This is a genomic window from Rhodococcus sp. YH1, assembly GCF_009939605.1.
Classification (GTDB): domain Bacteria; phylum Actinomycetota; class Actinomycetes; order Mycobacteriales; family Mycobacteriaceae; genus Rhodococcus; species Rhodococcus aetherivorans.
Genome location: NZ_WVTE01000152.1, coordinates 1 through 54,534 on the forward strand (window position 1 = coordinate 1; position 54,534 = coordinate 54,534).

57 protein-coding genes and 1 pseudogene (1 of these 58 only partly in view) are annotated in these 54,534 nt (G+C 70.8%); 24 read left to right on the forward strand and 34 right to left on the reverse strand.

Annotation, left to right across the window (positions count from 1 at the left end):
* Nucleotides 1–113, reverse strand: a pseudogene (locus AIIKEEIJ_RS34000) (polyphosphate kinase 2 family protein); the annotation flags it as partial.
* A gap of 3 nt (nt 114–116) precedes the next feature.
* On the opposite strand from AIIKEEIJ_RS34000, the gene AIIKEEIJ_RS12770 reads away from it, so the two are divergent.
* Genes AIIKEEIJ_RS12770 through AIIKEEIJ_RS12780 form a run of 3 tightly spaced genes read left to right on the forward strand, consistent with a single transcriptional unit; the run spans nt 117 to nt 2,170 of the window.
* Complete coding sequence (locus tag AIIKEEIJ_RS12770) at nt 117–806, forward strand: HpcH/HpaI aldolase/citrate lyase family protein (RefSeq protein WP_338020944.1); 690 nt, start codon at nt 117–119, stop codon at nt 804–806.
* A gap of 1 nt (nt 807) precedes the next feature.
* Entirely contained in the window at nt 808–1,815 is a 1,008-nt protein-coding gene (locus AIIKEEIJ_RS12775; protein ID WP_161995793.1) for a MaoC family dehydratase, read from the forward strand.
* A 13-nt stretch (nt 1,816–1,828) separates the two neighbouring features.
* On the forward strand, nt 1,829–2,170 hold the full coding sequence (locus AIIKEEIJ_RS12780; RefSeq protein WP_006941435.1) for a WhiB family transcriptional regulator: 342 nt from the start codon (nt 1,829–1,831) through the stop codon (nt 2,168–2,170).
* 87 nt (nt 2,171–2,257) lie between these two features.
* Here the strand turns inward: AIIKEEIJ_RS12780 and AIIKEEIJ_RS12785 are convergent, their stop codons facing one another.
* Nucleotides 2,258–3,328 carry an enoyl-CoA hydratase-related protein gene (locus tag AIIKEEIJ_RS12785; RefSeq protein ID WP_161995794.1) on the reverse strand — a complete coding sequence of 357 codons (1,071 nt, stop codon included), beginning with the start codon at nt 3,326–3,328 and terminating at the stop codon, nt 2,258–2,260.
* A 44-nt stretch (nt 3,329–3,372) separates the two neighbouring features.
* Here AIIKEEIJ_RS12785 and AIIKEEIJ_RS12790 point away from each other — a divergent pair, with 44 nt between their 5' ends.
* Together AIIKEEIJ_RS12790 and AIIKEEIJ_RS12795 are read left to right on the forward strand one after the other, a co-directional pair.
* Nucleotides 3,373–4,599 (forward strand): CoA transferase, encoded by a 1,227-nt coding sequence (locus AIIKEEIJ_RS12790; protein WP_102799479.1) that lies wholly within the window; start codon nt 3,373–3,375, stop codon nt 4,597–4,599.
* Complete coding sequence (locus tag AIIKEEIJ_RS12795; protein ID WP_161995795.1) at nt 4,596–5,990, forward strand: amidohydrolase family protein; 1,395 nt, start codon at nt 4,596–4,598, stop codon at nt 5,988–5,990. Before AIIKEEIJ_RS12790 ends, AIIKEEIJ_RS12795 begins: the two co-directional genes overlap by 4 nt.
* Nucleotides 5,991–6,171: 181 nt before the next feature.
* On the opposite strand, the gene AIIKEEIJ_RS12800 is transcribed toward AIIKEEIJ_RS12795, so the two are convergent.
* From AIIKEEIJ_RS12800 to AIIKEEIJ_RS12870, 16 genes are all read right to left on the reverse strand, one after another.
* Nucleotides 6,172–6,984 carry an ABC transporter permease gene (locus AIIKEEIJ_RS12800; RefSeq protein WP_161995796.1) on the reverse strand — a complete coding sequence of 271 codons (813 nt, stop codon included), beginning with the start codon at nt 6,982–6,984 and terminating at the stop codon, nt 6,172–6,174.
* Nucleotides 6,981–7,907: an ATP-binding cassette domain-containing protein gene (locus AIIKEEIJ_RS12805; RefSeq protein ID WP_161995797.1), complete on the reverse strand. Its 927-nt coding sequence runs from the start codon at nt 7,905–7,907 to the stop codon at nt 6,981–6,983. Before AIIKEEIJ_RS12805 ends, AIIKEEIJ_RS12800 begins: the two co-directional genes overlap by 4 nt.
* Before the next feature lies 1 nt (nt 7,908).
* The gene (locus AIIKEEIJ_RS32590) at nt 7,909–8,052 is read right to left on the reverse strand and encodes a hypothetical protein (RefSeq protein WP_202916978.1); all 144 of its coding nucleotides are present in this window, start codon (nt 8,050–8,052) and stop codon (nt 7,909–7,911) included.
* 421 nt (nt 8,053–8,473) lie between these two features.
* Nucleotides 8,474–9,118, reverse strand: coding sequence for an NAD(P)H-dependent oxidoreductase (locus AIIKEEIJ_RS12810; RefSeq protein ID WP_161995798.1), 645 nt, complete (start codon nt 9,116–9,118; stop codon nt 8,474–8,476).
* 44 nt (nt 9,119–9,162) lie between these two features.
* Nucleotides 9,163–10,380, reverse strand: a complete 1,218-nt coding sequence (locus AIIKEEIJ_RS12815; RefSeq protein ID WP_029546222.1) for a CaiB/BaiF CoA transferase family protein — start codon at nt 10,378–10,380, stop codon at nt 9,163–9,165.
* A complete protein-coding gene (locus AIIKEEIJ_RS12820; protein ID WP_050035940.1) occupies nt 10,377–11,156 on the reverse strand; it encodes a tyrosine-protein phosphatase in 780 nt (259 codons plus the stop codon). The genes AIIKEEIJ_RS12815 and AIIKEEIJ_RS12820 overlap by 4 nt, the downstream gene beginning before the upstream one ends.
* 96 nt (nt 11,157–11,252) lie before the next feature.
* Entirely contained in the window at nt 11,253–12,329 is a 1,077-nt protein-coding gene (locus tag AIIKEEIJ_RS12825; RefSeq protein ID WP_161995799.1) for an acyl-CoA dehydrogenase family protein, read from the reverse strand.
* Nucleotides 12,329–13,477: an acyl-CoA dehydrogenase family protein gene (locus tag AIIKEEIJ_RS12830; RefSeq protein ID WP_029546228.1), complete on the reverse strand. Its 1,149-nt coding sequence runs from the start codon at nt 13,475–13,477 to the stop codon at nt 12,329–12,331. The genes AIIKEEIJ_RS12825 and AIIKEEIJ_RS12830 overlap by 1 nt, the downstream gene beginning before the upstream one ends.
* Before the next feature lie 23 nt (nt 13,478–13,500).
* Nucleotides 13,501–14,124 carry a TetR/AcrR family transcriptional regulator gene (locus AIIKEEIJ_RS12835; RefSeq protein ID WP_043802744.1) on the reverse strand — a complete coding sequence of 208 codons (624 nt, stop codon included), beginning with the start codon at nt 14,122–14,124 and terminating at the stop codon, nt 13,501–13,503.
* Nucleotides 14,121–15,671: an AMP-binding protein gene (locus AIIKEEIJ_RS12840; RefSeq protein WP_161995800.1), complete on the reverse strand. Its 1,551-nt coding sequence runs from the start codon at nt 15,669–15,671 to the stop codon at nt 14,121–14,123. Before AIIKEEIJ_RS12840 ends, AIIKEEIJ_RS12835 begins: the two co-directional genes overlap by 4 nt.
* 32 nt (nt 15,672–15,703) lie before the next feature.
* The gene (locus AIIKEEIJ_RS12845; protein WP_029546232.1) at nt 15,704–16,861 is read right to left on the reverse strand and encodes an acyl-CoA dehydrogenase family protein; all 1,158 of its coding nucleotides are present in this window, start codon (nt 16,859–16,861) and stop codon (nt 15,704–15,706) included.
* Between the two features lie 46 nt (nt 16,862–16,907).
* Nucleotides 16,908–17,717 carry a crotonase/enoyl-CoA hydratase family protein gene (locus tag AIIKEEIJ_RS12850; protein WP_006947364.1) on the reverse strand — a complete coding sequence of 270 codons (810 nt, stop codon included), beginning with the start codon at nt 17,715–17,717 and terminating at the stop codon, nt 16,908–16,910.
* A gap of 129 nt (nt 17,718–17,846) precedes the next feature.
* On the reverse strand, nt 17,847–19,190 hold the full coding sequence (locus AIIKEEIJ_RS12855; RefSeq protein ID WP_161995801.1) for a permease prefix domain 1-containing protein: 1,344 nt from the start codon (nt 19,188–19,190) through the stop codon (nt 17,847–17,849).
* Nucleotides 19,190–19,552, reverse strand: coding sequence for a PadR family transcriptional regulator (locus AIIKEEIJ_RS12860; RefSeq protein ID WP_006947362.1), 363 nt, complete (start codon nt 19,550–19,552; stop codon nt 19,190–19,192). Before AIIKEEIJ_RS12860 ends, AIIKEEIJ_RS12855 begins: the two co-directional genes overlap by 1 nt.
* 142 nt (nt 19,553–19,694) lie before the next feature.
* Nucleotides 19,695–19,946, reverse strand: a complete 252-nt coding sequence (locus AIIKEEIJ_RS12865) for a hypothetical protein (protein ID WP_006947358.1) — start codon at nt 19,944–19,946, stop codon at nt 19,695–19,697.
* Between the two features lie 96 nt (nt 19,947–20,042).
* On the reverse strand, nt 20,043–20,528 hold the full coding sequence (locus AIIKEEIJ_RS12870) for a hypothetical protein (protein WP_161995802.1): 486 nt from the start codon (nt 20,526–20,528) through the stop codon (nt 20,043–20,045).
* Nucleotides 20,529–20,738: 210 nt separating this feature from the next.
* Between AIIKEEIJ_RS12870 and AIIKEEIJ_RS12875 the strand changes: the two genes are divergently transcribed.
* Together AIIKEEIJ_RS12875 and AIIKEEIJ_RS12880 are read left to right on the forward strand one after the other, a co-directional pair.
* Nucleotides 20,739–21,077 (forward strand): hypothetical protein, encoded by a 339-nt coding sequence (locus AIIKEEIJ_RS12875; RefSeq protein ID WP_029546239.1) that lies wholly within the window; start codon nt 20,739–20,741, stop codon nt 21,075–21,077.
* 123 nt (nt 21,078–21,200) lie between these two features.
* Complete coding sequence (locus AIIKEEIJ_RS12880; RefSeq protein ID WP_238406331.1) at nt 21,201–21,608, forward strand: acyl transferase; 408 nt, start codon at nt 21,201–21,203, stop codon at nt 21,606–21,608.
* 39 nt (nt 21,609–21,647) lie between these two features.
* Here AIIKEEIJ_RS12880 and AIIKEEIJ_RS12885 read toward each other — a convergent pair whose 3' ends face one another.
* Both AIIKEEIJ_RS12885 and AIIKEEIJ_RS12890 read right to left on the reverse strand, forming a co-directional pair.
* A complete protein-coding gene (locus AIIKEEIJ_RS12885; RefSeq protein ID WP_238406332.1) occupies nt 21,648–21,875 on the reverse strand; it encodes an alpha/beta fold hydrolase in 228 nt (75 codons plus the stop codon).
* A 103-nt stretch (nt 21,876–21,978) separates the two neighbouring features.
* Nucleotides 21,979–22,686, reverse strand: a complete 708-nt coding sequence (locus AIIKEEIJ_RS12890) for an SOS response-associated peptidase (protein ID WP_044476587.1) — start codon at nt 22,684–22,686, stop codon at nt 21,979–21,981.
* A 260-nt stretch (nt 22,687–22,946) separates the two neighbouring features.
* On the opposite strand from AIIKEEIJ_RS12890, the gene thiD reads away from it, so the two are divergent.
* Complete coding sequence (gene thiD, locus AIIKEEIJ_RS12895) at nt 22,947–23,759, forward strand: bifunctional hydroxymethylpyrimidine kinase/phosphomethylpyrimidine kinase (protein ID WP_006947348.1); 813 nt, start codon at nt 22,947–22,949, stop codon at nt 23,757–23,759.
* 181 nt (nt 23,760–23,940) lie between these two features.
* Complete coding sequence (locus AIIKEEIJ_RS12900) at nt 23,941–24,639, forward strand: SDR family oxidoreductase (RefSeq protein ID WP_161995804.1); 699 nt, start codon at nt 23,941–23,943, stop codon at nt 24,637–24,639.
* A 133-nt stretch (nt 24,640–24,772) separates the two neighbouring features.
* On the opposite strand, the gene AIIKEEIJ_RS12905 is transcribed toward AIIKEEIJ_RS12900, so the two are convergent.
* A complete protein-coding gene (locus AIIKEEIJ_RS12905) occupies nt 24,773–26,173 on the reverse strand; it encodes an ABC1 kinase family protein (RefSeq protein ID WP_006947345.1) in 1,401 nt (466 codons plus the stop codon).
* A gap of 168 nt (nt 26,174–26,341) precedes the next feature.
* Between AIIKEEIJ_RS12905 and AIIKEEIJ_RS12910 the strand changes: the two genes are divergently transcribed.
* Nucleotides 26,342–27,337, forward strand: a complete 996-nt coding sequence (locus tag AIIKEEIJ_RS12910; RefSeq protein WP_006947344.1) for a sigma-70 family RNA polymerase sigma factor — start codon at nt 26,342–26,344, stop codon at nt 27,335–27,337.
* Between the two features lie 9 nt (nt 27,338–27,346).
* On the opposite strand, the gene AIIKEEIJ_RS12915 is transcribed toward AIIKEEIJ_RS12910, so the two are convergent.
* A complete protein-coding gene (locus AIIKEEIJ_RS12915; RefSeq protein ID WP_161995805.1) occupies nt 27,347–27,799 on the reverse strand; it encodes a VOC family protein in 453 nt (150 codons plus the stop codon).
* 442 nt (nt 27,800–28,241) lie between these two features.
* On the opposite strand from AIIKEEIJ_RS12915, the gene AIIKEEIJ_RS12920 reads away from it, so the two are divergent.
* The 3 genes from AIIKEEIJ_RS12920 (at nt 28,242) to AIIKEEIJ_RS12930 (ending at nt 31,092) form a co-directional block, all read left to right on the forward strand.
* Nucleotides 28,242–29,210, forward strand: a complete 969-nt coding sequence (locus AIIKEEIJ_RS12920) for a pirin family protein (RefSeq protein ID WP_006947342.1) — start codon at nt 28,242–28,244, stop codon at nt 29,208–29,210.
* Nucleotides 29,211–29,314: 104 nt separating this feature from the next.
* Nucleotides 29,315–30,088 (forward strand): pirin family protein, encoded by a 774-nt coding sequence (locus AIIKEEIJ_RS12925; protein ID WP_161995806.1) that lies wholly within the window; start codon nt 29,315–29,317, stop codon nt 30,086–30,088.
* Nucleotides 30,089–30,168: 80 nt separating this feature from the next.
* Entirely contained in the window at nt 30,169–31,092 is a 924-nt protein-coding gene (locus AIIKEEIJ_RS12930) for a hotdog fold thioesterase (RefSeq protein ID WP_202916981.1), read from the forward strand.
* A 114-nt stretch (nt 31,093–31,206) separates the two neighbouring features.
* Here the strand turns inward: AIIKEEIJ_RS12930 and AIIKEEIJ_RS33015 are convergent, their stop codons facing one another.
* From AIIKEEIJ_RS33015 to AIIKEEIJ_RS12945, 3 genes are all read right to left on the reverse strand, one after another.
* The gene (locus AIIKEEIJ_RS33015) at nt 31,207–31,500 is read right to left on the reverse strand and encodes a hypothetical protein (protein ID WP_037201177.1); all 294 of its coding nucleotides are present in this window, start codon (nt 31,498–31,500) and stop codon (nt 31,207–31,209) included.
* Nucleotides 31,501–31,693: 193 nt separating this feature from the next.
* A complete protein-coding gene (locus tag AIIKEEIJ_RS12940; RefSeq protein WP_029546261.1) occupies nt 31,694–32,902 on the reverse strand; it encodes a serine hydrolase domain-containing protein in 1,209 nt (402 codons plus the stop codon).
* A complete protein-coding gene (locus AIIKEEIJ_RS12945) occupies nt 32,899–34,296 on the reverse strand; it encodes a WS/DGAT/MGAT family O-acyltransferase (RefSeq protein WP_006947329.1) in 1,398 nt (465 codons plus the stop codon). Before AIIKEEIJ_RS12945 ends, AIIKEEIJ_RS12940 begins: the two co-directional genes overlap by 4 nt.
* Before the next feature lie 136 nt (nt 34,297–34,432).
* On the opposite strand from AIIKEEIJ_RS12945, the gene AIIKEEIJ_RS12950 reads away from it, so the two are divergent.
* Nucleotides 34,433–36,406, forward strand: a complete 1,974-nt coding sequence (locus AIIKEEIJ_RS12950; RefSeq protein WP_043802764.1) for a M13 family metallopeptidase — start codon at nt 34,433–34,435, stop codon at nt 36,404–36,406.
* 52 nt (nt 36,407–36,458) lie between these two features.
* Here AIIKEEIJ_RS12950 and AIIKEEIJ_RS12955 read toward each other — a convergent pair whose 3' ends face one another.
* The 4 genes from AIIKEEIJ_RS12955 to AIIKEEIJ_RS34005 form a co-directional block, all read right to left on the reverse strand.
* The gene (locus tag AIIKEEIJ_RS12955) at nt 36,459–37,193 is read right to left on the reverse strand and encodes a M23 family metallopeptidase (RefSeq protein ID WP_006947325.1); all 735 of its coding nucleotides are present in this window, start codon (nt 37,191–37,193) and stop codon (nt 36,459–36,461) included.
* A gap of 266 nt (nt 37,194–37,459) precedes the next feature.
* Complete coding sequence (locus tag AIIKEEIJ_RS12960) at nt 37,460–38,614, reverse strand: DUF418 domain-containing protein (protein WP_161995808.1); 1,155 nt, start codon at nt 38,612–38,614, stop codon at nt 37,460–37,462.
* An 80-nt stretch (nt 38,615–38,694) separates the two neighbouring features.
* Nucleotides 38,695–39,336, reverse strand: coding sequence for a response regulator (locus tag AIIKEEIJ_RS12965; RefSeq protein WP_006947321.1), 642 nt, complete (start codon nt 39,334–39,336; stop codon nt 38,695–38,697).
* The gene (locus AIIKEEIJ_RS34005; RefSeq protein ID WP_202916983.1) at nt 39,333–40,541 is read right to left on the reverse strand and encodes a histidine kinase; all 1,209 of its coding nucleotides are present in this window, start codon (nt 40,539–40,541) and stop codon (nt 39,333–39,335) included. The genes AIIKEEIJ_RS12965 and AIIKEEIJ_RS34005 overlap by 4 nt, the downstream gene beginning before the upstream one ends.
* Nucleotides 40,542–40,648: 107 nt before the next feature.
* Between AIIKEEIJ_RS34005 and AIIKEEIJ_RS12975 the strand changes: the two genes are divergently transcribed.
* Entirely contained in the window at nt 40,649–41,353 is a 705-nt protein-coding gene (locus tag AIIKEEIJ_RS12975; protein WP_161995809.1) for a GAP family protein, read from the forward strand.
* Nucleotides 41,354–41,395: 42 nt separating this feature from the next.
* Here the strand turns inward: AIIKEEIJ_RS12975 and AIIKEEIJ_RS12980 are convergent, their stop codons facing one another.
* Both AIIKEEIJ_RS12980 and AIIKEEIJ_RS12985 read right to left on the reverse strand, forming a co-directional pair.
* The gene (locus AIIKEEIJ_RS12980; RefSeq protein ID WP_161995810.1) at nt 41,396–42,694 is read right to left on the reverse strand and encodes a dipeptidyl aminopeptidase; all 1,299 of its coding nucleotides are present in this window, start codon (nt 42,692–42,694) and stop codon (nt 41,396–41,398) included.
* Between the two features lie 81 nt (nt 42,695–42,775).
* Nucleotides 42,776–43,267, reverse strand: a complete 492-nt coding sequence (locus AIIKEEIJ_RS12985; RefSeq protein WP_161995811.1) for a YfcE family phosphodiesterase — start codon at nt 43,265–43,267, stop codon at nt 42,776–42,778.
* Nucleotides 43,268–43,436: 169 nt separating this feature from the next.
* Here AIIKEEIJ_RS12985 and AIIKEEIJ_RS12990 point away from each other — a divergent pair, with 169 nt between their 5' ends.
* Both AIIKEEIJ_RS12990 and phoU read left to right on the forward strand, forming a co-directional pair.
* Nucleotides 43,437–45,224: a thiamine pyrophosphate-requiring protein gene (locus AIIKEEIJ_RS12990; RefSeq protein ID WP_029546274.1), complete on the forward strand. Its 1,788-nt coding sequence runs from the start codon at nt 43,437–43,439 to the stop codon at nt 45,222–45,224.
* Nucleotides 45,225–45,330: 106 nt separating this feature from the next.
* Nucleotides 45,331–46,002 (forward strand): phosphate signaling complex protein PhoU, encoded by a 672-nt coding sequence (gene phoU, locus AIIKEEIJ_RS12995; RefSeq protein ID WP_161995812.1) that lies wholly within the window; start codon nt 45,331–45,333, stop codon nt 46,000–46,002.
* Here the strand turns inward: phoU and AIIKEEIJ_RS13000 are convergent.
* Nucleotides 45,953–46,240, reverse strand: coding sequence for a hypothetical protein (locus AIIKEEIJ_RS13000; RefSeq protein ID WP_006931807.1), 288 nt, complete (start codon nt 46,238–46,240; stop codon nt 45,953–45,955). The two genes, phoU and AIIKEEIJ_RS13000, sit on opposite strands and share 50 nt — an antisense overlap.
* A gap of 101 nt (nt 46,241–46,341) precedes the next feature.
* Here AIIKEEIJ_RS13000 and AIIKEEIJ_RS13005 point away from each other — a divergent pair, with 101 nt between their 5' ends.
* Nucleotides 46,342–47,139, forward strand: coding sequence for an SDR family oxidoreductase (locus tag AIIKEEIJ_RS13005; RefSeq protein WP_161995813.1), 798 nt, complete (start codon nt 46,342–46,344; stop codon nt 47,137–47,139).
* Nucleotides 47,140–47,202: 63 nt separating this feature from the next.
* Here AIIKEEIJ_RS13005 and AIIKEEIJ_RS13010 read toward each other — a convergent pair whose 3' ends face one another.
* Entirely contained in the window at nt 47,203–48,633 is a 1,431-nt protein-coding gene (locus AIIKEEIJ_RS13010; RefSeq protein WP_161995814.1) for a DUF1214 domain-containing protein, read from the reverse strand.
* A 232-nt stretch (nt 48,634–48,865) separates the two neighbouring features.
* Nucleotides 48,866–50,335 (reverse strand): PAS domain S-box protein, encoded by a 1,470-nt coding sequence (locus tag AIIKEEIJ_RS13015; protein WP_161995815.1) that lies wholly within the window; start codon nt 50,333–50,335, stop codon nt 48,866–48,868.
* 154 nt (nt 50,336–50,489) lie between these two features.
* Between AIIKEEIJ_RS13015 and AIIKEEIJ_RS13020 the strand changes: the two genes are divergently transcribed.
* The 6 genes in view from AIIKEEIJ_RS13020 to AIIKEEIJ_RS13045 are tightly spaced (at most 53 nt apart) and all read left to right on the forward strand, a layout consistent with a single transcriptional unit that may run on beyond the window.
* The gene (locus AIIKEEIJ_RS13020; RefSeq protein WP_161995816.1) at nt 50,490–51,674 is read left to right on the forward strand and encodes an acyl-CoA dehydrogenase family protein; all 1,185 of its coding nucleotides are present in this window, start codon (nt 50,490–50,492) and stop codon (nt 51,672–51,674) included.
* Between the two features lie 53 nt (nt 51,675–51,727).
* Nucleotides 51,728–52,090: a hypothetical protein gene (locus tag AIIKEEIJ_RS13025; RefSeq protein ID WP_161995817.1), complete on the forward strand. Its 363-nt coding sequence runs from the start codon at nt 51,728–51,730 to the stop codon at nt 52,088–52,090.
* Nucleotides 52,091–52,093: 3 nt separating this feature from the next.
* Nucleotides 52,094–52,594, forward strand: a complete 501-nt coding sequence (locus tag AIIKEEIJ_RS13030; protein WP_161995818.1) for a nuclear transport factor 2 family protein — start codon at nt 52,094–52,096, stop codon at nt 52,592–52,594.
* Nucleotides 52,595–52,642: 48 nt separating this feature from the next.
* Nucleotides 52,643–53,923 carry a Rieske 2Fe-2S domain-containing protein gene (locus AIIKEEIJ_RS13035; protein ID WP_161995819.1) on the forward strand — a complete coding sequence of 427 codons (1,281 nt, stop codon included), beginning with the start codon at nt 52,643–52,645 and terminating at the stop codon, nt 53,921–53,923.
* Nucleotides 53,916–54,419, forward strand: a complete 504-nt coding sequence (locus AIIKEEIJ_RS13040; RefSeq protein ID WP_161995820.1) for an aromatic-ring-hydroxylating dioxygenase subunit beta — start codon at nt 53,916–53,918, stop codon at nt 54,417–54,419. The genes AIIKEEIJ_RS13035 and AIIKEEIJ_RS13040 overlap by 8 nt, the downstream gene beginning before the upstream one ends.
* 9 nt (nt 54,420–54,428) lie before the next feature.
* Nucleotides 54,429–54,534 carry the start of an SDR family NAD(P)-dependent oxidoreductase gene (locus AIIKEEIJ_RS13045; RefSeq protein WP_080688648.1) on the forward strand. 659 nt of this gene lie beyond the right edge of the window, so only the first 106 of its 765 coding nucleotides appear in the window; it begins with the start codon at nt 54,429–54,431; its stop codon lies off the right edge, out of view.

Below are 54,534 nucleotides of genomic sequence, written 5' to 3' on the forward strand. Positions count from 1 at the left end.
CCCGAGCGCCCGTTGGCGAAGAGCATCTCCTGTAGCCGCGAGAGCACCGCGCCGCGTTCCTCGATGAGTCGTTCGCCGGTGGCCTTGTCGCCGGAGAAGCCCGGGGTGCCGTTGAGGTGTCCACCCGCGGCACCGGCCGCGCGATCGCGGTCCGCGTCAACGGTCCCGGCACGCCGTGGTTCGCCGACGACCTGCGCGCCTGCGCCGCCCTCGGACCGGCCCTGTCGTCGATCGTGGTGCCCAAGGTGGAGGGCCCGGCCGACCTCGCCGAGACCGACCGGATCCTCACCGAGGCGGGCGATGCCGACCTCGTGGTGCAGGCACTGATCGAGACCCCGGCCGGGGTGACCCGCCTCGACGAGATCGTCACCGGCCCCCGGCTGGCCGCGGTGATCCTCGGCTACGCCGACCTCGGCGCCGCGCTCGGCCGCGCCCGCACCGCCGCCCCCGAGCACTGGCTGTACGTGCAGGACCGCCTCCTGCACGCCGCCCGCGCCGCGGGCGTGCAGGCGATCGACGGACCGTTCCTGTCCATCACCGACGACGAAGACTTCCGTCGCGCCGCCCGCTGGACCGCCGACCTCGGCTTCGACGGCAAGTGGGTCATCCACCCGGCCCAGATCGACTCGGCCGCAGCGGCCTTCACCCCCGACGACGCGCAGGCCGAGCAGGCCCGACGGGTGCTGGCCGCCCTGGCCGAGGCCGAGGCCCGCGGCGCCGGAGCCGCCCAGCTCGACGGACAGATGCTCGACGAGGCGGTCGCCGTCGCCGCCCGCCGCACCCTCGCCCTGATCGGAGACAAGTGAGATGACCACCGCACGCACCGCCACCGAGGTCGGCGGACCCTACTTCGACGAGCTCACCGTCGGCCAGGTCTTCGACACCGCCCCGGCCGTCACGATCACCGACGGCCTCGCCGCCGCCCACCAGGCGATCCTCGGCGACCGGCTGCGCCTGCCCCTCGATGCGCACCTGTCGGCGGCCGTCGCCGGTGGGCCCGTCGCGCACGCCGGCCTCGTCACCGACCTGGCGATCGGCCAGTCCACCCTGGTCACCCACCACGTCAAGGCCAATCTGTTCTACCGCGGCCTGCGCTTCCACCGCTTCCCCCATATCGGCGACACCCTCTACACCACCACCGAAGTGGTGGGCCTGAAGGAGAATTCGGCCAAGCCCGGCCGCAAGCCCACCGGGCTGGCGGCGCTGCGCATGAACACCGTCGACCAGAACGGGCACACCGTCCTCGACTTCTACCGGTGCGCGATGCTGCCGCTGAGCGAGAATCCCGATCCCGCGCGCGTCGTGCCCGCCGACGATCTGTCCGCGATCGGCCCGCAGGAACCGCCGCGGTGGTCCGCCCCCGCCGACTGGGACCTCGCCGCCTACCGGACCCGCGTTCCGGGACCGCATTTCGATCCGTCGCTCGCCGGTGCGGTGCTGCGGTCCAGCGGCGACGTCGTCTCCAGCGCACCCGAACTCGCGCGCCTGACCCTCAACATCGCCGCCACCCACCACGACGAACGCGTCGGCGCCGCAGGACGACTGGTGTACGGGGGCCACACCATCGGCCTCGCCCTGGCCCAGGCCACCCGCGCGCTGCCCAACCTCGTCACCGTCCTCGGCTGGCACTCGTGCGACCACACCGGCCCGGTCCACGAGGGCGACACCCTCACCAGCGACCTGCACATCGACTCCGCCCAGCCCCTCGACGGCGGCGGAGGCGTCCTCGAACTGCGCTCGATCGTCCACGCCCACCGCGGCACCGACGCGCCGGCACCCGTGCTGGACTGGCGCTTCACCGCCCTCATGGCCTGACCCCGGAACCGACATGACACTCCCCGCCTTCGCCCCGAGCCCCACCGAAGTCCCGGACCCATACGACGGGCACCACTGGCGTCTGCACGCCCGCTGCCGGTTCATCGGACCGGACACCTTCTACGCCCCCGAGGACGAGACCTGGGGCGAGCGGCAACGCCGGGAACGAGCGGCCCGGGACATCTGCGCGGCCTGCCCGGTCCGCATCCCGTGCCGCGACGATGCCGTGAAGAACAAGGAACAGCACGGGATCTGGGGCGGACTGACCGAAAGGGAACGCCGCGGACTGCGGTATGTCCGCTGGCTGCCGGACGGTTCTGCGACTCGTGGGGCGGGTACGTCGGCGGCCGGCTGACCTCCCTCGCATGCGCTCGGGCCCGAGCGAATGTATCGCCCACTCGATCTGATCGAGTGGGCGATACATTCGCTCACTCCCCTTCGCTCACTCCCCGCGGACGGCGATCTCGTCGATCAGCCCCCACTCGAGCGCCCGCGGTGCCTCGAGCGCGACGCCGGTGACGAACAGGTGCAGCGCGCGCCAGCGGCCGATGCGGCGGGGCACGCTCACGGTGCCGCCCGCGCCGGGGATCAGGCCCATCGTCACCTCGGGCAGCCGGAAGAGCGTGCCGGGGGCGGCGACGATCCGGTGTGCGAACGCCGGGACCTCGATGCCGGCGCCGACGCAGTGCCCGTGCACGCGCACCTCGGTGCGGTCCGCGAGTGCGGCGATCAGCCGTCCGGCGCCGCCGCGGGTGCGGATCAGGTGCGCGGTCGCGGTGTCCGGGGTGTGGCCGAACTCGTCGAGGTCACCGCCGGCGCAGAACGACGGCCCGGCGCCGTCGAGCACCACCCGCGCGACGGTGTCGTCGAGCAGCGGCAGGCGCAGCGCCTCGACCAGGGCGTCGCGCAGCGCGGTGCCGTAGGCGTTGCGGCGTTCGGGCCGGTTGAGGGTGAGGTGCAGGGTGTCGCCGTCGCGGTGGATCAGCACCGGATCCGCGACGGGCGGCGGCGGCAGCGGCCGCCCGAGCCTGCGACGCTCGTCGAGCCAGCCACCGAACTCGGCGCCGCCCTGCAGGGTGGAGTAGGCGAGCGATTCGACGTCGATCGCCTCGGGCACCGGCAGCGCCTCGGTGATCCGCAGCACCTGCCCGGCGACGAGGGCCGACTGCGGATACCGCCCCATCGCCCGGACGAACTCGGCGAGCGCCGCGTCGACGTCCTCGGTGCCGACCACCGCCCGGTCCGCCGGATCGGGCCCCGCGACGTACGTGAGGTCCAGCGCGGCGGTCAGCGGCGCCAGGGCGGCCGGGACGGCGCCAGTGCAGCGCCCGACGAGCAACCGATCCAGTGCCGGCACCCGGGCGGCCACGGCCTCGACCATCGATGCGTCGGCGTCGTCGAGGTCGACGATCAGCACGGGTTCGCACAGGGCGGCGCCGTCGCCGAGAACCGGTGTGTCCGCGGCGCCGCCCGCGAGGTCCGCCACCGTGAGGGTTCGTACGCCTGTGCCCATGTCCGCCGTCCTGAGGTCGTTTCGCGGACTGTAGCATCGGCAGCGTGTCGACCTCCGCGCGCCCGGATGTGGTGCGGGACTGGGCCGAGAGCGGAATCGCTTCTCTCACCGGCCGTCCCGACGGGCCACCCCTGATTCCCCCCGGTCGCGCGGCGACCGTCGCGCGGGAACGCACCGCCTGGATCGCCGACGTCACCGGCGGAGCGGTGCAGCTCGACGGGGCGCGCATGCTCGCCGAGCGCGCCGCCTTCACCGGGCATCGCCGCGGCGGCGCGACGTCGGCCGGCGGTTCGTGCCGGCTGCTGCCGACGGCCGACGGCTGGGCCGCCGTCTCCTGCGCCCGACCCGACGATCCCCTGCTGCTCGGCGCCCTCGTCGGCGCCGACGTCGGGGACGACCCGTGGCCCGCGGTCGAGGCCTGGCTGCGCGAGCACACCGGCGCCGACCTGGCCGAGCGCGCCGACCTGCTCGGCGTCGCGGCCGGACCCGTCACCCCTGCGCACGCTCCTGCCCCCCTGCGACCGCCGGCGCCGCGCCCCGTCGACGGGTTGCTCGTCGTCGACTTCAGTGCGCTGTGGGCGGGACCGCTGTGCGCGCACGTGCTGGGCCTGGCGGGGGCGCGGGTGATCAAGGTGGAGACACCGTCCCGGCCGGACGGCGCCCGCCGCGGCAATCCCGACTTCTATCGCCTGCTGCACGGCGGCCACGAGGCCGTGACCCTCGATCCCGCCCTCCCCCACGAACGCGCAGCCCTCGCCGCGCTCGTCGCGGCCGCCGACATCGTGATCGAGGCGTCCCGCCCGCGCGCGCTGGCCGGATTCGGCCTGCACGCAGACGAATTCGTCGCCACCGGCGGGACCTGGATCTCGATCACCGCGCACGGACGCGCCTCGAACCGGATCGGTTTCGGCGACGACATCGCCGCGGCCGCGGGACTGGTCGCCCGCGACGGCGACGGGCCGATGTTCGTCGGCGACGCGATCGCCGATCCACTCACGGGTCTGACCGCGGCGGCGCTGGCGATGTCCACACCCGGCGACGGTGACGGGGTGTTGTGGGACATCTCGATGTCGGCGACGGTGGCCGCCACCCTGGACGGAGCCGAAACCGCTGCGGCGCAGGCATACCGGCGAGGCCACGAGTGGTACGTCGACACCGCGACGGGCACCGCGCAGATCGAGACGCCGCAACCACGCGCCCCGCGCGGCGACCTCGCCGAACCGGGTCGCGACACCGCCGCGGTGCTCGCCGAACTGGGGTCGGCGCGGTGACCGGCCTGCTGCTGCGCGACGTCGCGCTGCCGGCCGGCCGGTGCGACGTCGCGGTCCGCGACGGCCGGATCACGGCGATCGGGGTCGGCCTCGAAACCGAGGGCGAGGTGATCGACGGCCGCGGTGGGGCGCTGCTGCCGGGACTGCACGATCACCACCTGCACCTGCACGCGATCGCCGCGGACGCCACCTCGGTCCGGTGCGGGCCCCCGCACGTGCGCACACCCGGCGACCTGGCCCGGGCGCTGGACGCCGCGCCCGGCGACGGCTGGGTCCGCGGCGTCGGCTACGTCGAGACGGTCGCGGGCCTGCTCGACGCCGCGGCGCTGGACCGGCTGCACGCGCGGCGGCCGGTGCGGGTGCAGCACCGCAGCGGCGCGATGTGGGTGCTCAACTCGGCGGCGACGACCCTGGCCGGACTGGACTCGGCCGACCATCCCGGGGTGGAGCGCGACGACGCCGGTCGCCCCACCGGGCGGGTGTGGCGGGCGGACGCCTGGCTGCGCGAGCGGCTGCCCGCCACCGGGCCGCCCCCGCTCGATGCCGTGGGCGCGGACCTGACCCGCCTCGGGATCACCGGGATCACCGACGCCACCCCCGATCTGGCGCCGGGCTCGCTGGCCGCGCTGATCGACGCACACGTCTCCGGCGCGCTGCCGCAGCGAGTGCACCTGCTGGGGGTGCCCCTCGGCGACGAACCCGAGGATCGACCGGCGACCGTGACGACCGGCCCGTACAAGATCGTTCTCGCCGACTCGGGACTGCCCGACTTCGAGGCCCTGGCCGGCACCGTCCGTCGCGCCCACGCCCGCGGCCGGCCGGTGGCGGTGCACTGCGTCAGCCGCGAGGCGCTGCTGTTGCTGCTCGCGGTGTTCGAGGAGGCCGGCACCCGTCCCGGAGACCGGATCGAACACGGGGCGCTGGTCCCGGCCGAGTCGATCGGCGAGCTGCGTCGTCGCCGGGTGTGCGTGGTGACCCAGCCCGGCTTCCTCGCGCACCGCGGCGACGACTACCTCGAGCGGGTCGATACCCGGGATCTGCCGGACCTGTACCGCTGCCGGTCCCTGCTCGACGGCGGCGTGCCCGTCGCCCTGTCGAGCGACGCCCCGTACGGGCCGCTCGACCCGTGGGCGGTGATCGCGACCGCGACGAACCGTCGCGCCCCCACCGGCGACGTCGTCGGTCCACAGGAGCGGATCACCGCCGCCGCCGCCCTCGACCGCTACCTGTCCCCCCTCGACGACCCCGGCGCCGAGCCGCGCAGGGTGCGGGTGGGCGCGCCGGCGGATCTGGTGCTGCTCGACCACCCGCTCACCGATGCGCTTGCGGAGCCGACCGCGGAAGCAGTGCGCTGCACCGTGATCCGCGGCGAGATCCGGTATCGCCGCTGAGCCCGGGCCCGGTCGGACGAGGCCCTGCCCGGGCTGCTGCACCCGTTCGCGGGTCACGCCCGCACCACCGTCATGAATACCTGTTCGCTAGTCGAGGAGTGCGTCCGCGCTGCACGACGAGGTCGTCCCGGTGGGTCGCGATCTTCGTCTCCAGCGCGGCGCACCGCCCAGGTGGGCTGCCTCAACGCGCGACCAATGCGCGCACCCGGCGCGCGAGGCCGGGCAGGAGCGTCACCACCGCCCCCAGCGCGACCGCGGCGACGACGGCAGTGGCCGTGTCGCCGAACGTGGCGGTGCCGAGTTCGTGGCCGCGCAGGGCATCGGTGGCGTGCGCGACCGGGTTGAGCGTCGCGGCGGCCTGCATCCAACCGGGCATGGTCTCGATCGGGGCGAAGGCGCTCGAGACGAACATCAGCGGCATCATCACCATCATCCCGGCGAACTGCACCACGTCGGGACGGCGGAGTCGGTCACCGATGAGCCCGAACAGGCCACTCATCGCCGCGGCCAGCACGGCGAGAACGACGATCCCGGCCAGGGCGTCGACGACGGTGCCATGGAACTCGAATCCGAGTACGACGGCGGCGACACCGAGGAGCGCGGCCCGGGCGAGCGTGAATGCGGCTTCGTTGAGCGTGCGCGCCACACCGGGCAGCGCCCCCCGCATGGGTAGCGCGGCGAAGCGATCGTGCAGGCCGTTGGTGTGATCGATCGCCGCGGACACCCCCGCGTTGGTGCCGGCCATCACGGTGGAGACTGCCAGCATGGCGGGGGTGAGGAAGTCGATGTAGCTGACCCCGGGAGGGAAGCCGGGTCCGGCCGCCACACTGCGGAACACCTGACTGAACAGGACCAACATCGCCATCGGCATGGTCAGCGAGAACATCAGCAACTGCGGGACGCGGGCACTCGTGCGCAGATTGCGGACCACGAGGGCGGCGAGCTGGTCCGCGGCGGGTGAGCGCCCGGGTCCGGTGGTGAGAATGGCGTTCATCGGGTGGCTCCGTCGTGGGTGAGGTGGGTGAAGACGTCGTCGAGGCTGGGCGAGGTGACATCGAGGTCGCTGATGTCGACGCGGTCCCGGGTGAGCTGGGCGACGAGTTCGGCAGCGGTCATCGCGTCGCCCACGGTGAGTGCGACACGGACCCGGCCGTCCTCGACGGGATTTTCGGCGTCGGGGCGGAACGGCAGGCCGCCGAGCTGGTGCGTGGGGATCGTGGCGGTCACCACCTTGCCGCCGACAATCCGCTTCAGCTCGGCGGGAGTGCCGCGGGCGGCGACCCGCCCCTGGCTGAGCACGACAATGTGGTCGGCAAGCCGGTCGGCCTCTTCGAGGTACTGGGTCGTGAGCACGACGGTGGTGCCGTTGGTGGTGAGTTCGTCGACGACGTCCCACAGCGCGCTGCGGGCGATGGGATCCAGGCCGGTGGTCGGCTCGTCGAGGAACAGTACCGACGGAGATCCGACCAGGCTGGCGGCCAGGTCGACCCGACGTCGTGAACCGCCGGAGAGCTCACCGACCCGCCGCGACGCGAGGTCGTGCAATCCGAGCCGGTCGATCAGGGTGTCGGCCCGAGCCCGTGCCCGACCACGCAGGCCGGCGAGGCGGCCGATCAGTTCCACATTCTCTCGGGTAGTGAGGAACTCGTCGAGGCCGGCGTACTGGCCGGTGACCCCGATCCGGCGGCGGACGTCCATCGCATCGGTGACGACGTCGAGGCCCTCGACCAGCGCCCGGCCGACGGTCGGCCGCACCAGCGTGGTGAGCACGCGAATCAAGGTCGTCTTACCGGCGCCGTTGTGGCCGAGCACGCCGAGCGTCGTGCCCGCCCCCACCTCGAGGTCGAGGCCGTCGAGCGCCCACGTCTTGTCGTAGGCGACATGGAGATCTTCCACAACTACTGCAGGGGTGTTCATCTCACGCCTCCGAAGCGGTGCCGGGCACGTGCAGCGCCGGCGCGCCGCGATGTCGCCGGCCCGGACGGTGGGGCACCCCCGCAGGGAGGGGCGATGCGTTGGTGTCGTCGACGTCGAGCGCGATGTGGACACGGCTGGTCATCATCTGTGGGTCCTTCCGAGACGGCGCTCCCCTGGCTGGGGAGCTTGACTCTTCTGACGAGCGACCCGCGATGTGGACGCATCACCTCGACAGCGTCCGCCCGAGCGCGGCGCGGCAGGGCCGAACGAAGGGATCGTGGTGGGGAGCCCGATCGGCCCACCAAAACCGGCGCATCTCCCGGGGCAGATGCGAACGGCGGAAGGGCCCGGGCCGTCTCCCGCGGGTCGCACAGGTCTTCGACGACCTGGCTGCCCGCGCACCTGCGGGCTCGGTGCAGCAGGCCGAGCTGCTCGCCCCGGCCGCCTCCATGTGGAGCTTGACCGGCTACCAGGGGAACTCAGTGTCCCTGGCGCGGACTACCTTGACGAGCGCGGAGCCGACGCCGAATTCGCCTGAGAACCAAACGGGCGGACGGGCGCGCCGGTCAGGCGCCGAGGTCGTGCGCGAGCCGTTGCACCCGCTCGCGCGCCGCGTCCAGGCTCGCCGTGGAGCGCTCGGTCATCGGCGCCAGCGCCGGAATACGGGACGCGAGAGTGTATTCGGCGGTCACGACCGTGATGTCCATGCCCAGTGACGTGCCGAGCACCTGCTGCAGCGGCGGCACGGTGTGGTCGAGGCCCTCGTCCGGGTCGCCGGGCCCGTAGGCCAGCCCACGGCTCGAGATCAGCACGACGGGCGTGCCCGCGAACGGCTGGTCCGGCGTGTCGAACGGCACGGTGGTGCCGAGCACGTGGACGTGGTCGATCCACGCCTTCAGCGTCGACGGCAGCGACCAGTTGTACATCGGGGCGCCGATCACGACGACGTCGGCGGCGGCGACCTCGGCGATCAGCTCGGTCTGCACCGCCTCGGCCGCAGGATCGACGGCGACGCCGGAAACCCGCAGCCGGGGCGCATAGTGCAGTTCCGCGTCCGCGAGATGCGGGACCGGGTCTCGGTGCAGGTCCCGCTCGACCACGGTGTAGCCGGGTCCGCGGCGGCGCCACGTGTCGGCGAACAGGCGGGTCAGTTCGCGCGTGACGGACGTCTGCCGGTTCGCGGACGAATCGAGCTGCAGCAGCTGGGGCACGTCGGGCTCCTTCGGGTTCGGGTACTGCGCTGGACGACTACCGGCTACTGCACGATGCCGGCGGCACGCAGCCCGGCGACCTGCGCGTCGGTGAGGCCGAGTTCGGCGAGCACTGCGTCGGTGTGCTGTCCCAGCGCCGGTACCGCACCCATGCGCATCTCGACATCGGAGAAGGTCATGGGCGGCAGCACCGCCCGCACCGCGCCGGCCTCGGTGCCGACCTCCCGCCAGCGGTCGCGCTCGGCGAGCTGGGGATGCTCGATCAGGTGCTTCATGTCGTTCAGGCGGGCGGCCGGAACACCGGCCGCGGCGAGACGTTTGTCCAGTTCGGCGGTCTCGAAGCGGCGTGTGTTCTCGGCGACGACCGCGTCGGTCTCGGCGCGGTGTTGCACCCGCAGGATGTTCGTCGCGAACTTCGGGTGCCCGGCGAGATCCGGGCGGCCGAACACCTCGGTGACCAGCGCCCGCCAGCCCCGGTCGTTCTGCACGCCGATGAGGATCTTTCCGTCGACGGTCGGGTACGCGTCGTAGGGCGCGATCGACGCGTGGCTCAGCCCCATCCGCTGCACCTGCGTGTCCTGGTACATCTGCAGGTACATCGGGTGGCCGAGCCACTCGACGGTCGCGTCGAACATCGACACGTCGATCGTCGCCCCCGCGCCGGTGCGTTCGCGCCGGAACAGCGCCGCCTGGATCGAGGTGAGCGCGTACATGCCGGCCGCGATGTCGGAGGTCGGGATGCCGGTCTTGGTGGCGGTCTCCGGGGTGCCGGTGATCGAGCACAGCCCGGTCTCGGCCTGGACCAGCATGTCGTAGGCCTTGCGCTCGCGCAGCGGGCCTTCGGTGCCGTAACCGGTCATGTTCACCACGATCAGCTCGGGCCGCTCGCGCCGCAGCTCGTCGGCGCCGAGCCCGAGCCGCGCCGCCGCGCCGGGCGCGAAGTTCTGGATCACCACGTCGGCCTCGCCGACGAGCCGGCGCACCGCGGCGACGCCCTCGGTGGCCTTGAGGTCGACGCAGATCGACTCCTTGCCGCGGTTGAGCCACACGAAATGCGATGCCAGCCCGTGCACGGCGGCGTCGTAGTTGCGGGCGAAGTCGCCCTCCCCGATGCGTTCGACCTTGATGACGCGGGCGCCGAGATCGGCGAGATGGCGGGTCGCGATGGGGGCGGCGACCGCCTGCTCGAGGCTGACGACGGTGATGCCTTCCAGCGGCAGTCCCGCCGATCCCCCGGCTTTCGGCTCGCTGTTCTCGCTCATCGCGTCGGTGCCTTCCTGTCTCCGTATACCGTTGCAGCCACGTCTTCTCCTCGGGCACGTGCGCGCCACCGCCGCACGTCGTCCTCCCCCGCCCCGTGGTCGATCAGCCACGCCCCCGGCCCTCCGGGATGCGCGACGAGGCGTTCGACGATCGGGGAGATCGCCTCGGCCGGGGCGCGGAACAGGTCGGACGGCACCGCCCGGTCGCCGCCCGGGAACGAGCCGCCCACGCGCAGCCCGACGGCCTCCCAGCGACGGAGGAGCAGGGGCATGTTCGTGTCGGTGGCCGCGTAGTCGTCGACGACGGCCTGCGGTTCCACGCCTGCGGCGAGCAGCAGGACGGCGACCGCGAGACCGGTGCGGTCCTTGCCGGCGGTGCAGTGCACGAGGACCGGGCCCGCGGCCCGCGCGACGACCGGCACGAGCCCGGCGAACAGCGGCGCGGCCACGTCGAACACCCGGCCGTAGAGTTCGGCGAGGCCGAGGCCGGTGCGCCCGGCCGGCGCGGCGTCCGCGTGCAGCGACAGGCGATGCACGTGCGTGCCGTCCGGCCAGGTGTAGGCGCGGTGCCCGCGTTCGGCGTCGGATCGCAGGTCCACCACCGTCGTGGGCGGCCGGTCGGAGAGGATGCCGCGCACCACGTCGCCGGTGTAGCAGGCGTCGCCCCGATACAGCACGCCGGGCGCGGTGCGACCGCCGTCGGTCAGCGGCAGTCCGCCGAGATCTCGCAGATTCACCGGTCCGGGCACGCGCTGTTGCTCGTCCTGCACTCGCACCTCTCCTCGTCGGTCCGGCACCGCCGGAACACGCGCCGTCACCCCACAGTTCATACCGGGCCGGTGGTACCTGTCCAGCGGGCCGCGGCGGATGCCCTATTCCGGTCGGCCGTCCGCGATCAACGGCCACACCCCCCGGGACCCGGCGTCGACGGCCGCCGCGGTGAGCACCTCGTCCCAGAACCGCACGGAGCCGAACTCCCTGCGCCACGACAGCAGCCGGTTCGCGTGCCGGTGCAGCTCGTGCTCCATGGTGAAGCCGATCGCGCCGAGGCTCTGGTGGGCGTTGCGCACGACTACCGACGCGGCGTGCCCCGCGCAGGACTTCGCGGCAGCGATCGCGAATCCCGCTTCGTCGCTGCCGAATCCGGAATCCTCGGCGATCGTCACGGCTGCCTGCGCGGCGGCACGCGCGAGCGCGCCCTCGGCGGCGATGTCCGACACCAGGTGCTGCACGGCCTGGAACTTGCCCAGGGCACGGCCGAACTGCACACGCGTGGTGGTGTGCTCGACGACCAGGTCGAGCACCCGCTCCATCGCGCCGCTCATCGCGAGAGCCCGGGCGAGCGCCCCCCGGCGCAGGAACTCCTCCGCGGTGCCCGCCGGAACTTCGGCGCCGGACAGCGCGGCGACGTCGACACGGATGTGGTCGCGCGGCTCGGACGCGACGTCGACCGCCTCGGTGACCTCGACGTCGGCGCGGGCGACGTCGGCGACCCGCCACGTGCCGTCCGCCTCCCACAGCACGACCACGGCGTCGACGTCGCGGGCCCACGGCACGTGCCGGGCCGAGCCGTCGGCGGCCAGCACGGCGGCGGTGCGTGCCGCCGCCGGATCGGTCACCGCGCGCTTGCAGCCGGACAGCTGTAGCAGCCAGCCCGCGAGGAGGTCGTTCTCGGCCACCGGCACCGCGGCGGCCCCGGCGCCCGCGGCGCCGAGCAGATATGCGGCCTCGGCCCAGCCCGCCTCGCTGCCCCCGTCCGCCTCCGGACCGGTGAGCCGGGCGAGACCGAGTTCGACCAGAGTAGACCACAATTCGCGGTCGAGGCGCAGCGGCCCGGTGAGGCGGTGATCGTCGCCGCGGCGCTCGCCGAAGACCTGTTCGAGCATCTGCGCGAATTCGCGCATCTCCACGTCGTTATCGGTCGACGTGCCGTTCGTCGCGTTGCTCATCAGCGCATCCCCAATCCCCGCGCGATGACCCCGCGCAGAATCTCACTCGTGCCGCCTCGGAGGGTGAATCCGGGACGCTGCATGACACCCGCCCGCACCAGCTCGGCGAACTCGTCACCAGCGGTGTCGCTCTCGCCGGCCAGTTCGTCGGCGAGGTCGGCGATGTCGCCCTCGGCCTGCGTGCCGAGCACCTTGACCACCGAGGCGGCGACCTCCGCGTTCTCGTGCCGCTGCAGCGCCTCGGACACCCCGCGGGACATGTGGTGCAGGCCGAAGATCCGGCCGACGAACGCGCCGATGCGGGGGTCGGCCGGCAGGCGGCCGGCGGCTGCCTCGTCCACCGCGCCGGCGAGCACACCGAAGGTGGACATGAAGCGTTCCGGGCCGCTGCGCTCGTAGCCGAGTTCGGAGGTGACCTGCGCCCAGCCGTCGCCGATCGTGCCGAGCACGAGGTCGTCGGGTACGAACACGTCGTCGAGGACGACCTCGTTGAAGTGGTGCTCACCGGACATCGACAGCACGGGCCGGATCTCCACGCCGGGCGAGTCGAGCAGGACGATGAACTGGCTCAGCCCGGCGTGCCGGTGCGCCGGGTCGAGCGGGGCGGAGCGGGCCAGCCCGAAGAAGGCGTCGGCGTGGTGGGCGCCGGAGGTCCACAGCTTGGTGCCGGTGATGCGCCAGCCGCCGTCGACCTGCACGGCCTTGGTCTTCACGCTCGCCAGGTCGGATCCGGACTCGGGCTCGCTCATGCCGATGGCCCAGCAGATCTCGCCGCGGGCGATGCCGGGAAGGAACCGTCGCTTCTGCTCCTCGGTGCCGTACTTGAGCAGCGAGGGCGCGGCCTGCCGGTCCGCCACCCACTGGGCGGCGACCGGCGCGCCGACCGCGAGGAGTTCCTCGGTGACGACGAAACGCTCCATGAAGGTGCGGCCGTGCCCGCCGTACTCGGTGGGGATGGTCATGCCGACCCATCCGCGGGCGGCCAGGGCCTTGGTGAAGTCGGTGTTCCAGCGGGCGAGCCAGGTGTCCACGCCCGGGGTGAACACGCCGGCCTCGATCTGCTCGCGCAGGAAGGCGCGCACCTCGGCCCGCAACGCTGCGAGACTCGGGTCGGGGGCACCGGCGGACGGTACCAGTGATGTACGCATGGTCGTCTTCTTCCGTGAGGGGGTCAGGGTCGCGGCTGCAGCAACAGCAGGGCCAGATCGCCGTACCGGGCCGCGATGTCGGCGGGGGTGTCCGGACCGTCCGGGTCGTACCAGTTCGCGATCGAGGTCGTCATCGCCAGGATCGAGCGGCGACAGTCCTCCGGATAGGGGGTGGTGAACGCTCCGGATCGCATCCCGTCGTCGATGATGCTGCCCAGCAACTCGTTTCCGGAACGCCGCCGCTGCTCGTAGACGGCCGCGTTCTCCGGTTCCAGGTTGCGAACCTCGGTGCCGATCATCAGGCTCTGTTCCTGGCAGATGGTCCGGAACCGGACCAGGGCGACCACCAGGGCCCGGAGCCGCTCCACCGGGTCGTCACCGACGCGTGACAGCTCCTCGTCGCACATCGCGTCGAAGGCGTTCACGCCGTCGATGAGGATGGCCAGCAGCAGGTCCTGCTTGTTCTTGTAGTGGTAGTACAGCGCCGACAGGCTCACGCCCGCCTCCTGGGCGATCGTCCGGATCGACGACGCACCGTATCCGTTGCGGACGAACTCGCGACGCGCCGCCTCGATGAACACCCGTTGCCGCTCCGACGGCGCCACGGTGTCGCCCTGTCGTGCGTATGTTCCCCGTCGAACACTCATCCGTTTCCTCCGGCGGTCGCGGGGCGCAGCGCCCCCTTGACGAGCTTGCCGGTGGGTGTCCGGGGCAGCGCGTCGACGAAGTCGACGCTGCGCGGGCACTTGTACCCGGCGATGCGGTCGCGGCAGTAGGCGATCAGCTCCGCAGCGAGCGCGTCGTCGCCGGCGACGCCCGCCGCCGGCTGGACGACCGCCTTGACCGATTCGCCCATCTCGGCATCCGGCACACCGATCACTGCCACGTCGAACACCTTGGGGTGCAAGGCGAGGGCGTTCTCGATCTCCTGCGGATAGATGTTCACCCCGCCGGAGATGATGGTGAACTTCGCCCGGTCGGTGAGGAAGAGGTAGTCGTCCTCGTCCAGGTATCCGATGTCCCCGGTCGTCGCCCAGGTGGGGTGGAGCGGGTTGCGGGACTCGGCCGTCTTCTCCGGGTCGTTGTGATACTCGAAGCTGTAGCCGGGACGTTCGAAGTAGATCAACCCGATCTGTCCGTGCGGCAACTCCGTTCCGTCCTCGGCACAGATGTGCGCGAGGCTGGCATGGCCGTGTCCGGTGCGGCCGACGGTGCCGGGCTTCCGGAGCCATTCCTGCGTCGAGACGATGGTGCTGCCCACGGATTCGGTGGACGAGTAGTACTCGTAGATCACCTCGCCCCACCAGTCGATCATCGCCTGCTTGACCTCGACGGGGCACGGCGCGGCGGAGTGGATGGCGGCGCGCATCGCGGACAGGTCGTAGCGGCCGCGGACCTGCTTGGGCAGCTTCAGGAGCCGGACGAAATGCGTGGGCACCCACTGACTGTGGGTCACGCGGTAGCGCTCGAGGTCGGCGAGGCAGGTCTCGGCGTCGAACCTGCCCGCGACGATCGCTGTGCCGCCGAGTGCCTGCGCCGCGGCGCCGAACCGCAGGGGCGCGGCATGGTAGATCGGGGCGGGCGCGTAGTACACGCAGTCGTCGTCGAAGCCGAAGCTCTGCAGCAGCCCGACCGCGTTGGAGGCCGCCTGCTCACCGACCTGCGCTCCGCTGAGCGCGGGCTTGATCCCCTTCGGCCGGCCGGTCGTGCCCGACGAGTAGAGCATGTCCGTCCCGCCGGGCTGGTCGACCGGCGCGGTGGTGCTCATCGCGGCGATCTCGGCCTCGTATCCGAGGTGGCCGGGAACGTCGCCGCCGAACGCCAGGCGGTGCCGCACCTTCGGCGTGTCGCCGGCCACGGCGACCGCGAGGTCCACGAGCGGCGCGGACACCACGAGAGCCGCGGCGTCACAATCGTCCACGATGTAGGCGACCTCGGGCGGGGCGAGATGCGTGTTCACGAACGTCACGTACATGCCGGAACGCACTGCAGCCCAGTACAGTTCGAAGACGGTCACGTCGTTGACCGACAGCACGGCGAGGTGGTCGCCCGCGCCGAGGCCGTGGGCGCGGAGCCAGTGCGCGAACTGCACCGAACGGTCCTCGAGCTCGCGGTAACTGATCTCGCGCCCCGTGGCCGCCTCGATCGCCGCCGGCTTGTCCGGGGTGATCGAGGCATAGCGTCCTGGATACATTCGTGCTCCTTCTGCCGGTCCCACCGGGACGTCTAGAGGCCGAGGTCCTTGGCGATGATCGTCTTCATGACTTCGCTGGTGCCGCCGTAGATCCGGCTGACGCGGGTGTCGGCGTAGAGGCGGGCGATCGGGTATTCGGTGATGTAGCCGTAGCCACCGTGCAACTGCAGGCACTTGTCGATCACGCGGCCGGCGACCTCGGTGCAGTACAGCTTGGCACGGGCGGCGTCCGCCACCGACAGCTCGCCCCGGTCGAGCAGCTCGAGGCAGTGGTCGGCGAAGACTCGCGCCGCCTGCACCTCGGCGGAGCATTCCGCGAGAACGAACTTGGTGTTCTGGAAGGAGGCCACCGGCTTGCCGAACACCTTGCGGTCCTTGGTGTATGCGACGGCATGCTCGATCGCGGCCGCGGCCTGGCCGACCTGGTTGAGCGCGATACTCAGACGTTCCTGGGGCAGGTTGTGGGCGAGGTAGCCGAAGGCCTTGCCCTCCTCGCCGAGGAGATTCTCCACCGGAACCCGCACATCCTGGTACGACAGCTCGGCGGTGTCCTGCTGGTGCAGCCCGATCTTGTCCAGCTTGCGACCAACGGAGAACCCCTCGGCATCGGTGGGCACGCAGAGGATCGACAGGCCGGCACGGCGGTCCTCCGGGTCGAACGGCGCCGTCCGGCAGACGGTGAGGACCAGGTCGGCGGTGACGCCGCCGGTGATGAACGTCTTCGCGCCGTTGACGACGTAGTGCGAGCCGTCGGCGGACAGCTTGGCGGTGGTGGCGATGTTGGCCAGGTCCGAGCCGGTGCCGGGCTCGGTCATCGCGATGGCGGTCATCATCCGGCCGGACGCGAAGTCCGGCAGCCAGCGCTTCCGCTGCTCGTCGCTGCCGTACTCGAGCAGGTACGGCAGGATCAGGCAGGAGTGCACGGTGTAGGAACCGAACGACACGCCGGCCCGGGCCACCTCCTCGAACACGATGGCGTTGTACTTGAAGCTCGATTCGCCGCCGCCGCCGAACTCCTCGGGCACCTGGATACCGAGGACGCCGAGCTCACCGAGACGGTGGAAGAACTCGCGCGGCGGCCGGCCCAGCGCATCCCACTCCGCCTGATGCGGCAGAACCTCGCGGTCGATGAAATCCCGCAGCATGGAACGGAATTCGTCGTGTTCCTGAGTGAAGATCGTCCGCTCCACGGCCGTCTCTCCTTCGTTGTGTGCGGCGGCTCGGGGGCCGGGGCGGTCAGTTGCCGGTGAAGTTCCCGGTGCGGCGTTCGAGGAACGCCGAGAGTGCCTCACCGTGGTCGGCGGTGTGGTGCGAGAGGGCCTGGAACGCGGCGGAGAGCTCGAGGATGCTGTCGAGATCCTGGCGCTGCCCCTCGCGCATCAGCTTCTTGGTCATGCGCAGCGCGTGCGGCGGATTCACCGCGACGCGGGCGGCGAGTTCGTTCGCGGTGACCAGCAGCTGCTCGGGTTCGACGACGCGGGAGACCATGCCCCAGTCCAGCGCGGTCGCCGCGTCGACCCGGTCGCCGGTGAAGGCCATCTCCGCGGCCCGCGCCGCACCGATGGCGCGGGGCAGCAGCCACGCGCCGCCGTCGCCGGGGATGATGCCGAGCTTGACGAAGCTCTCGGCGAAGAATGCGGTGCTCGAAGCGATCCGCATGTCGCACATCATGGCCAGGTCGCAGCCGGCGCCGACCGCGGGTCCGTTGACGGCGGCGATGATCGGCACCTCGCAGTGGTAGATCGCCTTGGGCAGCCGCTGGATTCCGCGACGGTAGCCCTCACGCAGCTGATGCGGGGCACCACCGAACATCCCGGCGCGGTCGGCCATGTCCTTGACGTTGCCGCCGGCCGAGAACGCGCTGCCGGCGCCGGTGAGGATCACCACGCGGGTCTCGTAGTCCGCGTTCGCCTCCTCCACCAGCTGCACCAGCCGCTCGACGACGTCGTCGCCGGAGATCGGATTGCGCGCCTCGGGCAGGTTGATCGTCCACGTCGTGACGTGGCCTTCCCGGCGGGAGAGTACGACGTCCTCGGGTGCGCTCATGCGGAGGTCCTTTCGGCCGGCGATCGGCGGCAGGCAGCAGATTAGGTCGAACGATCGTTCAAATTACTGCCTCGCGGACCGGTTGTAAAGGCATGGACGGATCGACTGCCGTTGTTCGGTGACCGAAGGTCACGCGAAGTCGAACATCGGCGGGAGGAGGCAGACGACCAGCGCCGCCCAGATGCCGAAGACGGGCAGGTAGCGGGTCTGCCAGCGTTCGAGGGAGCCGAACCCGCGGCGGCCACGGACGAACCCGAGGACGAGCCGGGCCGACCAGGCAAGATTGACCAGTAGGACCAGGTTCATCCCGAGAGCGGCCACCTTGTTGGGGGTGAAGCCGAACTCCGCGATCCGGGTGAGCATGGCTGTGAGCATGAGCAGGTCGACCGCGAGAGCGAGGACGACGAGGACGAGCTGGAGACGGTCGAACAGGTCGGGCGGCAGGTGAGGTTCGCGGGCGGAGATCGCATACAGCAGCAGCCCCAGGACGACGACGAGGATGAGGTCCATCAGGATCAACAGGTTTCGGTCGACGTCGACGACGCTACCGGTGGTCGCGAACGCCGCGAGCAGCACCAGCAACATGAGGATTGTGAGGGGTGTGAACACGCGGGTGAGGACGGGCGCGATGTTCTCCACCACGTTCTGCTTCGCCTCCACGAGCCAGGCGGCGACGACGACCGCGCCCGCCGCACCGACCGGCAGCACCCACTCCTCGACGACCCACTCGGCATCCGTGCCGAGCGCGTCGAACGCGCCGATCGTCAGGCCCACGAGGACGCCGCCGCCGAGGGCGAGCAGGGTGAGATAGACGACCCATTCGCCGGTGAATCGGACGAAGTCCATCCACCGCCGGTCGGACCGCCACTCGCCTCCGACATAGGCGAGGCCGACGACGAACCACAACGCGATCGGGGCATGTATCGCGGCGATCACCTCGGTCGATCCGTTCGGGACGAAGGGAAACGCGTTCGTCACGACCGCCACCAGGGCGAACGGCACAAGCAGCGCCGCGGCGCCGCGGGGCGTCACGCGGCGCTTCCAGGCGAAGTACCCGGCGAGGAACGGAAGCACGAGCAGGCTGACGTTGCGCACGACGACGCCCTCGTCCAGTGTCGCCAGTCCGGCCTTCAGGGCGACCGCCGCGCCGACGGCGAGGGCGAGCACGACGAACAGCTCACGTGTGGGCCGCGTGGCACCGTCGTCCGGTGCGGGCATCAGCACGAGTTGCTTCCACAGGCGTTCGGAATGCTCCCGCGCGAACTCGCGGGAGATGTCGTCCACGCTGCCCATGCGTTTGACCGCGACCAGGAAGGCCTCGTCGGTCCCCAGTCCCGCGGCGGACAGATCCGAGATCTGGTCACGCAGGTGGTCTTCCATCTCGTCGGCGTCGGCGGCGGATATCGCGCGACGACGCTCGACGTAGCCACGCCACTGACCGATCTGCGACTCCAGCGCGGCATCGGTGTCCATCACGACCATCCTCCGGCGGGGGTCGCGGGCACCTCGGCGCAGCGCCAGACCTGGTCCAGCGCGTCCGCCACGACGTCCCACTGACTGCGCCGTTCCGCGAGCACGCTCCGGCCTGCGTCGGTGATCGCGTAGTGCTTGCGCCGTCGCCCACTGTCGGAACTTCCCCACGACGCCGACACGTATCCGGACCGTTCCAGGCGATGCAGCAGCGGGTACAGCATTCCGTCGGTCCACTGGATCCGTCCACCGGACAGATCCTTGACTCGTTTGAGGATGGCGTACCCGTAGGAGTCGCCGTCGGCGAGGATTCCGAGCACAAGCGGGGTCGCCGAGGCCGCCACCAGGTCCTTGTCGAGGTACATAGAACTCCTATGCCTAGATCAGCTAGGTATCAACCTAGCAGATTCAGGCATGAGCCAACCGCACTTCTCGATGCGCCCGGTTCGTCCAAGGCCGGCACGCCGGCGGGGTTGATCGCGAGGGTCCGGGGCGTACGGACAGCGGTCAGGACTTCTTCGGCTCCGCCTCGACCTCGTCGTCGTCGGCGAAGACGAGCCGGCCGTCGTCCAGCGCGACGGCCCACCGGCGCACCGGCGCCCAGTCCCGCCCGAGCTGCTCGCCGGCCCGGGCGGCTTCGCTCGCATAGTCCTCGACCACCACTCCGGGCAGTCGGCTCTTGTCGTCGCCACGACGCACCACCACCCGCGAGCCGACGGTGAGCCCGCCCCTGCCTGCAACTCCCGAGTTGTCACTCATGACAAATGATCATTGCATCGATCGCTCTTCCGGACACCCCTACCACGACAGGACCGCCTCCGTGTCGGCACCTGCGCGTCACCGGCGGCGCCCATCTCACTCGACCACCGGGAAGAGGGACTCGCCGTCCTCGGGGCTGCCGTCGATCTGACCTCGATCGACCCGCGAGTCCTCGACGATGACACCCTCGACCAGCTCTGCGTGCTTACGTCCGCCGTCGACGACGGCTGTGTCGCCTCCGCCGTCGTAGACGGCTGTGTCGCCTCCGCCGTCGTAGACGGCTGTGTCGCCTCCGCCGTCGTAGACCTCGTCGACGATGTCCTCGGTCAGCTCGTCGTCCGGCATGGCCGCAACCGGCCGCTCGAGCGGCTCCGGGGGCGCCACGTCGGGTTCCTCCTCGGCGAGGCGCTGGTCCAGCGACTCGCCTTCCTGCTCCTCCCGCTGCGTGGTGCCGAACCGGTCGGCCCCGCTCCAGCCCTCCGGCGGGTCCACGACCTCGTCGCCGTCGTCGTTGCGGACTTCGTCGGAATCGAGGCCCTCGCTCGGGCTGAGCGTGTCGCCGGGACCGTCTTCGATACTCATGGCTGCGAGGTACCCGAGCCGTGGGACCGCGAAACGCGGACGGGTTTGTCTGCCCCGGATACCGTCTATGCCCGGGGCACGACCACGGCGAGGGAGCCTTCCCATGGGCGAGAACGACCTCTTCCAGCACATCGAGGGGCTGGTGAGCGAGAAAAGGTCGACTCCCGTCGCCGGTGACGGACACCGCGAAGGACGAGGTGGGGAGTAGACATGGGCGAGAGCTCGGGAACCGGGGACGCGGAGACGCTGACCGTGGAGCTGGAGGACGCGGGCGGCACGTCGTGGTGGGCCTCCCTGCTCGCGACGCTGAGTTCGCAGTACGGCAACGCGTACAAGCGGTTCGTCGGCCGGGTGGACGAGGAACGCCGCTATGTCGGTCCCACCTTCCCGGTCCCCCGGACGTGGGGGGACATCCCGCCGCAGGAGGCGTGGGCGCCGGAGATGAACCGAAGCCTCGCCGAGGTGCTCCGGCACATCGAGGACGATCACTGGGTGCAGACCGGTAACGGGCAGCAACCGTGGGAGTTCCGGTTCACCCGGCCTCGGTGACCGGATCGCGAGGAGGATTCCGTTCGGGTACGATTGTCGAAAACTGTTGCTGCAGTAGTTGTCTCGGTAGGATTGGTCGCGTCGTGCGGCGACGGCGACACCACGCCGGGTGCGCAATCGACCATGAGCGCGTCCGTTCCCGCGTCGGCACCGGCACCGGCGACGACGGCCGAGAGCGCCCCCGCGTCCTCCTCGCCGGAGACGTCGCCGGCCGCGACGAGCGAGGACGCGACGCCACCGGCCGGGTCGTCCTTTCCCGGAGAAGACCTCACCCCGGAGCAGGCCGAAGCGCTTCAGCGCGCGGTCGACGAGGGTAGCCAGCCGTGGCGGCTGGATCCGCCCCTCGTCGCGCAGGCGTTCGTGGCGGACCGATTCGGATGGAGCGACACCGACGCACGCGCGGCCGACCCGCACACCGTCGAGGTGACCAACCGGGCGGACGGCAGCATCGTGGTGCTCCAGCTGCGCCGGCCCGTCCGGGAGAGCGCCGACGGAATCTGGGTCGTCACGGACGGCGTCCGGATCGGCTGAGCCACCAGCGGAAGTGCAGCCGGCACCCGCTCGCCGGAATCATGCCTCCGCCGCGGCCCGCCGGACCAGGTCGACGATCGCCTCGGGGACATCCGACTGCGGCGCATGCCCGGCCCACGACAGCGGCACGAACCGCGCCCCGGGAACCAGCGGGACGTACCGCACCGTCTGCGCAGAGGCGACGACGTCGAGTACGCCCTGCGCGAGGGTGACGGGGCACATGATCCGGTCGAGACCGTCGGCACGTCCGTCGGGACGGCGTTCCACAGCATCGCCCCCCGATTCCGCGAATCCTCCCTTCACGGAAAGTGATTCGGATCGCTAGGCGCGCCACGGCAGGGCCACCCGAGCCCCGGTGGCCCTGCGCCACTCACACCGGCTCGAGCAGTTCCGGGCGGTTGTTGCGAGGGTTGTTGACCGCGGTGCCGACCTCGTAGGGCTCCAGGTGGGGTTCGGGGACGGAGGCGATCAGCGCGTCGACGTCGTCGCGGTCGGTGAGGGCCGGATCGAGCCACACGTCGTGGAAGGACGGCGGCAGCACCAGCGGGCACCGCTCGTGGATCTGCCCGGCGGCGTCGGTGGCCTCCGTCGTCAGCACCGTGACGGTCCACAGCCACTTGTCGGGATGGTCGTCCGGCAGGCTCGGATCCGGCCACAGCTCGTACAGGCCGGCCATTCCGAGCACGCCGTCGCCGTGCAGGAAGTACGGCACCTTGGTGCCGTCCTCGCGCTTCTGCCACTCGAAGTACCCGTCGGCCGGCAGGATGCACCGTCGCCGGGCGGCCGCGGCCTTGAACGACGGTTTCTCGGTGATCGTCTCGCAGCGGGCATTGATCAGCCGGTTGCCGATCTTCGGGTCCTTGGCCCACGACGGCACCAGCCCCCACCGGGCGGACCGGAGCTGACGCACCGCCTCCCCGCCCGGATCGTCCTTCGGGGCGCGCTCGAGCACCACCCGCACCGTCTGCGTCGGCGCGACGTTGTACGACGGGGGCAGCGGCTCGCCCACCGTCTCCACCACGTCGAACAGGGAGCGCAGTTCCTGATCGGTGACCGTGCTCGCATACCGACCGCACATGCCGCCCACCTTCTGTCGTCGTGCCTCGACCGGTCGATTCCCATGGTGCCGCACCGCACCGACATGCGCCGGGCCGTATGTGACGCCGGTCATCGGCGCGGGTCGTCCGGCCGGGACGCACGGCCGGGCGCGCTAGCCTGGTGCCGGGACCGATCGTGCGAACCCGGCGACGACGTCGCGGGCAGCCGCGGTCTCCCCCGACGTGCCGGTACCTTCCGGGTCCGGCACGCAGTCTGTCCCCCATCGGATTGGAGTACATCGTGGTCGACCTCGCCTATGTCATCGCCGGGTCCGAAGCCACCGGCGGCGCAGGGTTGCAGGTGGATCTGAAGACATTCCAGGAGCTGGGCGTCTACGGCGTCGGCACCACCACCTGCATCGTCTCGTTCGACCCGCGGAACGACTGGTCGCACCGCTTCGTCCCGATCGCGCCCGAGGTCATCGCGGACCAGATCGAGGCCGCCACCGCGGCCCACGACCTCGACGTCGTCAAGATCGGCATGCTCGGCACCCCCTCGACCATCGAGGTGGTCGCCGAGGGCCTGCGTCGCCGGTCGTGGCGGCACGTCGTCCTGGACCCGGTGCTGATCTGCAAGGGTCAGGAGCCCGGCGCCGCGCTCGACACCGACAACGCGCTGCGCGAGGCCGTGCTGCCCCTGGCCACGGTGGTCACCCCCAACCTGTTCGAGGCCCGCACCCTGGCGGGGATGGACCGCATCGACACCGTCGACGGCCTCGTCGAGGCCGCCCGCCGCATCCACGCCCTCGGCCCGCGGTACGTCCTGGCCAAGGGCGGCGTGGAGCTGGCCGGCGACGACGCCGTCGACGTGCTCTTCGACGGTGTGGAGGTCACCGTGTTCTCCGCGCCGAAGGTCGGCCGGGAACGGGTCTCCGGCGCCGGCTGCACGCTCGCCGCGGCCGTGACCGCCGAACTCGCCAAGGGCGCCGACGTGCCCGCCGCCGTCGCGCTGGCGAAGGACTTCGTCACCGCCGGCATCGAGGGCCGGGTCGGGGCGCACACGCCGTTCGACACGGTGTGGCAGGGCGCGTACGCGGCGTCGCGCACGGCATAGGACCACCCCCGTCCGTCGGCGATCCGGATTCGCCTATCGGAGTGCATGTTTCGGACATCGACAACCGCCGGGACGGTTGTCGATGTCCGGAACCGGCGCGTGTGGCTCGGTATCGCGATGCGCGGGCACGTCCGACGCCTATCGTGGACGGGCATCCGTCCGCTCGGCCGAGAGGATTCCCATGACCGCGATCCGGACCGCGCTCGTCACCGGCGGCACCGGCGGGCTCGGTGCCGCCGTCACGACGCATCTGCTCGAGACCGGCTGGCGGGTCGTGGTCCCCTGGGTGGCTCGTACCGAACTCGGCCGGCTCGCGGACCATCCGCGTCTGCATCTCGTGGAGGCGGACCTGTCCGACGAGGCGCAGCTGCGGCAGGCCATCTCGCTCGCGGCGGCCGAGGAATCCGCGCCCCTGTTCGGTGTGGTGAATCTGGTGGGCGGGTTCACCTCGGGGCCGCGGGTGCACGAGACTCCGATCGAGGTCCTCGACGCCCAGCTGGATCTCAACGTGCGCACCGCCTACGCCGTGACCCGCGCGGCGCTGCCGCACCTGCTCGCGGGCAGCGGTGGGTCGGTGGTCTGCATGTCGACCGCGGCGACGAAGCGGCCGTTCGCCGGGGGCGCCGCCTACGTCGCGTCGAAGGCCGCCGTGACCGCACTGGTCGAGACCCTGGCCGTCGAGTACGCCACCGACGGCGTCCGGGTCAACGCGCTGCTGCCCGTCGTCATCGACACGCCCGCGAACCGGGCGGCGATGCCCGACGCGAACCGGCGCTCGTGGTCGCAGCCCGCCGAGATCGCGCGCGTGATCCGGTTCCTGCTCTCCGACGACGGCGCCGCCGTCACCGGGGCTTCGATACCCGTCACGCATGTGGGCTGACGCGCCCGGCGCACTCCGCACCCGTCGGGCCGCTCCGGCTCGAACCGAGCGAATGGACCATGCTGTCGACGTGAGGAGCTGAACGATACATTCGCTCGCCCCCGCGCCCCGCGCGCCCGCGCCCGCGCCCGCGCTACGCGGGTAGCTCGAGCCCCTGCTCGCCGGCGCGGCGCGCCACCTCCTCCGGGAAGACGTTGCGCAGCAGGTACAGGTCCTGGCCGATGACCCAGCCGGGGGCGAGGGCGGTGGCGTAGCGCTCGAAGTAGCCGAGCTGCTTGCCGAACAGCACCAGTTCCTCCGGGCTGGCGATCCCCCATTGCTTGCCGAGCCGGATCAGCGCGACGATGAGTTCGCTGAGCCGGAGCTGTCCGAGGTCGCGGCCGAGGAGCGGAGCGAGGGCCTGCGCCACCTGCCGGCCGATCTCGGCGTCGTCGGCATCGAGTCCGCTGGTGTAGCCGAGTGCGCGGATGCCTTGCGCCACGCGGGCGAAGTCCCCGTCGATGGCGGTCGCGCGGAACAGGTCGCGCAGGATGGCGCGCCAGTGCTCGGGCAGCTCGCCGACGATGCCGAAGTCCAGGAAGGCGAGGCGGCCGTCGTCGAGCAGCCACAGGTTCCCGGCGTGCACGTCGCCGTGGAACGGCCCGTGCAGGACGACCGATTCGATCCATACCTTCACCCCGCGGCGGATGAGCAGGCGGGTGTCGATGCCGGCGTCGGCGGGCACGCGGTCCATGGGCACACCGCGAAGGCGTTCCATGCAGATCACGCGCGGCCCGCAGTAGTCCCAGTACACCTGCGGCGTGGTGACGGCCGTGTTGTCCCCGAACGCGCCGATGCACTCCCGGAACCGGCTCTGCCGGTCCGCCTCGACCGCACTGTTGAGTTCGGTCATCGTGGACGAGTGCAGGTCGCGGATGATGGCGGTGGCGTTCGCGATGCGGAAGAACTCGAAGGCCTGCAGCAGGCGCGCGCCGAGGTAGGCCGCACGCAGGTCGATGAGCATGCGGTGGGCGATGCCGGGCCGCTGCACCTTCACGACCGCCTCCCGCCCGTCGTGCAGCACGCACGCGTGCACCTGGCCGACGGACGCGGCGGCCAGCGGCAGGTCGTCGAACCGGGCGAACAGTTCGCCGACGGGATGCCCGAGGTCTTCCTCGATCACGGCGCGGGCCTGGTCCGCGGAGACGGGCGCGACGTCGTCCAGGCAGCGCAGGCACGCGTCGGCCAGCGGCTTGGGGAACACACCGGACGACGACGCCATGAGCTGGCCGAGCTTGACGAACGTGGGGCCGAGGATCTCGAATGCGTCGACGGTGCCCTCGGCGGCGGCGTCGGCCGGGCCGCGCCCGTCGGGTCGCAGTGGCCAGGCCAGCAGCTTCAGCAGCACGCTGACGACGAGCACCACGGCGACGACGACCGTGCGGCCGGCTTCGCGCAGACCGAAACGCTCGAGCGGGGGCATGTCGACGTGCAGGGCCGACGCGGGCGGTCCCCCGGCGTACGGGCCTGTCGGTCGTGGCGCGATGTCGGGCACGCGTCCCCCTCGTCCTTGCTGCCTGCCGGCGGGGCTGTCGGCCGGGGGCAGTTACTGGACGGTACCCGGAGTGCACAGATAGTTCGAGACCCTGTTTCCTGTCGGCCCCCAGGGCTACGCTCACGCTCGTAACTGCACTTCGGACCGACGGGCAGGCGGGGGCACACCATGACGGAGCAGGTTCTCGATTCGCAGGACGACTTTCTGACGCTCGCCGGTCCGTACCGGCGTGAGCTGCTGGCGCACTGTTACCGGATGAGTGGCTCGATCCACGACGCGGAGGACCTCGTGCAGGAGACGTACCTGCGCGCCTGGCGCGGCTACGCCAACTTCGGCGGCCGCTCGTCGCTGCGGACGTGGCTGCACCGCATCGCGACCAACGTGTGCCTGACCGCGCTGGAGGGCCGGTCGCGCCGGCCGCTGCCGACGGGGCTGGGGGCGCCGAGTTCGGATCCGGTCGACGACCTCGTCGAGCGCGGGGAAGTGCCGTGGCTCGAGCCGATTCCCGGCGGATCCCTCGGCGACGACGGTCGGCCGGACGACCCGACGGACCCGGCGGCGATCGTGACCTCGCGCGAGTCCATCCGTCTGGCGTTCGTGGCGGCGCTGCAGCATCTGTCGGCGCGGCAGCGGGCAGTGCTGCTGCTGAGGGACGTGCTGCAGTGGCGGGCGACGGAGGTGGCCACCGCGCTGGACACCTCGACGGCCGCGGTGAACAGCCTGCTCCAGCGGGCCCGCGCGCAGCTGCAGCAGGCGCAGGTGACGAAGGAGAATCTGGTCGAGCCGGAGAGCCCGGAGGCGCAGGCGCTGGTGCGGCGCTGGGTCGAGGGGTTCGAGAAGTACGACATCGATTCGATCGTCGAGATGCTCACCCAGGAGGCGGTCTGGGAGATGCCGCCGTTCGAGGGCTGGTACCGCGGCGCCGAGGCGATCGGGACCCTCATCCGGACGCATTGCCCGGCGAGCGGGCCGGGAGACCAGGTTCTGCTGCCGACGGTGGCGAACGGGCAGCCCGCCCTCGGCCTCTACATGAGAGGCGAGGACGGGCAGCACCATCCGTTTCAGCTGCAGGTGCTCGATGTCGTGGGCGACCGGGTGGTGCATGTGACGGTGTTCTTCGACACCGAGCTGTTCGCCCTGTTCGGGCTGCCCGAGCACCCCTGACTCCGGCCGCTACGTCTGCACGGACGTCTCGGCCTGGGGTCCCATCGCGGCGGCCGCGGCCTCGACGTCCATCCACATGACCTCCCAGACGTGCCCGTCGAGGTCGCGGAAGGCCCGGCCGTACATGAAGTCGGTCTTCATCTCCTCCGAGCCGGCGGTGATCCAGTCGCTGCCACCGGCGGCGAGCGCGGCGTCGACGAGCCGGTCGACCTCGTCGCGGCTCTCGGCGGACACGCTCATGAGCACCTCACGGGCCGTGGCGGTGTCGCAGATGTCGCCGGTGATGAAATCGCGGAAGCGCGGCTCCTCGAGGAGCATCACGTAGGTCTGTTCGTTGATCTCGAGGCAGGCGGTGTTGGCGTCGCAGAACATCTCGTTGAAGGTGAAGCCGAGAGCGTCGAAGAACGTGCGGGTGGCGGCGACATCCTTGACGGCCAGGTTGGCGAAGAACATGCGGGACATCTTCAACTCCTTGCGTGTGGGCGGGCGGTACCTCGTGTGAGGGTGTCGAGCAGGTAGACCACCCGGCAGCGGGAAACTCATCGCCCGCCCGGGATCGCCGAAATCCCGGCGCAGAGCCGTGCGAGGAACTATGCTCTGCGGCCGGCGCTCAGCGCACCGAAGCGATGGACCATACCCCAGCGGGTATGTATCCTGGCTTCATCCGGCCGACGGAAACGATCGGCCGTCACAGACACCGCGTCCCACCTCCCTCCCCCCGTAGGCGGGACGTGGCGCCGGGCGTCACGCGCCCGGCGCGGACCCCCTGCCCTCCCCTCCCCTCGGGCAGGGGGTTTGTCGTTTCCGGACCGGCCGGCTCGCGCCCGTCGCACGGCTGGAACAAATCCCCCGGCCGGTCGGTTAGAGTAGTTGAACAGTCAACTACATGCCGAAGGAGCCCGCCATGCCCGCGGTGACCGTAGACAACATCCTCACCCTGCCCCGCATCCCGTCCCCCGCGCCCGACGCCCCCGCCCGTCCCGTCCTCGGCGTCCGTACCGCCCCCGTCGGATACGAGGGTGAGGGTTTCCCCGTGCGCCGGGCATTCGCAGGCATCGACCAGCGCTTCCTCGATCCGTTCATCCACATGGACCAGATGGGCGAGGTGCAGTACGCACCCGGTGAACCCAAGGGCACCCCGTGGCACCCGCACCGCGGCTTCGAGACCGTCACCTACATGATCGACGGGATCCTGGAGCACAAGGACTCCAACGGCGGCGGCGGCACCATCGGCGGCGGCGACACCCAGTGGATGACGGCGGGGTCGGGCATCCTGCACATCGAGGCCCCGCCGGAACATGTCGTGGCCAGCGGCGGCCTGTTCCACGGCGTGCAGTTGTGGGTGAACCTGCCCCGGGACAACAAGATGGCGCAGCCCCGATACCAGGACATCTCCGGCAGCCAGGTGGCCCTGGCCTCCTCCCCCGACGGCGGCGCCCTCGTCCGCGTCGTCGCCGGCGAGATCGGCGGGGTGCGCGGCCCCGGCGTCACCCACACCCCGATCGCCCTCGCCCACCTGACCGTCGCGCCCGGCGCCTCGGTGACCCTGCCGTGGCGCCGGGAGTACAACGCGCTCGGTTACGTGCTCGCCGGGGACGGCACCGTCGGCGCGGAGCGCGCACCGATCCGGGCGGGACAGACCGCCGTGTTCGGACCCAACGGCGACAGCGTCACGTTCACCGCCGCCGCCACCCAGGACTCGCGCACCGCGTCGCTCGAGGTGTTCCTGCTCGGCGGGCGGCCGATCCGCGAGCCCGTGGCGATGTACGGGCCGTTCGTGATGAACACCAAGGCCGAGATCATCCAGGCGTTCGAGGACTTCCAGGCCGGCCGGCTCGGGACCGTCCCGGCCGAACACGAGCAGTTGCCGTAACGCGCGCCGGGACCGGGGCGCGCATCCGAAAGCTGCGCGGCCCGGCCCGTCCGCGCCCCGTTCCGCTCCGTACCCTGAACCGCAATACCTTTCGAGGAGACACCATGACCGACGCCCCGACCATCGACATCCGGCGCGCCGAGGACCGGCTGACGACGAAGATCTCCTGGCTCGATTCGAAGCACTCGTTCTCCTTCGGGCACCACTACGACCCGGACAACACCCACCACGGGCTGCTGCTGGTCAGCAACGACGACACCGTCCTGCCGGGCCAGGGCTTCGACACGCATCCGCACCGCGACATGGAGATCGTGACCTGGGTGCTGCGCGGCAGCCTCGTGCACCAGGACTCGATCGGGCACTCCGGCGTCATCTACCCCGGCCTGGCGCAACGGATGAGCGCCGGGACGGGCATCCTGCACTCGGAGAAGAACGACTCCTGGCGACTGCCCGGCGTCACGGGGCTGCACGCCGGGGAGCACGCCGAACCGGTGCGCTTCATCCAGATGTGGGTGGTCCCGGACGAGTCGGGCATCACCCCCGGCTACGAACAGCTCGAGATCGACGACGAGCTGATGCGCGGCGGACTGGTGCCCGTCGCGACCGGGATCCCCGAGCACCGCGACCACGCCGCCATCCGCATCCACAACAGGTACGCCGGGCTGTCGGTCGCCCGGCTGCAGCCGGGCCGGACGGTCGCCCTACCCGATGCGCCGTACCTGCACGTGTTCGTCGCCCAGGGCACGGCCGAGCTCGAGGGCGCCGGCACCCTGCGGGAGGGTGACGCCGTGCGACTGACCGGGTCCGGCGGACAGCGGATCCACACCGACACGGCCGCGGAGATCCTCGTGTGGGAGATGCACGCACATCTCGGCTGACCGGGGTGGGCGGGACGCCCCGGTCCCGGCCTCGGTACGGTGACCGAGCGAACCCTCGCTCCGTCCCTCCCGATCCCAGGATGCCTCCCGTGACCGTCACCGCCCCCGAAACCGATCGCCTCAACGCCTTCATGGGTATCGACACCGTGGCCGGGGAGCCCCGAACGGTGGCGTTCCGCCAACCGCTCGGCAACCGGTTTCTCGACCACCGCGGCCGCACCACCGTCGGGTCCGTCGGTGTGCTCACCGACGTCGTGCTCGGCGCCGCCCCGCACCTCGTGTGGCGGGGCCAGGGCCGCGACACCCGGTCCGTACTCACCCAACTCAGTGCGTCGACCGCGAATCCGATTTCCGCCCAGGGGAATCTGCACGGTACCGGCCGCGCCGTCCACGTGGACGAGGACACGGCACTGAGCACCGCGCAGATCCGCGACGACGCAGGCGATCTGGTGATCCAGCTGACGGGGCGGTCCATGGTCGTGAATCGTCCCGCCGTGTTCGACGCAGACTCGTTCGCGGACGCGTCCGGTCTGTCCCGGCCCATCCCCGAACCCTGGACGGATCCGGCGGAGCTCACCGACCGCCCCGGGCTCGACGTAGTCTCCGGCATCGCCGCCGGCACGGTGGCCCGCGGACCGCTCGCGGGACTACTCGGCCTGCGCCTGCAGACCGTCGAGAAGGGCCACGTCACCGCGGTGGTGCCGCCGGTGGAGTGGATGGCCAATCCCATGGGGGCGGTGCAGGGCGGGGTGCTGGTCTCCGTCGCCGACGCCGTCGCCGAACTGGCGGCCCAGACCCTCACCGCCGCCGGCCGGCAGTACCGGCTGCTGAACCTGACCCTCGACTACCTGCGCTCACCCGAGGCGCCGGGTCCCGACATGCTCGTCGAGGCGAAGGTCACCCGTGCGGGCCGGCGACTCGCCTCGATCGACACGCACCTCACCGCACCGGACGGCGCGGTCCTGGTGCGGGCCCACGCGAGCGTGCACATGGGTTCGCTCTGAAGGTGTCGGCTTCCGACCGCGCTCGATCAACTCGCCGAGCGGCGGGCGGAGACGACCCTCGTCCGGCCCCCGGGCTCGGACCGTCGCATCAGGGGCGGGCGCAGGTCGTACCGGTCAGTGGTCGTCGTAGTGCCCGTCGTGCGCGGCGTGCCGGTGCCCGTCGTGGATGTAGTCCAGGTGATCCCCGTGCGGGACGGCCACGTGCCCGCAGCCTTCACCGTGGACGTGGTCGTGTCCTTCGTGGGCCACATGCTCGGCGGGTTCACACTCGTCGACGTGTCCGTCGTGGACTCGGTGCAGATGCCCGTCGTGCACATAGTCGACGTGGTCGCCGTGTGGCACGGCCACGTGCCCGCAGCCCTCGCCGTGGGCGTGTTCGTGGCCTGCATGTTCTCGGTGGGTGGTCATCGCCGCGCTCCTCGGACAGACGAAACCGTTTCGCGCTTCCCAGTCTCCCACCGTCGTCCGTGGTTCGGAACAGAGCCGCCGGTGATCCTGCTGTTCGTGGTCGAGGCGGTCACCGGGCGCCGCGTGCACCACTGACAGGTCCCGGGTCGGCACGGGGTGCGGGCTCCTCGGCAGGCCGTCAGGTAGCCCGCCGTCAGGCCGCCTGCCGGGCGACGACGACACCCGCGGCGCCGAGGCGCGGGAACCGCATGTCCGAGATGGGGGTGACGCTCCCGAGGCGGTTGGTGACGAAGGCGATCGACAGGCCGGTTTCCGGATCGGCGAACGCGCCGGAGCCGCCGAAGCCGAAGTGGCCGATCGACTGCAGCGGCTGCTCGCGCAGGGCGACCCAGCCCGGGTGGTAGCCCAGCCGCCAGTTCGGGCGGATACCGAGCACGTAGTCGCGGCGACGGGTCTGCACCTCCAGGACCTGTTCGAGGGTCTCCTCCTTCAGCAGCCGCGCCCCGCCGAGTTCGCCGGCGTTCGCGAGGGCCCCGTACATCCGGGCCAGCGCGCGAGCGGTGAACACCCCGTTCCATCCCGGCATCACCGCGTCGTGCGCCGCGGGGCTGCGGGCCAGCTCGTCGAAGCCTTCGGCCATGCCCGCTTCGGCGACGCCACGCAACCCGGGCAGCCGCGACAGCACGGTGCCGGTGACCGCCCACGGCGCGGGGGTCGGATTCAGCCGGGGGAACACCCGGGCGATGCGGTGCCGCTCTTCCTGGGGCACGTGGAACCAGAACTCGCGCAGACCGAGTGGGCCGGCGATCTCCTGCTCGATCAGCTCGGTGAAGGACAGGCCGGTCACCCGGATGGCGATCTCGGCGACGAGGTTGCCGTAGGTGACGGCGTGATAGCCGGGGCCGGCGAGCCGGCGCGGGTCCGGCGCGGCTGCCGCGAGGGCGGCCGCCACCGCGTCGGAGTCGAGCAGCCCGAAGCGTCCCGGCACGAGGCCGCGCGCGCGGTGCAGGCCGGCGCGGTGCGACATCAGTTCCCGGACGGTGATGGATTCCTTCCCGGCGGCCCCGAATTCGGGCCAGTACGCCGCGACCGGTTCGTCGTAGTCGACCAGCCCGCGCTCGGCGAGCCGGTGCAGCACGGTGCTCGCGACGCCCTTGCCGGTGGAGAACGACAGCGCCACCGTGTCGTGGGTCCAGCGCTTGTCCCGGGACGCCCAGCCCGCCCAGATGTCGAGCACCGGTTCGCCGTGCAGGTACGCGGCCAGCGCCCCGCCGCCCTGCCGGGTGTCGCGGAACATCTTGAAGAACCGGTCGGCAACCGGCAGGAAGCGAGGGTCGACGATCATCTCCGTCCGGGGGTGCTCGCCGTCCACCCGCCTGGTCGCTCCGGTGTCGGAACTCATGGCGCCACTCCTACCGCGGCCTCCAGTTGTGACAGAGACCGCTCTGTCAGAGGTATCAACGCTTCGATGTCCGGTATTACTTCCCCACCGGCCACATATCCGAAGCCGACTCGGTCGGCATACGAGCACACCGTGACGTTGAGAGCCATCCCGTCGTACACGATCGACACGGGGTAGATCTCCTCGAGGTGGGCGCCGTTCCAGTACAGCTCGGTGCGCGGGCCGGGCACGTTGGAGATCGGGAGGTTGTAGCCGGGCCGCACCCTCGGGTCGAACGGGAGCATCGGGACCAGAATGGTCGGCAGGATGCTCGGAGCTGCCACCAGCAGCGACGGCACCGGCCCCAGCGACGCGACGCGCTCCTTGGCCACCTGCATCGACCGGTGGATCAGGCCCAGCCGGTCGGCCGGATCGGCGAGGTCGGTGCCCAGGGTGCACACCGCGGTTCCGAACGCATTGCCCGCCGTCCCGCCGTCCTCCCGCCCGCGTACCGAGACCGGGCAGATCGCCACCAGGGAGTCACCGGGCAGTTCGTCGTGCTCGGCGAACCACGAGCGCAACGCCCCGGCCACAACGGCCGTGACGACGTCGTTGCCGGTCACCCCCGCCGCGTGCTGGATCGCGCGCAGCCGCGCCTTCGGCCAGCCGGCGGCCGCGAAGGTGCGGCCGGCTCCGAGAGGGCCGTTGAGCCGGGTGCGGGGCGCCGCGAACGGCAGCACGGTGGTGTCGGTGGTCAGGCCCTGCACCGTGGAGCGGACCTGCCCTTCGACGGTCCGACGGACCAGACCCATCCCGGAGGCGACCGTCCCGACGGCCGAGCGGGCCAGGGCGAGCGGGGTGGGAAGCCCGCCGTGCGCGGACCCGGGCCGGTCCCGCCCGCCGGTGGCGAAGAACGGGGACATCGACCGACGATCGGGGTCCGGCGACATCGACTCCTCGATCATCCGCAGGCCCGCGATCCCGTCGAGGACCGCATGGTGGACCTTGATGTAGAGCGCGTACCGGCCGTCGGGAAGGCCGTCGACGAGGTGTGCCTCCCACATCGGGCGGGAGCGGTCGAGGGGCTCGGCATGCAACGCACCCACCAGCTGCCACAGCTCGTCCCGTCCGGCGCCCGGCGGCAGCGACGCCCGCCGCACGTGGTAGCTCAGGTCGATGTCGTCCACGTCGCGCCAGGCCCACCACCCGCCGGTGTCCACTCCCCGGTGCGCCCGGCGCCGCAGCACCGGATCCACCTCGCCGCCCCGGCCGAGGGCGTCCCGGTACGCGTCGTCGACGAACCGCGGGCCGGCATCCTCGGGCGGGTCGAGGATCAGCACCACCGCGACGTGCATGGGGTTGGCCAGCAGCTCCGCCGTCATGAGAACGGCGTCGATCGGGTCCATCAGACCCACATGCTCACCCCGCTTCCACGTGTCTGTGTGGCTTCGGTCACGGTAACTCGAGCGGGACGCGTCGCGGGCCGGGACGGCCGGTCGCGCACGCGCAGGCCCGTGCCGGGTGCGGAGAATGGGTGTAAGGATGGACGACATGACCATCGTGGAGCATTCCCGGGCTCGGCACTCGGGCATCGACCTGACCCACCTCGACGAGAGCACCCGAGCGCAGGACGATCTGTTCGAGCACGTCAACGGGCGCTGGCTCGCCGAACACGAGATCCCCGCCGACCGGGCCCTCGACGGCGCGTTCCGCACGCTGTTCGACAAGGCCGAGGTCGACGTCCGTACCCTCATCGAGGAGGCGGCCGCGTCCTCGGCCGAGCGGGGCACCGACGCGCAGCGCATCGGCGACCTGTACGCGAGCTTCCTGAACACGGAGGCCGTGGAGGCGGCGGGGCTGAGCCCGATCGCCGGCGAGCTGGCCGCCGTGGCGGACGCCGCGGACCGGGCCGAGCTCGCGGCCGTGCTCGGGCGGCTGCAACGTGTCGGGGTCGGCGGCGCCGTCGCGCACTACGTCGACACCGATGCGAAGAACTCGTCGCGCTATCTGATGCACACGACGCAGTCCGGCCTCGGCCTGCCCGACGAGTCGTACTACCGCGAGGACGGCCACGCCGAGATCCGGGCGCAGTACGTCGCGCACATCGGGCGCATGTTCGAGCTGGCGGGCATCGGGCACGACCCGCAGCGGGTCCTCGACCTCGAAACCCGGCTGGCGGCCGGGCACTGGGACGTGGTCAAGCGGCGCGACGCCGACCTGTCCTACAACCTGGTGACATTCGAGGCGCTGACCTCCGATCGGCCCGGCTTCGACTGGCGCGGCTGGATCGACGCGCTCGGCGCCACCGAGGAGCAGTGGGCCGAGATCGTGGTCCGCCAGCCGGACTTCCTCGACACGTTCGCGCGGCTGTGGGCCGACGCGCCCCTCGAGGACTGGAAGGCTTGGGCCACCTGGCGGGTCCTGCACGCCCGCGCGCCGTACCTCACCGAGGCGCTCGTCGCCGAGAACTTCGCGTTCTACGGCCGCACCCTGACCGGCGCGCAGGAGATCCGCGACCGGTGGAAGCGCGGCGTGGCGCTCGTACAGGACCTGCTCGGCGAGGCCGTCGGCAAGCTGTATGTGGAACGGCACTTCCCGGCCGAGGCCAAGGCCCGCATGCAGCACCTCGTCGCCAACCTGCAGGAGGCGTACCGGCGCAGCATCGCCGATCTGGAGTGGATGAGCCCGCAGACCCGCGAGGCGGCGCTGCGCAAGCTGGAGAAGTTCACCCCCAAGATCGGCTACCCGGACAAGTGGCGGGACTACTCGGCCGTGACGATCGACGCGGGCGATCTGGTCGGCAACTACCGCAGCGGCTACGCCGCCGAGTACGACCGCGACCTGGCCAAGCTCGGTGGGCCGGTGGACCGCGACGAGTGGTTCATGACGCCGCAGACCGTCAACGCCTACTACAACCCGGGTATGAACGAGATCGTGTTCCCTGCCGCGATCCTGCAACCGCCGTTCTTCGACCTGCACGCCGACGACGCCGCCAACTACGGCGGGATCGGCGCCGTCATCGGCCACGAGATCGGGCACGGCTTCGACGATCAGGGCGCCAAGTACGACGGCGACGGCAATCTCGAGAACTGGTGGACCGACGACGATCGCACCGAGTTCGGCAAGCGCACCGCGGCGCTGATCGCGCAGTACGACGAGTTCGAGCCGAAGGCGCTCGCCGGCCATCGCGTCAACGGCAGCTTCACCATCGGCGAGAACATCGGCGACCTCGGCGGGCTGTCCATCGCACTGAAGGCGTACGAGATCGCACTCGACGGTGCCGAGGCGCCCGTGATCGACGGCCTCACGGGCCTGCAGCGGGTGTTCTTCGGCTGGGCGCAGGTGTGGCGGACCAAGGTCCGCGACGAGGAGGCGCTGCGCCGGCTCGCCGTGGACCCGCACTCGCCGCCGGAGTTCCGCTGCAACGGGGTGGTGCGCAACATCGACGCCTTCTACGAGGCGTTCGACGTGCGTCCCGGCGATGCGCTGTATCTCGCGCAGGAGGAGCGCGTGCGGATCTGGTGAGCCGGACGCCGGTGCGCCGCGCCCCCCGACGGGGCGGCGTACCGGCGCCCGACTAGGAGCGCGAGGCCTGAGGTACCGAGATCCCGCGCGAGCCGAACCAGGCCATCGGGTCCATCTTGGCGCCGCCCGGCTGCCACACCTCGAAGTGCAGGTGCGGCCCGGTGGACTGGCCTCGGTTGCCCATCGTGGCGATCACGTCGCCCGCCCGCACCTGCTGGCCGACGGACACGAGCGACTCGTTGATGTGCCCGTAGACGCCGATGGTGCCGTCGTCCTGCTGGATGCGAACCCACAGCCCGAAGCCGGAGGCGGGACCGGATTCGATCACGGTGCCGTCGGTGACCGACTTGATCGGCGTGCCGATGGCGTTGGCTATGTCGATGCCGTTGTGCGCCGTGCCCCAGCGGGGCCCGAAGCCGGAGGTCAGCGCCCCGACGGTCGGGAAGACCGCGCTCGGGCGGCTCGCGAGTTCCCGTGCGATCCGCTCGGACTCCTGCTGGGCGAGGCGTTCGGCCTCCTGCTGGGCGAGGCGCTCCGCCTCGCGCTGGCGCTCCGCGGCCTCCGCGGCGAGGCGCGCGGCCTCCCGCTCGGCGGCGCGCTGCAACTGGTCGACGTACCGGTCGGTGCCGGCGTCCGGAAGCTGCAGCACCTGCGGTGCCGTCGAGAGTCCGACCGTCGGCTGCTGCCGCTCGGGGGCGGCCTCGGCCCGGGGTTGGCCGGGCGCCGCCTGGGCCGCGGCGCTGCCGGCCGCGAGCACGGCGCCGACCGCCAGGGGGATGGTCAGCAACCGGCGCGCGGGCCCGGTCCGGGTCGAGCGCCGGTGGGCCCCACGCCGGGGCGCCACGGGTTCGGAAGCTTCGCTGGAGTTGTCACCATCGTGGCGGGCGTACGGGGCCAATCTGCTGTCCTCGACGTTCGAGCGGTCCGTTTAATAACGGATTGATCACGGTCGAGTCACAGATTAGCGCATAGCCCCGCCGGTGGGTAGCCGCTCCCAGCGGACCGAATGTCACAGGCGTTCCGCTCCGCGATCCAAATGTGACATTCGGCCCACTAGGAAGGGGTCGCCGGCTCGCGCACCAGCCGCTGGTACGAGACCCGCCACAACCACTCGACCGGCCCCTGCCGATACCGCCGCAGCCACCAGCTCGCCGTGACGACCAGCACCGCACACACCAGCAGGTACACCGCGACGGTGAACGGCACCCGCAGCGACGGATCAACTCTCGCCGCCAGCCCGAGGCCCCAGCCGTAGCACAGCGCAGAGGCGAGAACGTTCTGCGCGACGTAGCAGCTCAACGCGGTCCGGCCGATGCGTTCCAGTCCGGTCGCGACCACCCCCGCCCGCCGTGGCGTCGCGTGGAACTGCGCGATCCAGGCGAGCAGGCCGACCGCGACGAACGGGGCCACGCCGTAGCGGGCGACCAGCACACCGGCCTCACCGCCGCACAATCCCACGACCGCGTCGACCGGGGCGGCGACCGCCCCGAGCAGCATCAGCTTCCGCCGCAGCACCCGGCTGCCCGGATCGAAGATTCCCGCCTCGTACAGCGCGGCACCGGCGAGGAACATCGCGATCGTCATCGGGATCACGAAGATCACCTCGGCCCGGAACGCGCCGACGTTCTCGGCCCGGAACACCACCAGATCCCACCAGCTGCCGGTGGCGAACACGTCGGTGGCCGGGGCGGTGGGCGCCCCGGAGTCCGGCTCGGCCGCGATCGCCGCCACCAGTGCGGTGAGCAGCAGCACGTGCGCGGCGGACGCGGCGACGGCCACCCACAGCCGCGCCCGTACCGATGCGACGACGAGACCGCACACGAGCATCGACACCAGTGCGTAACCCATGAGGATGTCGAATTCGGCGACGAGCAGGTAGTGGAGCGCGCCGTCGAGCAACAGCAGCGCGGCACGCACCCGGTACCCGCCCGGCCACCGCCGTCCCGCCCGTCGCGCCGACGCCGCCTGGATCGCCAGACCGATCCCGAACATCAAGGTCAGCAACCCCAGGAACTTGCCCTGGGCGAGTTGCATGAGGATCCGCTGGGGCCACGGCTCGGAACCGAGCGTGTTCAGGTAGCCGACGATGCCGGCCGGGTCGGTCAAGATCCAGATGTTCGTGCCGAGCGTGCCCAGGATGGCGATGCCGCGCGCGACGTCGAGCGCCACGATGCGCCCGGGCCGGGTCGTCGTCTCGGTTGCCGTCATGACTTCGACTCTGACGCGAGGCGGTCGCCGGCGCGTCGGCCATCCGACGGACCGGGTGTCCTCCCTCCGGAGGAGGCGACCTACCTGCCCGCGATCTGCCGGGCGACGAACGCGGCGTGCAACCGCGAATCCACCCCCAGCTTCGCCAGGACCCGGGAGACGTGGGTCTTGACGGTGGTGGCGCCGATGTTCAGGCGCTCGGCGATCTGCTGGTTCGCCAGGCCCTCACCGAGGCAATCGAGCACCTCGCGTTCCCGGTCCGTGAGCAGGTCCACGCCGGTCGGCGGCGGCACCGGTTCGGCGGCACCGGCGGCCAGGCCCGCGATGACGGTGCGGGTCACCTGCGGGGACAGCACGCCGTCGCCGTGGGCCACCCGCCGGATACCGTCGGTCAGTTCCTGCGCGGAGGCCGACTTCAACAGGAAGCCCGCGGCGCCGGCGCGCAGCGCACCCAGGACGTACTCGTCGACGTCGAAGGTCGTGAGGACGAGCACCTGGGTATCGCTCGTCTCGCGGATCCGGCGAGTGGCCTCGATGCCGTCGGTGCCCGGCATGCGGATGTCCATGAGCACCACGTCCGGCCGCAGCGCCCGCACCTGACGCACGGCGACGTCGCCGTCGGCGGCCTCGCCGACCACCTCGAGATCGGAGGTCGCGGACAGGATCATCGCCAGCCCCGCGCGGATGGCTCCGTGGTCGTCGGCGAGCAGCACCCGGATCACGACGGCACTCCCGGACGCAGCGGCAGCGACGCCCCCACGACCCACGTCCCGTCGGACGGACCCGCACGGAACCGGCCACCGAGAAGTTCGGTGCGTTCCCGCATGCTCGCCAGGCCCCGGCCGCCCGACGGCGTGCGCGGCGCGGCAACCGTTCCGTCGGGGAGCGGGTTGCGCACGGTCACCTCCAACCGGTCGCCGCGCGCGTCCAGCGACAGCTCGACGGGGACGCCGGGCGCGTGCTTGGCGGCGTTGGTCAGGGCCTCCTGGACGATGCGATAGGCGGCGTGGTCGACGGCGACGGGCAGCTGCCGCCCCGGACCCGACCGGCGGACGTGGACGACGGTGCCCCCGGCGTGGGCCGAGTCGACGAGCTTGCCGAGGTGGGCCAGCCGCCCGGGCGCGGTCGTCTCGCCGAGGACGGGCCGGTCCCGCAGTAGTCCGATCATCTCCCGCATCTCCTCGAGCGCGTCGACGCTGTTGCTCCGCACCGATTCGAGCACGGCGTGCAGCGCCTCCATCCGGCGGGCCGTCGGCGACGACGCATCGCGGGAGAGGCCCAGCGCGGCCTCGGACTGGATCGCGATCGCCGACAGGTGCCCGGCGACGACGTCGTGCAGATCGCGGGCCATGCGGTTGCGCTCGGCCGCCACGGCGGCCCGCCGGTCGAGTTCGGCGATCGTGGTGACGGCCTCGGCGCGGGCGCGTTCGGCGTCGGCGACGTCCTTGTGCAACCGGACCGCGCGCCCCCACCACAGCGGAGTGCCGACGAACGCGGACAGCGCAATCGCCGTGAGCACCAGCAGCTGCCAGTTCCCGGTGACGACGTAGACGACCCCGAAACAGGCCGCGGAGAGCGCGGAGGCAAGGCCGAGCAGCGCCCGTGCCTGCCGCTCGGTGCCGTAGCGGACGCCGGCGTAGAGCAGGTCGGAGTAGACGAGCCACACGGGCAGGGACGGCCCGAGCAGGAGGTCGATGCCCAGCGGCACCGCACCGAGCACGAGTGCCGCCACCGGCCGCCGCACCCGGAGCACCGCTGCGCCGCACACGGCCGCCAGCAGGCCGATACGCACGGCCGCCGGAGCCTCCACCCTGACGGGGGCGAGTTCGTACAGACCTGCGGACAGCAACAGCAGCCCGAGCAGGAACTCGGCCACCGCGATACACCAGCCCTGCGCGGTGACGGAGAGAGACGACCAACGCGGCACCCGTTCATCACAGCACAGGCGCGCGGCCGGTTCGTCCTCCCGACGGAGGACCCCGCCTCGTTCCGAAGACCGACGACACGCGTGCGGTGACCGCCGAGCATCGAGCCATGGACCTCGCTCTCCTGGGCACGCTCGCGGTGCTGGCGCTCGTGGACAGCACCAGTCTCGGCACCCTCGTCGTGCCGCTGTGGTTGCTCACCGTGCCGGGCCGGCCCCCCGTACGCCGCCTGCTGGTGTACCTGCTGTCGATCGCCGCGTTCTACTTCGTCGTCGGACTCGTGCTGATGTCCGCGGGCCGGAGCGGCGCCGCGGCGCTCGCGCGGTGGAGCGACACGACGGCGTGGAACTGGGCGCAACTCTCGGTGGGCGCGGCTCTGTTCGCGGTGAGCTGGCGATTCGACTCGGGGAAGGCGCGGGTTGCGGGCCGCGGGAGCCGGCTGCGGCACTGGCGCTCCCAAGCCCTCGAGCGGCAACGGACGGCGTCCGGTGTGGCAGTGCTCGCGCTCGGTGCCGGGACCGTCGAGGTCGCCACGATGCTGCCGTACCTGGCAGCGATCGGGACGATCGTGGCGACGGGACTGCCGGCCGCCACCGGCGCCGGCCTGCTCGCCGGGTACTGCGCGGTGATGGTGCTGCCGGCCCTGCTGCTGGTGGTGGGCCGGCTCGTCGTGCACCGGCGGATCGACCCGCTGCTGCGACGTCTCGACGAGTTCACCGCCCGGCACGCCGACTCGGCGCTGGGATGGGTGCTGGGTATCGCCGGGTTTCTGATCGCGCGGGATGCGGCGGCGGCCCTGTTCCTCGCGGGCTGAGGAGGTCTCCGGGCCGGATCTCCTGCCCGGCGGCCACCTCGCTCAGCCGTCCGCCACCTCACGCGACGACGCGCCGTCGGAGGCCCGGACGCGGGCCCGGTCGGCCAGCACCGTGTCCAGCCAGTCGAACATCCGCTGATCGGTGAGGCTGCGAGCGAGGGGCTGGCAGTGGAAGTTGGCACCCTCCGCCGCGGTGAACGACGCCAGTTCCTTCGCCCCGCGCAGCCGGTCGGCGAGCTGCCGGGACTGGCCGGGCCAGAACTGCTCGTCCTCGGGGTCGGTGACGAACAGCGGCGTCGTGATCGACTCGGGGAGATCGCCGAGCCGGTACTTCAGCACCTCGGTGAGGGTGTCGAAGTACGAGTCCATCCTGCGGTAGGGGCGGGCCCGGAACCGCCACGTGCGCTCGAGCCGGCCCGACAGCCGCATGCCGAAGGCCATGTCGCGATCGAACTTCTCCCGGTCGCCCTTCTCGAGCAACTCGATCATGTTCTTGGGCATGTGGGCAAGCCACGACGCGGACACGTCGACCACCCCCGGATCGGCGATTGCCGCCGCGATCCGGTGCTCGAAGGCCAGTGCGCGCGGCACCCAGTATCCGGCCTGACTGATCCCGTAGAGGGCGATGCGCGAGCCGTCGACCTCCGGGTACCGGAGGAGGAAGTCCACGATCGGCGTGATCACGGCCTCCCAGTCGTGCCGGAACGGCACGCCGCGCTCGAACAGCATGGACTGCTGGCCGGGACCGTCGAAGAACAGCACGTTGTAGCCGCGGGCGAGGGCCCCGGCCCCGGCGGCGGTCCACAGGCTGCTGATGGGCCCGTCGCTGCCGTTGTTCAGGATCAGGGTGGGGCGTGGTTCGCGGGTCTCCTCGCCGAGCGGCCGCAGCAGGTAGCCCGGCAGGAAGCCGTCCTCGTAGGGAATGTCCACCCGCTCGGCCGGGTGCGGGGTGGTCTCGACGAACCGGTCCCACGCCGCCCGGTGCTGCCGAAACGTCGGCAGCAGCGGGCCGTCGTCGGCCAGACCGTCCACGGAGTTGACCGCGGTAGCGAAATACGTTGCGGCACGCAGATATGCGCCCGCGGCGCTGACGACGTGCCCGGCCTCGACGGAGGCATCGGCGAGCCCCCGGACGCGACTGCCGAGCGCCACCCAGGCCTCGAACCACTTCTCGTGATCCTTCTCGCCGATCGGGGCGATGGTGGCGAGTACCTCCCCCACGTCCGCCGCACCGTGCACGGCCTGTCCGAGCAGGAACCGGACCTCGAAGTCGAAGTCCTCGTCGCGGTAGAAACCTGCGGTGAACGCCTGGTGCGGATGCGCAAAGAAGGATGCAGGCATGTGGGCTCCCTCGGGCGGTGGCGGGGCACACCCACCGTACGCCCGAACCGGTCGTTCGGCTCGATATCCGACTTCCGCCCGTCACAGGCGGTGCAGTTCCACCTCGTGCAGTCCGCCGTCGGCGACGGTCGCGGTCACGAAGGTGCAGAACGGTTGGCGCCGACGGTCGGTCGGTGACCCCGGGTTGAGCAGGCGCAGCCCCGTCGCCGTGGTGGTGTCCCACGGAATGTGGCTGTGCCCGAACACCAGAACGTCGGTGTCGGGATGAGCGGCCGACATCCGCCCGTCCCGGCCTGCCGAGGCTCCGGTCTCGTGGACGACGGCGAAGCGCACATCCTCCAGCGTCACGCGTGCGATCTCGGGCATCCGGCCCCGCAATTCCGCACCGTCGTTGTTGCCCCAGCACGCGACCAACCGTCCGGCCCGCTCGGACAATGCGTCGAAGAACGCGACCTCGACCCAGTCGCCGGCGTGCAGCACCACGTCGGCGTGATCGACCTCCTCCCACACCCGGGCCGGCAGGTCCCTCGCACGCGCAGGGATGTGGGTGTCGGCCAGCAGCAGCAACCTCATGCGACCAGTGTGCCGCCCGGGACGGACCACCCCGCCCGCCCGCCCGCCCCGAACGATTCTCGTCGCGCTCGGCGCCGAGGTTTCGCCCGTCCCCCACCGGGCACCCAGCCCCGGAGGACACGACGAAGGGTGCCCGCGGCGGACGCCGGGCGCCACCGGGAGGAACAGCATGGCCAACGTCGCCGACGGGATAGTCGACCGGCTCCGGGCCTGGGGCGTCCACCGCGTCTTCGGCTACGCCGGAGACGGGATCGACCCGATCCTGGCCGCCCTGGATCGGGCGGCCGAGCACATCGAGCTCGTCACCGCCCGGCACGAGGAGATGGCGGCCTTCATGGCCACCGGGCACGCGAAATACACCGGGGAGGTAGGAGTGTGCCTCGCCACCCAGGGACCCGGAGCGGTGCATCTGCTCACCGGCCTCTACGACGCCAAGCTGGACGGCAAACCGGTGGTGGCGATCGTCGGACACGTGGTGACGACGGCCCAGGGCAGCGGCTACCAGCAGGAAGTCGCGCTGCCCACGCTGTTCAAGGACGTGTGCGCCCAGTACGTGCAGACCCTCGATACCCCCGAACAACTCGGCGCGGTGCTCGACAACGCCTTCCGCACCGCACGGGCGACCTCCAGCCCGACGTGTGTGATCGTCCCGCACGACGTGCAGCAGGCCGACGTCGCCGGGGAGGAGCACGCCCACGGCGTGGTCCCCAGCGCCGCGACGGTCGCGGTCCCGCGGGTGCTGCCCACCGACGCCGATCTCGACCGGGCCGCCGACCTGCTCAACGCCGGGCGACGGGTCGCGCTGCTCGTCGGCCAGGGCGCATACGGCGCGGCCCCGGAAATCGGCGAGGTCGCGGAGCTGCTCGGCGCCGGCGTCACGACGTCGCTGCTCGGCAAACCGGTGATCGACGAGTCCCGGGACTGGGCCTGCGGTGTCATGGGACACCTCGGCACGACCGCCTCTGCGGACCTGACGGCCGGATGCGACACCCTGCTGATCGTGGGCAGCAACGATCCGTGGACGGAGTTCTATCCCGCCCCGGGACAGGCACGTGCCGTGCAGATCGACATCGCCGCCCGCAACCTCGGCGCCAAGTATCCCGTCGAGGTGCCCCTAGCCGGGGACGCCCGCGAGACCCTGCGCGCCCTGCTGCCCCGGCTGCACCGGACCGCCGGACCGTGGCGCCGCGACGTCGAGCAGATGGTCCGGAACTGGCGGCGGATCGCCGCCGCACGGTGCACGGAGCCCCCGGACGGTCTCGATCCGCAGGCCGTCGTCCTCGATCCGCAGGCTGTCGTCGCAGCCCTGTCCGACCGGCTCCCGGCGGACGCCCAGGTGGCGGTGGACGTCGGATCGGTCGTGTATTGGTACGCGCGTTTCCTGCGACTGCCGCCGGGAGTGCCGGCGCACCTGTCGAGCACGCTCGCCTCGATGGGGTCCGCGATGCCGTACGGACTGGCCGCCAAGCTCGCCCATCCGGATCGTCCGGTGATCGCCCTGGCCGGGGACGGCGCCATGCAGATGAACGGCATCTCGGAGCTGATCACCCTTGCCCACCGCTGGCGAGACTGGGCCGATCCGCGCTTCGTCGTCCTCGTCCTCGACAACGGCGACCTCACCGAAGTGTCCTGGGAGCAGAGGGAAATGGAGGGCGACGCCCGCATCCCCGCCTCGCAGACCGTCCCGCCCTTCCCCTATGCCGACTACGCCCGGCTGCTCGGCCTGGAGGGCATCCGGGTCGATCGCCCCGAGGACGTCGACGGGGCGTGGCACACTGCCCTGACCGCCGACCGTCCGGTGCTGATCCAGGCGGTCGTCGATCCGGCTACCCCGCTGCTGCCGCCGCGCGCCTCTGCGGACAAGGTCGAGAAGATGCTCCAGGCCCTCGAGCGGGAAGGCGCGCACACGGCCGCACAGCGGCTGCGGCGGCAGCGCGAGCAGGAAGCCGAGAACTGACGGCGGCGGTTCCCCGGCCCGAAGGGCCTCCACCGGGCGTCGACGGGGCCGCTTCCGGGTATACCCCCGTAACGGCAACGGAGGACAGCGCAGTGGATCGGTGTACATGAGGGCCTCGTTCGATCAACAGTTACGCGACCTCACCGGCAGGCTCCGCGGTCTCGCCGAGCTCGCGGCGAAGGCCCTGGAGCTGTCGACGCGTGCGCTGCTCGACGGCGACGTGGCCGCGGCCGAGGAGGCGCTCGATCTCGGCGAGCAGATCGACACGTTGCACACCGAGTGCAGCGAGCGGGCCGTGGCGATCCTGGCGTTGCAGCATCCGGTGGCCGGCGATCTCCGGTTCGTCTTCTCGGCGGTGCGGATGAGCAGCGATCTGGCGCGGATGGGCCAGCTCGCCCTGCACATCGCGCGGGCAGCCCGGCGGCGCACCCCCGGAGAGCTCGCCCCCGACGAGGTCCGGGACGACATCGCCCGGATGGGCGAACTCACGGCCTGCATGGCGCGCGGACTGTGTGACGTCTTCACGGAGGCGAATCTGGAGCTGGTCACCCGGGTCCGGAGCACCGACGCGGAACTCGACGCCGTCCACGCCCGTCTGCTCGGGACGCTCCGGGACCCGGCGTGGACGCACGGCGTGACCCCCGCCGTCGACCTCGCCCTGGTGGCACGCTTCTACGAACGCTTCGGGGACCAGGCCGTGGACGTGGCCGAACGGGTCATCTTCCTGATCACCGGGCGGCGCCCCGACGGCGATCCAGCTCCACCCGAGCGGCCCTGAGAATGTGCCCGGGCCGGTCCGGGTTCACGGTCCGTTCGAGGTCGGCGACGAACTCCTCCAGGCGCTCCGTGGGCCACGATTCGAGTCCCGCGCCCGTGCGTTCGGGATAGGCGGCGTGGACGACGTCGAGAATCCGGTGTGCGAGCCGGCGCGCGTCCGCCACGCCGAGGCGGTGGGTCGTGCCGTCGACGGTGACATCCAGCCCGTCGCCGGTGTCGGTCACGGCAAAGGTCGTCATGGGTGCACCTCCTGTGCTCACCGGTCATGACGTTACTCGAGGTGAGCGCCCGTCGACCACCGATCGGCGTGGAGGGGACGACGAGTGGGTACAGGCCCTGCATGAGTATTCCTGCACCCGAGAGACTTGCGATCGTCACCGGAGCCGATTCGGGAATCGGAAAAGCCACCGCCGAGGTGCTGGCCTCGGAGGGATTCGACGTAGGCATCACGTTCCACACCGACGAGGCCGGGGCCCGGAACACCCGGGACGGGATCGAGGAGCGCGGACAGCGCTGCTTCGTCGTCCGCCAGGACCTGACCAGTCCGGACACCGCCGACGTCGTCGACACGCTCGCCGAGAAGCTCGGCGGCCTGGGCGTTCTGGTCAACAACGCCGGAACCGGGCACATGGACCGGATCCTCGACCTGAGCTACGACACGTGGCGGGAGGTTCTCGCGACCGACCTCGAGGGTCCGTTCCTGTGCGCTCAGCGCGCCGCCCGGCGGATGATCGCGGGCGGCCGCGGTGGCCGGATCATCAACGTCACGAGTGTGCACGAGCACATCCCCCGGCTCGGCGCCGCCGCCTACTGCAGCGCCAAGGCCGGCCTGGGCATGCTCACCAAGTGCCTCGCACTCGAGCTGGGACGGCACGGCATCCTCGTCAATGCGATTGCGCCGGGCGAGATCTCGACCCCGATGACGGGCATGGACGAATCCCAGGCATATCGTGAGGACCGCCCCGGCAACCCGGTCGGCCGGCCCGGGCACGTCAACGAGATCGCGTCGGCCATCGCATTTCTCGCGTCGCCGCGCTCGTCGTACCTCACGGGCGGCTCGATTCCCGTCGACGGTGGACTGATGCTCATGGCGGCACACGGCCACGACATGGCCGGGGAGAGCTGGCGCGAGATCTGAGATCGCACCGACTGGATCTCGCCGGTGCCGGGCCGAGGGCACGACGAGGCCGCGTCGGCGCCTCTACGCGAGTCGCTCGATGTCCGGCAGCTGCCACGTCTTGTCGAACCACGGTGCGAGGGGACCGTACAGCCGGAACATGGCCCACCAGCTCTTGCCGGGAACGGTCTGGATCCAGTTGTGACCGTCCTCGGGCGGTTCGGGACCGAAGTGGACGTCGACGGAGCCGTCCTCGTTCGTGGTGAAATCGCGGTCCTGGCTCGTCACCGACGGCCACTCCTGTCCGGTCTGCAGCATGGACCGGGTCTGGGTGTCGTAGGCGAGGATCGACCAGAAGTCGCCGGCCGGAACGTTCGCAGGGACGCGGAGCCGGTAGGTCCGGCCGCCGTCGAACGGGGCGCCGTCGGCGTCGACGCAGGCGACGACGTACTGGGATCCGGTGCCGATCCTCTCGACGTCCTCTGCCGGACTCACGCCGGTCACCGAGAAGTTGAACTGAGCGGCGGCGTCGAGCAGGGCGACCCCGTCCTCCTCGAACCGATGACCACCGAGGAAGAATGCGCGCCAAGTACTGCCCGGGTAGCGGTAGGCCTCCGGCTGCCGGAACCGGTAGGTGAGGGCGCGACCGGTGGCGTCACCCACCGCGGCGGCTTCGGTGAGGATCGCGCGCATGCGCTCGTCGGGGACGAACGGCCTGCCGCGCCGGATGCCGATCGAGGCGAAGAATCCCAGGGTGAGCGGATCGGACGACTCGGGCGGCTCCGACTGCACCACCTCGTCGAGCATTTCCCACGCCCGGAAGTCGGCCGGGGGGACGCCGACCATGGGTTCGGGCGACACGTTCACGAACCGCATGGACGGCGGACGGTCCGCGAGCGCGAGGGGGTAGGCCCGGGTCTTGTCCTTGATGACCTCGACGGCGGGGTGGGGATCGCCGTGCTCGTCGAGGAAGCCCCGAACGAACAGCACCATGCCGAAGCTGTTGGTCCGCACCACGAAGTAGCCGCCGGGGACCTCACCGTCGTAGCCGGGGGGCAGCAGCAGGTAGGCGCCGCCCCGGCCCTTGTCGGGTCCGGTCAGGCCGACGTCGACCACCCAGCGTCCCCAGCTGTCGTCGATCGCGCCCAGCACGCCGGGCGGCGCCTCGATCACGAGCGGACCGTCGTGCAGGTCGATCCAGATGGCGGTGTACGACGTGCTCGTGTTCGCCGTGAGCCACACGGTGCGCGGATGCATCAGGTCTTCGAAGACGTACGCCGTCGAGTTCACCGGGCCCCACTCGAGGAGCGCGCTGCGCATCGCCGCCATGTTCAGCGCGGGCAGAGCCAGCAGGTACGCCTGCACGGCACGCTGAAAGTCCAGGTTGTCGAACAACGTCCGGACCGTCGCGTCGTCCGGGAAGCCGTCGAAGAACCGCAACGTGCCCAACCGGGTGTGAACCTCGTCGGGCGACTCGATGCCGGCCGGGATGGGGGTCGCCGTCGTATCAGTCATCGCCAGCCTCCTCGTCACGATGCCGCCGACTCCGACGCTACGAATCACATCACCGGCTCTCTAGGGTCCAAAGCCCATAGCTCGCCCCCAGGGACGACCGAAGTCAGCGGCTTCTCCTGGACCCGTCATCCAGGAACCTTCGCCATTGTGGCCACGGCGCCGCCCCGGACCGGGTGCCGCCGTACCCAGCACACCTGTGTCAGTCGAGGTTGCCCTCGGAGGTGGATCGCAGTTACTCGGAGATGGGCAGGCACATCCGGACCTCGGTACCGTGCGGGTGGTTGGGCAGGTACCGGATGCTGCCCCCGTGTCGCTCGACGATGTGCTCCGAGATGATCAGGCCGATCCCGGAACTGTCCTGCTTGGCCGAGAAGGCCCCGGAGGCCAGACGGTTTCCCGAGGCACCGTCCATCCCTCGTCCCTGGTCGAGAACGGAGACGCAGGCCCACTCACCCCGCCGGGCCGTCCGGACTGTCAGCTCCTTGACAGAAGTCGAGGGCAACACGATCTCGTCGATCGCGTTGAAGCAGAGGTTGATGACCACCTGCCCGATCAGCACGCTCTCTCCTTCCACCGGCAACGGGGAACGGGACCTGTCGATCGATATGTGCACGCCCCGCTCGGCTGCCCGCAGACGAACGAAGTACAAACTCTCCTCGACCGTCTCGTTGAGGTCTATGGCAGCCTTGGTGCTCTCGATCCGCCGCACGTAGCGCTTCACGGAGGACACGATTTCCGCCGCCCGGCCGAGCTGCTTCTCCATCCTGTCCAACCCGTAGCTCAGCGCCTCGGGGTCGAGGGATCGGTCGGAGATGCGCGCCTTGAGGCCGCTCAGATAGTTCGTCGAGGCGGCGAGGGGCTGCCCGAGTTCGTGAGCGAGGATCATGGCCATGTCACCCATCGCGTTGTACCGGCTGAGGTACTGGAGGTTGGCCTCCTGATACGCATGCCGGCGTTCCCACTCCACGCGATCCGTCACGTCACGGATCGTCAGCACCCGGGACGTCATTCCGTCGTGCACCACGGCCTCGAGAAAGCCTGCCAGCCAGGTGGTGCTGCCGTCGCTCTTCTCGATCTCCTGCATGATGCCCACCGGCCCGGCCGCCGCGTCCAATTTGGCGACGACGGGCTCGGCGGTCAGGCGAGGCTCACACCGGCCCAGATCCTCCAGGTACACACCGGACAGTTCGTCCGGCGTTCTGCCGAAGAGCTGGGCCGCGAGCGGCGAGATGTCCTCGATGCAGTTCATCTCGTCGAGCACCACGATGCCCGCCGACGTGTGCGTCATGATGCGCTGTAGGGACTGCGACACCCAGCTGAGCTCCTCCTGGAGCTCCACCTCTTCGGCGATGTTGCGGAACTCGACCATCACGACCTGCCCGTCCTGGAAGGTCAGGAGCGAGGCGACCGCATCTGCCAGGAATTCCTGACCGTCCTTGGTCCGGTACTTCCACTGTCTGCGGCTCGAGCCGTGTACGACCGCGTCCTGCAACCACGCCACCCCGACCGAGCGCCGGTACTGACGCTCCTGGCTGCTCATGTGGTGGGCCTTCAACGGTCGCAGTTCGTCGAGGGTGAAACCGAACATCCGGCACGCGGCGGGGTTGGCCCAGAGGATGTTCTTGGACGCGGCCTCGTGGATGAGGATCCCTGTTTCCGTCTTCTCCACCATCTCCTGGAAGTCGCGGCCTGTCGGGAACATCGATCCTCACCTCCGGGTGCCGTGACGGTTCATTGTCGACCCACGAGCGGCGGATCGACCATAGGGGAATGCTTTATGACCGGCGGAGGAAATCCCGATACCGCCTCGTCCGAACCTTTCCTAGCGTTTTCCTCAGCGCGACACGACGAGGTGGATGGAGACGACGATGGCGATCCGGAGCACGATGAAACCAGTGCAGGCGGCAGCGGTGGGCCCTGCCCGGGAGAAGGCCTTCGAGGACGCCCTCGCCGTGCTGCTGGACCGGCGCGACGAGTTCAACCGGCAACGATTCGTGCCGAAGGACTTCATCGCGCTCTTGAAGCAGGCCGGACTCTACCGCGCGTCGACCCCGGCACGGTTCGGCGGAGAACCGATGGCCCCGTCCTCCTTCATGAGGCAGGTCGAGCGGATTTCCGCGGTGGATCCGGCCACCGGGTGGGTGGCAAGCTTCGGATCCTCGCTCGTGTACTTCGCAGCCCTGCCGGTCGAAACCCAGGAGACGATCTACTCCGACGGCCCGGACGTCGCCTATGCCGGCGGGTTGTTCCCCATGCAGAAGGCCGAGAAGGTGGACGGCGGCTACCTGTGCAGCGGGCTCTGGCAGTTCGCCAGCGGATGCCTGGGCGCCGACATCCTCGGCATCGGTCTCGCCGGAGGCCCGGAAACGAACGGCAAGCCACTGACCGCCCTCGTGGACCCTGCCGACGTGGAGATCGTGGAGAACTGGGATGTCGCCGGAATGAAGGCGACGGGGTCACACGCAGTGAAGGCCGACAGGCTCTTCGTTCCCGAGGAGATGACGTTCGTCCGCGGTGGCGCTCCCCTGGTCGACGAGCCGCTCACACGGTATCCGTCGCTCGCCTACGCCGCCCAGGTGCTGGCGGTGGTGACTCTCGGCGCCGCCCGCGGCGCGCTGGACTACGTCCACGAGGTCGGAGCGGTCCGATCCAGCATCACCGGCGGTGACAGCAAGGGAAACCGGCCCGCCTACAAGACCGGCCTGGCCCGCGCCGAGGCCGATCTCCGCTCCGCTCGGGCCTTCTTCTACGAGATCACCGACGAGGTGTGGGACCTGGCGGTCCGCGGCGACGAGATCACCGACGAGTACACGGCCCTGCTCCGCCTGGGAGCAACCCAGGCCGCCCACGTCGGCCGCAACGTCGTGCTCGCCGCGTTCGACCTGGCCGGCACCGGGGCGATCTACGAGAGCCACCCGCTGCAGCGCTACCTTCGGGACGCTCTCGTCCCGGCTCAGCACGCCATGCTTCAGACCAACACCTTCGAGGCGGCCGGAGCCGTTCTCCTCGGCCTGGAACCCGGGATCCCCAGTTTCCCCTGATCAGGGCGGGATCTTCGAGACCAGCGCCTGCCTTCCCAGCGAAAGGACGCCCCATGACCGCCGAACCGTTGCGCACCCTGTTCTGCATCGGCAACAACCAGAACTTCTTCGACCTGCCGAAGGCGGAGATCGGCCCGGTGTGGGTCGGCATCTCCACCATGCTCTCGAATCTCGCGAACATGGACGGCATCCATGTCGTCGGCACGTTCGACGACGACGCCCACATGGTGGGCCCGTCCGACGGCTGGCCCTGGACCTGCTACGTCCTGGCCGACGTGAAGGACCAGGAAACCGTGCGGGCCGCGTGCAACCTGTTGCGGACGACGATGATCGGCGAGTGCGCCCTCTGGAAGTACTTCAAGATCGAGGCCCGCATGGGCCGAGAGCTGACGATCCGCGCCGACGTCGAGGTCTGATCCGTGACCGACACGGAGCACCGCCTCGAGGTGGTCGAGGCGAAGGAGGCCGTCCGCGACTGTCTCGCCCGCTATCTGGACCTGTGTGACGTGCCCGGCCCGCTGCAGAGCCCGGATCGGCTCGGCGTCCTGTTCACCGACGACGCGACCTGGGAAGGACTGGGTCCGGAGTACGCCGGGAAATTCGGAATCGCCAGGGGCCGAGACGAAATCGTGGCCCTCGTGTCCCGGTACCTGCCGCCGGCCGACCACTTCCTCCGCAACGTGCATCTCCTCGGGAGCGAGCAGATCCGTCTCGACGGCAACCGTGCGAGCGGGCAGTGGATCATGCAGCAACTGTCGCTCTATGCGACGGGAACGGCCGAGATTCTCTGCGCCCGGCTCACGATCGACTTCGACCTGGGCCGGACCGGGGGACGTACGGCGGCTCACATGAGCCGGTTCTGCACCCGCCGGATGTTCGCCGCGCCGCTGCCCGCCGAGGCGATGTTCCAACGGATCTGATGCATCCCGGTGATGCCCGCCCTTGCACTTCACGAACGAAGGAATCACATGACGACGACAGAAGAACCCACCGCACGCACCTACGCGGACCTCGTCGCGAACGACCGGGTCGCGGGCCGGCTGTACACCGATCCGGACATCTTCCAGGAGGAGATGAAGAAGATCTTCTACAAGACCTGGGTGTGGGTGGCACACGAGAGCGAGATCCCGGAGGCGGGTTCGTTCAAGACCACCCAGGTCGGAGACCAGCCGGTCATCGTGACCCGGGATCGCAAGGGCAACTTCAACACCCTGCTGAACCGGTGCCGGCATCGGGGGGCGACGGTGTGCGACCAGCGCAGCGGCAAGGCCAACGGCTTCACGTGCCCGTACCACAACTGGTCCTACGCACTCGACGGACGTCTGCGCGGCATCCCCTACCCGGACGGTTACGAGGGCGTCGTGGACAAGAAGGACTTCCCGCTCCAGACGCTGCGCACCGAGAGCTACCTGGGGATGATCTGGGCAACCTTCGACCAGGACGCCGAGCCGCTCGAGGACTTCCTCGGCGACGCCAAGATCTGGATGGAACGCTTCTTCAAGCAGAGCAACGGATTTCCGACCAAGGTGCTCGGCGTTCACAAGTTCCGGTTCAAGGGGAACTGGAAGATCCAGCTCGAGAACACCACGGACGGGTACCACTTCCCGATGGTGCACAAGTCGTGGATGGCCTCCGTCGACGCCGAGACGGCGGACATGATGTCGTTCATGGACGACCCCGCGGCCGAGACCCACGCCCTCGGCAACGGGCACAGCGTCGCGATCATGGCCGCGGCCCACGCGGATCTCGATGTGGACGACGGAACGGAGGAGATCCAGCCCCGTTTCCAGCATCTGGTCGACGAACTCGCCGCCGCGGGAGAAAGCCCCGAACGGATCCGTCGCTATATGCGTTCCATGCACGGTTGCGGGTTCAACCTCAACACCTTCCCGAACGTCGCGATGTCGTCGTCGTTCTTCCGGGTCCTGATCCCTCTCTCCGTCGACGAGACCGAGATCTGGCACATGGCCCTCGGCATGGACGGCGGGCCCAAGAGCGTCAACCGCGAGCGACTGAGGATCCACGAGCACTTCCAGGGGCCGTTCGGTTTCGGTAGCCCCGACGACGCCGAGGGTTGGATCCGGGTGCAGATCGGGGCCGGCGGCAATCCGAACATGCCGATCCTCGTCAACCGCGGCGAGGGACGCGAGTACACGACCGAAGAAGGTTGGCCCACCTCTCATGTCACCGACGAGACGGGGATGCGGGAAGCCTACGCGATGTGGAAGAAGATGATGAGCAATGACTGAGGTCGTACCGATGCCGACCCTGACGGACTCCCGTACCCTCCGGGCCATCGAGCTCGTCTGGAAGGAAGCTCAGGTCCTCGATGCCAAGGACTATCGAGCCTGGGAGCAGATGTACACGGACGACGCACATTACGTGATTCCCATCGATCCGGGCACCGACGACTTCGCCGCGGGCCTGAACATGGTCTACGACGACAAGCGCATGCGGCACCTGCGCGTCGAGCGGATGATGCAGGGCTACTCGCCCTCCGCGGTGGCCGCGGCCCGGACCGTGCGGATCGTCTCGCGGTTCACCGTGGAGGAAATCACCGACACCTCGGTCACTCTCCGATCGGCCCAGATCCTCAATGCGTTCAAGCGCAACGAATTCACGACGCTCGGCGCCGAGCTGACCCATCGGATCGTTCTCGGAGCGGACGGGGACAGAATCTCGCTCAAGGTCGTGCGGCTCATCGACAGCGAGGACGCGGTCAGCGCCTCGGGTTACCTGCTGTAGGGGGCCGATGTGATCTCTCAGTCCACCGGCACCGGGCCGGGTATCGCCGTTGTCACCGGCGCGGCCGGAGGTATGGGTGCCGCCATTGCCCGGAAACTCCACGCCGACGGTAGAA

Excerpts from the sequence above, each read along its gene's own strand:
- AIIKEEIJ_RS13025 (WP_161995817.1), top strand. The coding sequence starts at position 51,728 with ATGACCGCCGAACCGTTGCGCACCCTGTTCTGCATCGGCAACAACCAG.
- AIIKEEIJ_RS12880 (WP_238406331.1), top strand. The coding sequence starts at position 21,201 with ATGAGCGCGTCCGTTCCCGCGTCGGCACCGGCACCGGCGACGACGGCC.
- AIIKEEIJ_RS12780 (WP_006941435.1), top strand. The coding sequence starts at position 1,829 with ATGACACTCCCCGCCTTCGCCCCGAGCCCCACCGAAGTCCCGGACCCA.
- AIIKEEIJ_RS13005 (WP_161995813.1), top strand. The coding sequence starts at position 46,342 with ATGAGTATTCCTGCACCCGAGAGACTTGCGATCGTCACCGGAGCCGAT.
- AIIKEEIJ_RS12840 (WP_161995800.1), bottom strand. The coding sequence starts at position 15,671 with ATGTATCCAGGACGCTATGCCTCGATCACCCCGGACAAGCCGGCGGCG.
- AIIKEEIJ_RS13015 (WP_161995815.1), bottom strand. The coding sequence starts at position 50,335 with ATGTTCCCGACAGGCCGCGACTTCCAGGAGATGGTGGAGAAGACGGAA.
- AIIKEEIJ_RS12875 (WP_029546239.1), top strand. The coding sequence starts at position 20,739 with ATGGGCGAGAGCTCGGGAACCGGGGACGCGGAGACGCTGACCGTGGAG.
- AIIKEEIJ_RS12850 (WP_006947364.1), bottom strand. The coding sequence starts at position 17,717 with ATGAGCGCACCCGAGGACGTCGTACTCTCCCGCCGGGAAGGCCACGTC.
- AIIKEEIJ_RS12785 (WP_161995794.1), bottom strand. The coding sequence starts at position 3,328 with ATGGGCACAGGCGTACGAACCCTCACGGTGGCGGACCTCGCGGGCGGC.
- AIIKEEIJ_RS12925 (WP_161995806.1), top strand. The coding sequence starts at position 29,315 with ATGACCGACGCCCCGACCATCGACATCCGGCGCGCCGAGGACCGGCTG.
- AIIKEEIJ_RS12890 (WP_044476587.1), bottom strand. The coding sequence starts at position 22,686 with ATGTGCGGTCGGTATGCGAGCACGGTCACCGATCAGGAACTGCGCTCC.
- AIIKEEIJ_RS12860 (WP_006947362.1), bottom strand. The coding sequence starts at position 19,552 with ATGTACCTCGACAAGGACCTGGTGGCGGCCTCGGCGACCCCGCTTGTG.
- AIIKEEIJ_RS12900 (WP_161995804.1), top strand. The coding sequence starts at position 23,941 with ATGACCGCGATCCGGACCGCGCTCGTCACCGGCGGCACCGGCGGGCTC.
- AIIKEEIJ_RS12975 (WP_161995809.1), top strand. The coding sequence starts at position 40,649 with ATGGACCTCGCTCTCCTGGGCACGCTCGCGGTGCTGGCGCTCGTGGAC.
- AIIKEEIJ_RS12865 (WP_006947358.1), bottom strand. The coding sequence starts at position 19,946 with ATGAGTGACAACTCGGGAGTTGCAGGCAGGGGCGGGCTCACCGTCGGC.
- AIIKEEIJ_RS12940 (WP_029546261.1), bottom strand. The coding sequence starts at position 32,902 with ATGAGTTCCGACACCGGAGCGACCAGGCGGGTGGACGGCGAGCACCCC.
- AIIKEEIJ_RS13010 (WP_161995814.1), bottom strand. The coding sequence starts at position 48,633 with ATGACTGATACGACGGCGACCCCCATCCCGGCCGGCATCGAGTCGCCC.
- AIIKEEIJ_RS12775 (WP_161995793.1), top strand. The coding sequence starts at position 808 with ATGACCACCGCACGCACCGCCACCGAGGTCGGCGGACCCTACTTCGAC.
- AIIKEEIJ_RS12990 (WP_029546274.1), top strand. The coding sequence starts at position 43,437 with ATGGCCAACGTCGCCGACGGGATAGTCGACCGGCTCCGGGCCTGGGGC.
- AIIKEEIJ_RS12920 (WP_006947342.1), top strand. The coding sequence starts at position 28,242 with ATGCCCGCGGTGACCGTAGACAACATCCTCACCCTGCCCCGCATCCCG.
- phoU (WP_161995812.1), top strand. The coding sequence starts at position 45,331 with ATGAGGGCCTCGTTCGATCAACAGTTACGCGACCTCACCGGCAGGCTC.
- AIIKEEIJ_RS13040 (WP_161995820.1), top strand. The coding sequence starts at position 53,916 with ATGACTGAGGTCGTACCGATGCCGACCCTGACGGACTCCCGTACCCTC.
- AIIKEEIJ_RS32590 (WP_202916978.1), bottom strand. The coding sequence starts at position 8,052 with ATGATGACCAGCCGTGTCCACATCGCGCTCGACGTCGACGACACCAAC.
- AIIKEEIJ_RS12950 (WP_043802764.1), top strand. The coding sequence starts at position 34,433 with ATGACCATCGTGGAGCATTCCCGGGCTCGGCACTCGGGCATCGACCTG.
- AIIKEEIJ_RS12815 (WP_029546222.1), bottom strand. The coding sequence starts at position 10,380 with ATGAGCGAGAACAGCGAGCCGAAAGCCGGGGGATCGGCGGGACTGCCG.
- AIIKEEIJ_RS12915 (WP_161995805.1), bottom strand. The coding sequence starts at position 27,799 with ATGTCCCGCATGTTCTTCGCCAACCTGGCCGTCAAGGATGTCGCCGCC.
- AIIKEEIJ_RS12910 (WP_006947344.1), top strand. The coding sequence starts at position 26,342 with ATGACGGAGCAGGTTCTCGATTCGCAGGACGACTTTCTGACGCTCGCC.
- AIIKEEIJ_RS12960 (WP_161995808.1), bottom strand. The coding sequence starts at position 38,614 with ATGACGGCAACCGAGACGACGACCCGGCCCGGGCGCATCGTGGCGCTC.
- AIIKEEIJ_RS12930 (WP_202916981.1), top strand. The coding sequence starts at position 30,169 with ATGCCTCCCGTGACCGTCACCGCCCCCGAAACCGATCGCCTCAACGCC.
- AIIKEEIJ_RS12855 (WP_161995801.1), bottom strand. The coding sequence starts at position 19,190 with ATGGACACCGATGCCGCGCTGGAGTCGCAGATCGGTCAGTGGCGTGGC.
- AIIKEEIJ_RS12830 (WP_029546228.1), bottom strand. The coding sequence starts at position 13,477 with ATGCGTACATCACTGGTACCGTCCGCCGGTGCCCCCGACCCGAGTCTC.
- AIIKEEIJ_RS12805 (WP_161995797.1), bottom strand. The coding sequence starts at position 7,907 with ATGAACACCCCTGCAGTAGTTGTGGAAGATCTCCATGTCGCCTACGAC.
- AIIKEEIJ_RS12825 (WP_161995799.1), bottom strand. The coding sequence starts at position 12,329 with ATGAGCAACGCGACGAACGGCACGTCGACCGATAACGACGTGGAGATG.
- AIIKEEIJ_RS12870 (WP_161995802.1), bottom strand. The coding sequence starts at position 20,528 with ATGAGTATCGAAGACGGTCCCGGCGACACGCTCAGCCCGAGCGAGGGC.
- AIIKEEIJ_RS12985 (WP_161995811.1), bottom strand. The coding sequence starts at position 43,267 with ATGAGGTTGCTGCTGCTGGCCGACACCCACATCCCTGCGCGTGCGAGG.
- AIIKEEIJ_RS12980 (WP_161995810.1), bottom strand. The coding sequence starts at position 42,694 with ATGCCTGCATCCTTCTTTGCGCATCCGCACCAGGCGTTCACCGCAGGT.
- AIIKEEIJ_RS12800 (WP_161995796.1), bottom strand. The coding sequence starts at position 6,984 with ATGAACGCCATTCTCACCACCGGACCCGGGCGCTCACCCGCCGCGGAC.
- AIIKEEIJ_RS13000 (WP_006931807.1), bottom strand. The coding sequence starts at position 46,240 with ATGACGACCTTTGCCGTGACCGACACCGGCGACGGGCTGGATGTCACC.
- AIIKEEIJ_RS33015 (WP_037201177.1), bottom strand. The coding sequence starts at position 31,500 with ATGACCACCCACCGAGAACATGCAGGCCACGAACACGCCCACGGCGAG.
- AIIKEEIJ_RS13020 (WP_161995816.1), top strand. The coding sequence starts at position 50,490 with ATGGAGACGACGATGGCGATCCGGAGCACGATGAAACCAGTGCAGGCG.
- AIIKEEIJ_RS13035 (WP_161995819.1), top strand. The coding sequence starts at position 52,643 with ATGACGACGACAGAAGAACCCACCGCACGCACCTACGCGGACCTCGTC.
- AIIKEEIJ_RS12835 (WP_043802744.1), bottom strand. The coding sequence starts at position 14,124 with ATGAGTGTTCGACGGGGAACATACGCACGACAGGGCGACACCGTGGCG.